Origin of the sequence: Pseudomonas sp. HMSC057H01 (assembly GCF_001836405.1) — a bacterium.
Lineage (GTDB): Bacteria > Pseudomonadota > Gammaproteobacteria > Pseudomonadales > Pseudomonadaceae > Pseudomonas > Pseudomonas aeruginosa.
In genome coordinates, this window is record NZ_KV828430.1 from 9,472 (window position 1) to 52,075 (window position 42,604).

Sequence of the window (42,604 nt, forward strand, 5' to 3'; positions counted from 1 at the left end):
GTCGCCGCCGTGGCCGAGCGCCTGCACCGGGGCGGCCAGGGCCCGCAGCAGGAGCAGGAAGGCGCAGGCCTGGCCGAGCGCCAGCGGCACGCCGAGGGCATCCAGAGCCAGCGTGCCGAGCAGGACCCAGGCCAGCAGCCAGGGCGTCGACAACTGCACGTAGACCAGCGCGGCGAGGTGGCCGACCCGCTTCACCCAGGCGCCGAACGCTTCGCCGAAGGCCGCCGCCGACGCCTCGGCGCCCTGTTGTATGCCGGCGCCGGGGTACTGTCGGGCCAGCAGCAGGTTGTGGGCGAATTCGCCATAGTCCGCCGAGAGCCTTTCCAGCGCAGCGTTGCGCCGCAGCACCTGGTCGCGGTAGCACGCCGAGCGCAGCAGCAGGAAGCCGGCGGCGGCCAGCACCAGCGGCAGCAGGCAGAACAGCAGCAGCCAGGGGTGCAGCCAGGCCAGCCAGAGCAACGCGACGAGCGGCACCACCAACAGGTTGCTGAGATCGTTGGGAGCGTGCGCGATCAGTTGGTGCAGGGCCCGCACGTCCTGCTCCACGAGGCGCGCCACGCCGTCCGGACCCTGGCGACCGAACCAGTCCAGCGGTAGCCGTTGCAGGTGCGCCAGCAGGCGCAGGCGCAGGTCGTTGCAGAGGTCCGCGTCGACCCGGTGGGCCAGGTGCGCGGCCAGCGCCTGGCAGCCCAACCAAGCCAGCACCGCCAGCAGCACCAGGGCCAGCAGGGCCGGCTGCGCCTGGCCGCGCGCCAGCGGCTCGGCGAGCCAGGCGAGAAGCATCCAGGGCAACAGCGAGCAGAGCCCGGCCAGGGCCTGCAACCCCATGGCCGCCGCCAGCCGCCAGCGATAGGTGCGCAGCAGGCGCCACAGCACCGGGGTCACGAGGCGTGCTCCAGCACCTGTTCCAGGCTCGCCGGCGCCAGCGACGCCGGCGGCGCCTCGGGGAAGCCAAGGCGCTCGCCGATCCGCTGCCACAGGGCGGCGACCTCCAGGCTGCGCTGGTTGCGCCGGCGCACCTCGTCGCCGTCGGCGAGCAGCGCCAGCGCCTCGGCCGCCGCCGCCGGCCACAGGCGCTGGTGCACCTGGGCCCAGCTGCACGGTTCGGCATACCAGAGCTGGGCGCTGGGCAGCGGTTCGCCGGCTATCTCGTCGAACAGCGCGAACAGGCCGTCGTCATCCTCTGCCGGTACCGCCACCGCAGGCGTCCACAACAACGGGCCATGGGGGCTGAGCAGGCTCAGCGTGCCGCGATCGGTGGTCAGGCTGACGCGCTGCAACAAGGTCATGCGCCCATCGTCGGCGGCCGCCAGTTCGTTGAGCACGTGCAGGCTCAACGGCACTTCCGCCAACACCAGGGACAGCCCGCGCATCGCCGACAGGTCGTTCGAGGGCGACTCCAGCGACCAGGGGCCGACGCCCTCCAGCAACGCGGCGAGGATGTCCAGGGTGGCGAAACCGACCTGCACCCCGCAGGCCGCGTCCAGGTGGCGGATGCCGCGCCGGCGATGCAACTGGCGGCCCAGCTCGATGAAACGCGCCACCGCCGGCAACTGCGGATAGAAGGTGTTGAGCAGGCAGCGCCGGCCCAGGCGCTCGGCGCTGCGCAGCAGGTCCTGCCATTCGCGCGGCAGCAACGGATGCTCGATCAGCACGTCGATGCCACGCGCCATCAGCGCCTCGGCCAGGGCCGGGCCCTGCTCGCCGCGTGCCGCGCCGCCGACCGCGACGCAGGCCAGGCGGACATCGTCCGGCAACGCCTCGACCTCGCACCAGGTCTCCACCCCGAGGCGCTCGGCCAACGCCCGCGAACGCCGGCTGCCCTGGCCAAGAATGCCGCGCAGGACGAAGCGCGGATCGGCGGCGACGCCGGCGGCATAGAACTGGCCGAACCGGGAACCGGCGACCACCACGGAACGGACGTCGCTCATTGGCTCGCCTCCTCTGGCATGGGTTTCGACAGGGATTGCGCCAGGGCTTCGCCCAGGCAGTCGAAGTGCCCGCCGGGCACCTCGTGGATGCCGCACGCGCCGAGCGCGGCGGCCCGCCATTGGGTCTCCAGGGCCTCGGCGTAGCGCGGCACCAATGGGTTGCCGGCGTCCGGCACGAACAGCCGCAGCGCGCCGACGTAGGGCTCCAGCGCCTCGGCCTGGCTGGCACGCACCGAGTGACAGAACAGCCGGTAGAGGGTGTCGCGTTCGACGCTGGCGGCGTCGGCACTACCGCTGGCCGCCTGTAGCACGCGGCCGCGCAGGGCGACGAGATCGGCCAGGCCCGGTAGCCCCGCCAGCGCCTCGGCGCCCAGGCGCTCCGGTGTCTGCGCGAGCGCCGCCTGCACCGCCTGGCCGAGACGTTCCGGCGCGGGGAAGCCGAGCGCCGCGGTATCCAGTCCGAGGGTCGCGGCGAAGCTGAACAACAGCAAGCGCTCGTCGTCCACCCGGTAGGGAATCCGGTAGCTGGAGACGATATCCAGCTGGCGCACGCGCACCCCGCGCTGGAGCAGAGACTTGGCGGTCTCCAGGGCGACCAGCCCGCCGGAGCAGTAGCCGAGCAGGTCGACCTCACGCAGCCCGGCGCCATGGAGCGCCTCGGCGTAGCGGCGGCCGAGACAGGCGTTGAGATACTCGGCGGGGATCGCCAGGTAGGCGTCGCTGTCATGCACGGCCAGCCCCAGCAACGGCCGCCCCTCACCCAGGGCGCGAAGCAGCGGGCGGTACGGCAGCAGCGTGCCGAGGCCTTCGTGGACCAGCACCCGCGGCACGCCCTCGCCGGGCACCAGGCGCACCAGCGGGTCGAGCGCCACCGCGCCCTCGGCGAGCGGTGCGCGCGACATGCCAGTCTGCGCCGGGGCGACGCCGCGCGCCGCGGCCAGGGCCGGCCCACGACCCTCTTCCGGCGCGCTGCGCAAGCGTTCGGCCAGGCCGCGCGGCGTCGGCTGGCTGAGCGCCCAGCGCAGCAGGCGATCGAACGGATGCCGGCGGGCGCTTTCCAGGCGTTCGCGCAAACGGGCGATCAACTGAGCGATCAACAGCGAGTCGCCGCCAGCCCCGAAGAAGTCTTGCTCGACGCCCAGCGACGGGTTGTCCAACACCTCTCGCCAGAGTGCCAGCAACGCACTCTCCAGCTCGTCGGCCGGTGCCTGCGCGACGCCATGCCGAAGGTCCGCCTGGGGCTGGCGGGCAAAGCCGGTCAGGGCCTTGCGGTCGATCTTGCCGTTGCCGGTGACCGGCAGGCGTTCGAGCACGCGCAACTGCGCCGGGAGCATGTAGCGCGGCACCCGCGCTTCGACGAAGGCCAGCAGCTCGGCCGGCTCCAGGCGGGCGCGGTCGGTCTTGCAGCGAGCCAGCAGGACATCGTAGCCAAGCAGGTCGAGAGCGCTGCCCGGCGGCACCACCCCGCAAGCCAGGTCGCCACCCTGTGCCGCCAGCCACTCCAGCCATTGCCCGGTGTGGACGAACAGTTGGCGGCGCTCGTCGCGGAGGTCGCGCGGGTTTTCCATCATCAGGCTCTGGCTGACGCTGATCTCGTTGTGCTCGCGCGTCAGTTCCTGGATCACCAGCCAGGCGTCGGCGCTCAGCAGCTCGCGCAGGCCGGCCAGCAGCGCCGGGGTGTCCAGCGCGTTGTTCAAGGCCCCGGAGCTGAGCAGGATATCCACCGAGTGCGGCGCCACGCCCTGGTCGAGAAGATCGCCGTTCATGTCGAAGCGGCCGAAGCGTACCCACGGCTGGTCGGCGAAGCGCTCGCGGGCGGCGGCGAGGAAGTAGCTGGAAACGTCGGTGAACAGGTAGTCCACCTCCGTCCCTCGCTGCACCAGCGGCGCCAACCGGGCGATCACCGCGCGGCTGGCGGCGGCGGTGCCGGCGCCAAGCTCCAGCAGGCGCCAGCGCCGTTGCGGCTGGCGCTCGACGATGGCGGCGATGGCCTCGGCCATGGCCTCGTGCAGCGCCTGGGCATGCAGGCCCTGGCTGTACATGGCCTCGGCGATGCGCGCCGAGCCCTGCGGGAACATCAGCGCCGCCGGGCTGATCCGCCCGGCCAGTTGCTCGCCGAGGGATTGCGCGCTGTCACGCAGGTAGGCGACCAGCTCGGCCGGCCAGAGCGCCGCCGGCGCGCAGCCGGCGAACGCCGTCCAGGCGTCCTCCGGACTCTGCGCGGGACGCTCGGCGCAGCCCAGCCAGCCCTCGCCCTCGGCGCGCAGGTAGCCGCCCTCCTCCAGCTGGCGCAACCAGTGGCGCAGCAGGCGCTGGCGCGCCTCGGCGATACCCAGGCGCTGGCACAGGGTGGCGAAGTCCAGCGGCGTCGCACTCGCGAACAGACCGCTGCCGGCCAGCCAGGCGGCCAACGAGGCGAGGCAGGCACGGTCGAGTGCGGCCACCGCCGCGGCGATGCCCTCCTCGCTGCCCCAGTCGCGGCGCAAGGCCTGGGCCGCCCGCTGGCGCACCGTGTCGAGCGCCGTGCGCGGGTCCTCGCCAGCCTCCGCCGGCGCATGCAGGGTGACGAAGCTGGCCAGGCTGCGCTCGTGGGTCTCACCGAGCACCACGGTGGCCGCCAGGTTGACCTGCGGATGGGCGCACAGCGCGGCGTCCAGCTCGGCCAGTTCGATACGGTGGCCGCGAATCTTCACCTGGTCGTCCTCGCGGCCGAGGAACTCGATGCTGCCGTCGGCCAGGTAGCGGCCGAGGTCGCCGGTGCGATACAGGCGACGGCCATCGGGGTGACGGACGAAGCGTTCGGCGGTGCGCTGCGGATCGCCGGCGTAGCCGAGCGCCAGGCCCACCCCGCCGATATGGATCTCGCCGCGCACGCCCGGCGGGCAGCGCCGCCCGCGGGCATCCAGGACTTCCACGCTCTGCCCGCGCAGGGCACGGCCATAAGGGATGCTGGCCAGCTCGGTGTGCTGCGGACGGATCGGCTGCTCGATCGACCAGATCGCCGCCTCGGTAGCGCCGCCCAGGCTGAACAGCGCGCTGTCCGGCCAGCGCCGCCACCAGCGGGTCGGCAGGCTGACTGGAATCCAGTCGCCGGACCAGAGCACGCAGCGCGGTCCCGGCAGGTGGCGTTGCGGCTCGCTCTCCAGGTAATCGATGAGCATCTGGCCCTGGGCCGGCACCGAGTTCCACAGGGTGATGGCGTGGCGTTCCAGCAGTTCCGCCCAATGCGAAGGATCGCTGCCGCGCGCCGGGTCCGGGAGGACCACCTGGGCCCCCGCCGCGGTGGCGCCGAAGAAGTCGTAGACCGAAAGGTCGAAGCTCAGCTCGGCGAGGCCGAGGACGCGGTCGTTGGCGTCGACGCCGTAGCGCTGGTTGATGTCGAGCAGCGTGTTGCTCACCGCCGCATGGCTGAGCATCACGCCCTTGGGCGTGCCGGTGGAGCCGGAGGTGTAGATCACGTAGGCGAGGTCGTCCGCCGCCACCTCCGCCGCGGGCGGTGGCGGCCAGGCGCTGTCGGCGGCCAGCCGGTCGATGGCCACGCAGGCGCAGCCGGCGTCCGGGACATCGCTTTCCAGGCAGACCAGCGCGACCACTTCGGCGCTGGCGAGGATCGCCTGGCGCCGCAGCGGCGGCTGGCGGATGTCCACCGGCACATAGGCTGCGCCGGCCTGGAGGATGCCGATCACCGCGACCAATTGCGCGGCGCTTTTCGGCAGCATCACCGCGACCCGCCGGCCACGGCCCGCGCCGTGCGCTTCCAGGACGCGGCGCAGGGCGCTGGCGTGCTGGGCGACCTGGCGGTAGCTGTAGCTGCCGGCGGCATCGTGGATCACCGTGGCGTCGGGGGTCAGCAGGGCACGCTCGGCGAAACCGGCGGCGATGCTCCGGGCACTACCGGGCAACGCCTGCGGCGGCGCCTCGACGGGTTCCGTGGCATCGCCGTCGGTCCAGGCGCGCGGGCTCTGCGCCAGGCGCCGGAGCAGCCCGACGAAGTCGTCGAACATGGCTTCCGCCTGCCCCTCGGGGAACAACCCGAGGCGTACGTCCCAGCCGATCTCCAGGCCGCCGAACTGGTCGGTGACCTGGCAGTCCAGCCAGACCTGCGGGGTCTGGCTGATCATGTAGCGTGGCGCGCGCGGCGCCTCGCCATCGCCGAGCAGGCGCTGCACGCTGCCGATGCCACTGGTGAACACCACCGGCATCAGGTCGGCGCCGCGACCGCGCCGGCGCGCCAGTTCGCGCAGCAGGTCGACGCCGCTGAAGGTCGGATGGTCGAGGTCGTCGAACATCTGCTCGCCGATGCGGCGGGCGCGCTCGACGAAACTGTCGCCGTGGCGGCTGTCCACCGCCAGCAGGCTTAGAGCGGTGAAGTCACCGAGCACCTGCGCCAGCTGCGGATGCAGCGGCGGCCGGTTGAGTACCGTCAGGTTGAGACAGAACGCCGGTGCCTGGCTCCAGCGACCGATGGTCTCGGCGAAGGCCGCCAGGGCCACGCCGGCAGCGCTCAGGCCGTGTTCGCCGGCGCGCGCGCCGAGCGCCTGCCAGGCGGCCTCGTCGAGGCGCGCGTGGAAGTGCCGGAAGCGCGTGGACCGGGTGTCCGGCTGCGCCCGCAGCGGCAGGTCGGGACGCCCCGGCAGCGCGTCGAGGCGCGCCAGCCACCAGTCGCGGTCGCGCTGCCAGGCTGGCGACTGGCGTCGGCGCTGCTCGACGCCGACATAGTCGCGGAAGGTCGCCTCCAGCGGTTCCGCCGTCCATTGCGGATCGAGATAGCGGCGGCGCCATTCGCCAAGCAGCAATTGCAGGCTGGCGTAGTCGACCAGGGTGAAATCCACCGAGCAGTGCAGTACGCAGTCATCCCGGCCGATACTCAGCTCGGGGCGCAGGACCGGCCACTGGTCGAGCGCCGCGCAGGCGTGGTCGAGGCGTTCGCGGACCCGCTCCAGGTGCGCCTGGAAAGCGGCCTCGTCGAGCCCCGCGCAGGCATGCACGGTCAGCCGCTGCCAGGGCACCTCGGGCAGGACGCGCTGCCAGGCGTTGTCCTCGATCACCGCGCGCAGCATCGGGTGGCGCTCGACCATGGCGTTCCAGGCCGCCTCCAGGCGCGCCGGGTCGGTGTCGGCCGGCCAGTCGTACTCGGCGTACAGCTGGCAGGCGTTACCGCCGTAGTCGAAGGCCGCCTGGCGGCCCAGCACGTAGGCGGCCTGCACCGGGGTCAGCGGGAAGCGCTGGTGGGCCAGGTCGGGTTCGGCGCGCCAGCCAGGGCCGCCTTCCAGGTGTTCCAGCAGGGCCTCGCGCTCGGCCCGCAGGCGCTCGGCGAGGCCGGCGTCGAGGGCGCCCTGGGGGGCGCGATAGCGCAGGCGGCCCGCCTCGCTCCAGAGTTCGATGCGCCGGCTGCGGCAGGTTTCCAGCAGTTCGCCGAGGCTCATAGCACGCCCTCCTCCAGTTGGGTTTCCTCGATCTCGACGGTCTGCGCCTGCAAGTGGCGGGCAAGCCCGGCCAGGGTCGGCTGGCGATAGAAGTCGGCCATGCCCAGGCGTACGCCGAAACGCTCACGTATGCCGGCCAGCAGGCGGGTCGCCAGCAGGCTGTCGCCGCCGAGGCTGAAGAAGCTCGCCTCGCGACGACGCACCGGGCGTTTGAGGACCGCTTCCCAGCACTCGGCCAGCGCCTGCTCATGGGCTTCCAGCGGCTCCTCCGCCGAGGGCTCGTCACGACACTCGCCGAGTGCGCGGGTCATGCTCTCGGCCAGGCGGCGACGATCGACCTTGCCATTGCCGTTCAACGGCAGGCTTGGCAGGCACCACAGGCGTTCGGGCCGCATCGCCTGGGGCAGGCGTTGCTCCAGACCGGCCTGGAGCGCGGCGGCGTCGAGACCGAGCCCCGGCGCCAGCGCCTCGACCAGGGCGATCCGCTCGCTGCGCCACAGGCAACGCGGCGCCAATCCCGCAGCGGCGAGATCGGCCAACAGGCTCGGCAGCTCCGCCAGGCGCAGCGGCCGGTCGTCGAGCAAGGCCGCACCGAGCAGCGCCAGTGGCGACTCGCATAGCAGGTCCACCAGCAACAGGCGGCCCTGCGGGCGCAGCAGCGCCGCCGCCAGCGCCAGGCCTTCGCGGCTGGCCGCGTAGGCGTGCAGCGCGGCGAAGCTGATCACCCGGTCGTAGCGACCGAGGTGCTCGGCAGGTAGCAGGCCGTCGTCCAGCGCCTGCACCACGATCCGTTCCGGCAAGCGGGTGGCGGCGGCGTCGAGGAGGACGCGGCTGCGTTCGAAGAGGGTCAGTTCCAACCCCGGGCGCAACAGCGAGGCCATGCCCTGGTCGAGCCAGAGCCCGGCGCGGGTATCCAGCACCGCCACCCGCAGGCGTTCGCCGGCAGCCGGCGTCGGCAGCGCTTCGAGCAGGCGCGCCAGGGCCTCGCGGCCGTCCGGCAGGCGCGCGGCCACCGCCTGCGGCGCCAGCCAGGGATCGAGGAGCAGCGCGGCCGGCGCCTGTTCGCCGGCGAGCAGGCCGCGCAGAGCGTTGCCCATCGCGGTCAGCCCCGCGGCCTGCCAGCCGAGCCGGCGCAACGCCTCGTCGAGCGGCGGCAGCGCGCTGGCGGCGGAGTCCGCCAGCCAGTCCAGCCAGCGCCGGCGCAAACCGTCGTCTAGCTCCAGCGGCGCCTCCAGCAGCGCGCCGAGGATTTCCCGGGTGAGTACCGCCTCGGCCTCTGCCAGGCCGGCGAAGGGCTGTGCGGCCGGCAGTTCCATGGAGCCTTCGGCCCGTGGCGCCAGGCGCGGTACCAGCACCGCGCCGAGGCTCGCCACGCCACCGCCGAGCACCGCCGCGCAGGCGCTCTCCACGCCAGCCTGGGCGCACAGCGCGGCCTCCACCTCGCCCAACTCGATGCGCTGGCCGCGCACTTTCACCTGCTGGTCGACCCGGCCGAGGAATTCCAGGGTGCCGTCGTCCCAGTAGCGACCGCGATCGCCGGTGCGATACCAGCGGCCCTGGGCATCGTGGACGAAGCGCCGGGCGCTGAGTTCGGGATCGTTGCGATAACCGCGGGCCAGGCTGGCGCCGCCGATCCACAGCTCACCGACCACCAGGTCCGGCACGTCGCGCCCGTGGGCGTCGACCACCCGGTAGGCCTGTCCCGGCAATGGCCGGCCGTAGGGAATCGAGCGCCAGTGCGGCGGCACCGTATCGACGCTCTGCAGGTTCGACCAGATGCCCGCTTCGGTAGCGCCACCCAGCACATGCAGGCGGCAGCCTTCGGCACAACGCGGGCGCAGGCGGCCGGGTAGGTCCAGGGCCACCCAGTCGCCGGACAGCAGCACCGCCCGCAGACTGCGATAGTCGGCCTGGCTCGCCGGCAGGCTGAGGGCCATCTCCAGCAAGGCCGGCGCCGAGTTCCACAGGCTCACCGCATGCCGCTGGATAGCCTCCGCCCAGGCAGCGGCATCGCGCGCCTGTTCCTGGGCCGGCAGGACCAGGCTGGCACCGGCGCCGAGGCCGCCGAACAGGTCGAAGACCGATAGATCGAAGTCCAGCGCGGAGACCGCCAGCAAGCGGTCCGCTGCGTCCACCCGCAGCAGGTCGAGCAGCGCGTCGATGGTATTGATCGCCGCCGCGTGGCTGACCTCGACGCCCTTGGGCACCCCGGTGGAGCCCGAGGTGTAGATCACATAGGCGCTCGCCTGCGGCGCCAGCGGCACGGGGGCGGCCAGCGCCGGGCCGCGCAGCAGGCGCTGGACATCCAGGCGCGGCGGCAAGGCCTGCGGATCGTCCTCCTCGGTGATCGCCAGGCATACCCCGGCGGCCTCTTCGATCAGGCGCCGCCGTGCGGGCGGCTGGTCGATGTCCAGCGGCACGTAGCAGGCGCCTGCGGCGAGCACGCCGAATACCGCCGCGACCTGCTGCGGTCCGCGCGGCAGGCTGACCTCGACCGCGTCGCCAGGGCGCACCCCGGCTTCGCGCAGGCCGCCGGCGATGCGCAGCGCACGCTCGGCCAGTTCGCCGCGGGTGACACGTTGGTCGCGATAGAGCAGCGCGTCGGCATCCGGCGCCTCGGCGGCGCGAAGGAAGAAGTCGCGATGCAGGGTGCGCGCCGTGGCGCATGCCGGCTGGCCGTTGAGCAGAGCCCGGCGCGCCTGCTGCGCCCAGGGCAACGGCAGATCGGCAGGCTGCTCCCAGGTGCTGTCGCAGAGACGCTGGAGCAGCCCCACGTAGGCTTCGAACATGGTTTCCGGCAGGCCTTCGGGAAACAGGCCGACGACGCTGTCCCAGGCCAGCAGGATACCGTCGCCCACCCGGTAGAGCTGGTGGTCGAGCCAGACCTGCGGGGTCTGCGAGAGCATGTCGTGGAGATCGCCGAAAGCGTCGCGGAAGGCTGCCGGGACGAAGCCCTCCTCGCCCAGGTTGCTGGCGAACACCACCGGCGCCGAGCGCGGCTGGCCCTGCCGGCGCGCCTCGCGGAGCACCTCCAGGGCGGGGAATGCGGCGTGGTCGATGGCTCCGTGGAGGTTGCGCTGGAAGCTCTTCACCGCCTCGGCGAAGGACACCCCGGCCTGCATCCGGCACTCCAGCAGCAACAGGGTGGTGAAGTCGGCGATCACCTCGCCGATACGCGGGTCGTCGGCATGCCGATCGAACAACGGCACGTTGAGGAGAAATTCCGCGCTTTCGCTCCAGCGCGCCAGGACCAGCGCGAAGGCGCAGCCGAACACGCTGGACAAGGTCACGCCATGCTGCGCGGCAAGACGCTCCAGGCGCCGGCTCTCGCCGGCGGAAAGCTGGAATGCCAGGCGCCGGGTGCGCGGCTGGCGGATGCTTTCCGGCGCGCAGGCCAACGGCAAGGCCGGCGCGTCCGGCAAGCGCGGCAGGCGTTCCAGCCAGTAGTCGCGGGCCCGCGCCGCGGCCTCGGCGCGTTGCGCCGCACGGCGCGCCAGGTAGTCGGCGAAATGCAGCGCCGGCGGCTCCGCCAGGCGCTCCGGCGCCAGGTAGGCGACGCCCAGTTCGGCCAGCAGCAGGCGCAGGCTTTCGACATCGGCGGCAAGCAGGTCGAGACTCAGCCAGAGGCGATCCTCGCCGCCCGGCATGCGCACCAGCCCGAGCAGGAACACCTGGCCGCGCTCCACCGCCAGGCATTCATGGGCGCGCCAGTCGCGCAGCGCCTGCCAGTCGCGCTCGGCCTCGTCCACCTGCAAGGTACGCCAGTCCTGCAGGTCGAAGCAGGACAGCGGCGGCGTCGGAAGGATCTGCTGGCGACCGTCGAAGAAGCGCGCCCGCAACATCGGGTGGCGTTGACGCACGCACTCCGCCGCCGCGGCCAGGCGCTGCGGGTCGACATCCCGCGTGCGGAATTCCAGGAAGGCATGGCAGCTGACGTTGCCCAGCACCTCGCCGGCGCCACGTCCCAGCCAGTAGGCCTGCTGCACGGAAGACAGCTCGAACGGCTGGTCGCGATCCTGCACCGTCGGCAGCGCGACCGTTGCCGGGGCGGACAGCCGGTCCGCGCAGGCCAGCAGGTCGAGCCAGGCCCCCAGGCAGGGGCGCTGCGCCAACTGGGCGAAGTCCAGCGTCGAGCCACGCGCGCGCAGGCGTTCCTGCAGGTACATCAGGCGGATCGAGTCGAGGCCGCAGCCCAGCAGGTCGTCGTCGTCCGCCAGGGCGCGCACGTCGGCAAGCGGTTCGCCGAGCAGGTCGGCGAGCTGCTCGGTCAGCCAGTCGCGCAGGGCGGTACGGGAATCGGGGGGCAGATCCATGGGGGCTCCCTAGGGCAAGCATCTGAGGTCGGCTGCCAGTTCCTGGCAACGATTATCAAATGCGACCTTATCTCACTTGCCTGGGAGGCCTGGCCGGCAATGCTTTAGACAGCCGGACTGTTTCGTTAGATGCAGCGTCATCCCGCAGCGGCGACGCCCCTCCCGTGGCCGGGTCGGGGGTCGTCGCGGAGACTCAGCGGATCTCGCTGGGGGAGATGCCGTAGCGCTTGCGGAAAGCGATGGAGAAATGCGCCGGGCTGTAGCCCACCCGGTAGGCCACCGTGGAGACGTTCGCCTCTTCGTCGCAGAGCATCCGGTGCGCCTCGCGCAGGCGGTACTCCTGCAGGTAGCCGAATACGCTGGCGCCGAACACCTTGCGGAAGCCGGCGGTCAGCTTGCGCGGGTTCATGCCCACGCGGCTGGCCAGCGTGTCCAGCGACGGTGGTTCCTGCAAGGCGCCGACCAGCAGGTCGCGGGCGGCGTGGATGCGCTCGACCTCCGAGCAGGTGATGCGCGGCTCCTCGACGGGGCGCCCCTCGCCGGAAAGGAACTGGGCGCTGAGCGCGGCCAACTCCAGGGCCTTGCCGCCGAGGTAGAGATCGCGGGTCGGACCGAGCATCTGGCAGGTGGCGATCTGCGAGGCCAACGCCTGCATCGCCCGCGGCGCCGGGCAGCTCATGATCCGCGGATCGCCGCCGGGGCGGCGTATCAGTTGCTCGGGCAGCCAGCCGAGGCGGCTGTCCAGGGCTTCGACGCCGAGCTGGACGATGGTGTAGCGCAACGGCTTGTCGGTGCCGTAGATCTGCGCCGAGGTGAAGTCGCCATCGTTGGCGATGGTGCACAGGCTCGGCCCCTCGATGAGGTGCTCGGGCTGGCCGGGAATCCGGCAGCGCAACTGGCCGCTCTGCACGAGGATCAGGCGCAGGCCGCGCTCCAGCGGTTCCTCGAACCAGTCCTCGCTGGCCGAACAGAAGGTTCCGGTCACCAGCTTCATATTCGGATCGATGTGCGCGACGCCGGGCCGGTTGCCCGGTGCCGGCGCGGCGGCATCGGCCTGTGGCGGAGCAATGATGGTGATGGTCATCAGGTTTTCCTGTAGCCCGGGCGCTGCCGACGCGGCGACGCCTTCCTGGATACGTGGGGACAGGGGGACCTTTTAGCGGAGATGGACAACGCGTCCTGCACTCCGCCCCTGCAGCGAATGAAAAAGCCCCGCAATCGAAAGGCGCGGGCTTGCGCGGTCCCTGCCGCCCGCCAATGATAATAAATCTCATTTCCCAGCAATGGCAATCGACCGCATCCACGGAGATCGCATGACTTCCTCGCCCGCCACCCCATCGGCCGTCGACGACGCCCCCGACTGGCCCGCCGCCTTCGTCCGCCGCTATCTCGACGCCGGCCACTGGCAGGACCAGAACTTCGCCGAAGCCCTGGCCGCCAGCGCCGCGCGCCATCCGCGGCGGATCGCACTCTGCGACGACGACCAGCGGCTCAGCTATGCCGACCTGCTCCAGCGCTGCCGCCGCCTGGCAGCCGGACTGCGCCAGGCCGGCCTCGCACATGGCGACACGGTGGTGCTGCACCTGCCCAACGGCATCGCCTTCGTCGAGACCTGCTTCGCCCTGTTCCAGCTCGGCGTACGCCCGGTGCTCGCCCTCCCCGCCCATCGCCAGCATGAGATCAGCGGTTTCTGCCGGTTCGCCGAGGCCAAGGCCTACATCGGCGCCGAACGGATCGACGGCTTCGACCCACGGCCGATGGCCCGTGAGCTGCTCGCCAGCGGCGCCTGCCGGATGGCGCTGATCCACGGCGAGGCCGAGGCGCCGCTGCAAGCGCTGGCACCGCTGTACCAGGCCGACGCGCTGGAAGACTGCGCCGCCCGCGCCGAGGATATCGCCTGCTTCCAGTTGTCCGGCGGCACCACCGGCACGCCGAAGCTGATTCCCCGGCGTCATCGCGAGTATCTCTACAACGTCCGCGCCAGCGCCGAGGTCTGCGGCTTCGACGAGCACACGGTGTACCTCACCGGCTTGCCGATGGCGCACAACTTCACCCTCTGCTGCCCCGGAGTGATCGGCACGCTGCTGGCCGGCGGCCGCGTGGTGGTCAGCCAGCGCGCCGATCCCGAGCATTGCTTCGCCCTGATCGCCCGTGAACGGGTCACCCACACCGCCCTGGTACCGCCGCTGGCGATGCTCTGGCTGGATGCCCAGGAAAGCCGCCGCGCCGATCTATCCAGCCTGCGTCTGCTCCAGGTCGGCGGTTCCAGGCTCGGCAGCAGTGCCGCGCAACGCGTCGAACCGGTGCTCGGCTGCCAGTTGCAACAGGTGCTGGGAATGGCCGAGGGGCTGATCTGCTACACCCGCCTGGACGATCCGCCCGAGCGCGTATTGCATACCCAGGGCCGGCCGCTGTCGCCGGACGACGAAGTGCGGGTGGTCGACGCCGAGGGCCGCGAGGTCGGCCCCGGCGAGGTCGGCGAACTGACCGTGCGCGGTCCCTACACCATCCGCGGCTACTACCGCCTGCCCGAACACAACGCCAAGGCCTTCAGCGCGGACGGCTTCTACCGCACCGGCGACCGGGTCAGCCGCGACAAGGACGGCTACCTGGTGGTGGAGGGCCGCGACAAGGACCAGATCAACCGCGGCGGCGAGAAGATCGCTGCGGAAGAGGTGGAGAACCTGCTGATCGCCCATCCGCAGGTGCACGACGCCACCGTCGTGGCGATGCCCGACAGCCTGCTCGGCGAGCGCACCTGTGCCTTCGTCATCCCGCGCCAGCCGGCACCCTCGGCGCTGAAGCTGAAGCAATACCTGCACGCCTGCGGGCTGGCCGCGTTCAAGGTGCCGGACCGCATCGAGCTGGTCCCGGCCTTCCCCCAGACCGGCATCGGCAAGATCAGCAAGAAGGACCTGCGCGAACGCCTGCGCCGCGAGCTGGAGGCCCGCGCATGAGCGCCGCCTGGGTCCGGCCGTTCCGCCTGACGCCGATGCCGCGCCTGCGCCTGGCCTGCTTCCCCCATGCAGGCGGCAGCGCCAGCTTCTTCCGTAGCTGGAGCGAACGCCTGCCGCCAGACATCGACCTGCTTGCCCTGCAGTACCCGGGCCGCGAGGACCGCTTCAACGAGGCGCCGGCTACCTGCCTGGAAGACCTCGCCGACGGCGCCGCCCTCGCCCTGCGCGATTTCGCCGACGCGCCCCTGGCGCTGTTCGGCCACAGTCTCGGCGCGGCGCTGGCCTACGAAACCGCCCTGCGCCTGGAAAACGCCGGCGCGCCGCTGCGCCACCTGTTCGTCTCCGCCCATCCGGCACCGCACCGGCAACGCGGCGGCGCATTGCACCGCGGCGACGAGGCGGCGCTGCTGGAGGACGTCCGCCGCCAGGGTGGCGCCAGCGAGCTACTCGAGGACGCCGACCTGCGCGCGCTGTTCCTGCCGATCCTGCGCGCCGACTACCAGGCGATCGAGACCTACCGACGGGCGCAGCCCATCGCCCTGGCCTGCGCCCTCGACGTCCTCCTCGGCGAGCACGACGAGGAAGTCAGCGCCGCCGAGGCGCAGGCCTGGAGCGACGCCAGCCGGACTCCCGCCAGGCTGCGGCGCTTTCCTGGCGGCCACTTCTACCTGAGCGAGGGGCGCGACGCGGTGATCGAGCACCTGCTGCGCCGCCTCGCACATCCCGACGCCCTTTCCCGAGAGGTTGCATGATGAAAACTCCCGAAGACTGCACCGGCCTGGCGGACATCCGCGAGGCCATCGACCAGATCGACCTGGATATCGTCCAGGCCCTCGGCCGCCGCATGGACTACGTCAAGGCGGCGTCGCGCTTCAAGGCCAACGAGGCGGCGATTCCGGCGCCCGAGCGGGTCGCCGCGATGCTCCCCGAGCGCGCCCGCTGGGCCGAGGAAAACGGACTCGACGCGCCCTTCGTCGAGGGACTGTTCGCGCAGATCATCCACTGGTACATCGCCGAGCAGATCAAGTACTGGCGCCAGACACGGGGTGCCGCATGAGCCGGCTGGCGCCCCTGAGCCAGTGCCTGCACGCCTTGCGCGGCACCTTCGAGCGCGCCATCGGCCAGGCGCAGGCGCTCGATCGTCCGGTGCTGGTGGCGGCGTCGTTCGAGATCGACCCATTGGACCCGCTGCAGGTATTCGGTGCCTGGGACGACCGGCAAACGCCCTGCCTGTACTGGGAACAGCCCGAGCTGGCGTTCTTCGCCTGGGGCTGCGCCCTGGAGCTGCAAGGCCACGGCGAACAGCGCTTCGCCCGGATCGAGGAAAACTGGCAATTGCTCTGCGCCGACGCCGTGGTCGAGGGCCCGCTGGCGCCGCGCCTGTGCGGCGGATTCCGCTTCGATCCGCGCGGCCCGCGCGAGGAACACTGGCAAGCCTTCGCCGATGCCAGCCTGATGCTCGCCGGCATCACCGTGCTGCGCGAGGGCGAACGCTACCGGGTACTCTGCCAACACCTGGCCAAGCCCGGCGAAGATGCCCTGGCCCTGGCCGCCTACCACTGCTCGGCGCTACTGCGCCTGAGGCAGCCGGCCAGGCGCCGGCCCTCGGGGCCGACCGCTGGCGCGCAGGGCGACGCTTCGGCGCTGGAGCGCAGGCAATGGGAAGCCAAGGTGAGCGACGCGGTAAGCAGTGTCCGCCAGGGACGCTTCGGCAAGGTCGTGCTGGCCCGCACCCAGGCCCGGCCTCTCGGCGACATCGAGCCGTGGCAGGTCATCGAACACCTGCGCCTACAACATGCCGACGCCCAGCTGTTCGCCTGTCGCCGCGGCAACGCCTGCTTCCTCGGCGCCTCCCCGGAACGCCTGGTCCGCATTCGCGCCGGCGAGGCGCTCACCCATGCCCTGGCCGGGACCATCGCCCGCGGCGGCGATGCCCAGGAAGATGCGCGGCTCGGACAGGCCCTGCTGGACAGCGCCAAGGACAGGCACGAACACCAGTTGGTGGTGGAGGCGATCCGTACGGCCCTGGAACCCTTCAGCGAGGCGCTGGAAATCCCCGATGCGCCTGGCCTGAAACGACTGGCGCGAGTCCAGCACCTGAACACGCCGATCCGCGCCCGCCTCGCCGACGCAGGCGGCATCCTGCGGCTGCTGCAGGCGCTGCATCCGACCCCCGCGGTGGGCGGCTACCCACGCAGCGCGGCGCTGGACTACATCCGCCAGCACGAAGGGATGGATCGTGGCTGGTACGCCGCGCCGCTGGGCTGGCTCGACGGCGAAGGCAACGGCGATTTCCTGGTGGCGCTGCGCTCGGCCCTGCTCACGCCGGGCCGGGGCTACCTGTTCGCCGGCTGCGGTCTGGTAGGCGATTCGGAACCGGCCCACGAGTATCGCGAAACCTGCCTTAAGCTCAGTGCCATGCGGGACGCTCTGTCCGCCATAGGCGGCCTGGACGAAGTGCCCTTGCAGCGCGGCGTCGCCTGAAAACGAAGACCCCCTGCGGCCCGAGGGCGGCAGGGGGTCTTCGAAGGTCTGCCCGTGGCGCGGACGGGCCGCGCCGCAAGGGCGTCGCTTAGAACGGAATGTCGTCGTCGAAGCTGTCGTAGTCCTGGGCCGGTTGCGGCGCCGGTTGCTGCTGCGGGGCCGGACGCGACTGTTGCTGCGGGGCCTGCTGCGGGCGCTGCATGGGCTCGCGCGGGGCGCGCTGCGAATCGTCGCCGGAGGGGCGGCCGCCGAGCAACTGCATGTTGCCGTTGATGTCGACCACGATCTCGGTGGTGTAGCGATCCTGACCGTCCTGGCCCTGCCACTTGCGGGTGCGCAGGCTGCCTTCGACGTAGACCTGGGAACCCTTGCGCAGGTACTCGCCGGCGATCTCCGCCAGGCGGCCGAAGAACACCACGCGGTGCCATTCGGTGCGCTCCTGTTGCTGGCCGGTCTGCTTGTCCTTCCAGCTCTCGCTGGTGGCGAGGGTGATGTTGGTCACCGCATTGCCGTTGGGCATGTAGCGGGTTTCCGGGTCACCACCGACGTTACCAACCAGAATGACTTTGTTAACCCCACGGGCCATGACGTTCTCCTAAGGTTCAGCATCCGCCCGGCGCGGCCTGGGCCAGGCGCTCGAGGGCGGTGCGATCCACTTGTTGGGTATCCACTTTGACATAGGCGGCGGCCTCCTCGGCCACCACCACGGCGTCTGCCACACCGGGCAACGCCCTGAATCGCTGGACCAGCACCGCGTCCTGCAGCGCGGCGGGCGCGAGCGGCAGGCGAATGCTGGTCACATAAGGCGGTTCGCGCATGGTAACAGCAATCGCCAGCCAGAGGGCAGCGAGCACCGCGCATCCGATGAACACCATGCTCAGCCCGCCGTGCTGGAACATCCAGCCGCCGAGGATGCCGCCCAGCGCCGCACCGAGGAACTGGCTGGTGGAATACACCCCCATCGCCGTGCCCTTGCCGCCGGCCGGCGAGACCTTGCTGACCAGCGACGGCAGCGAGGCTTCGAGCAGGTTGAAGGCAGTGAAGAACACCACCGTGCCGACCACCAGCATGGCCAGGCTGTGACCGAAGACCAGGAAGAACAGTTCGCAGGCCAGCAGGGTCGCCACCGCGCCGGTCAGCACGCGCTTCATGCGACGCTTCTTCTCGGCGTAGATGATGAACGGCACCATGCCGAAGAAACCGACCAACAGCGCGGTCAGGTAGACCCACCAGTGCTGCTCCTTGGGCAGGCCACCCTCGTGCACCAGCGCCAGCGGCAAGGCGACGAAGCTGGCCATGAGGATGGCGTGGAGGATCAGGATGCCGGCGTCCAGGCGCAGCAGGTCGCCGTGCTTCAGGGTCGGCAGCAGGGCCTGGCGCGCCACGCTGGATTCGCGGTGCTGGGTCATGTGGTCCGGCTGTGGGACGAAGAACAGGATCAGCAGCAGGCCGACCAGCGCCATCCCGGCGGTGAACCAGAACAGCCCATGCAGGCCGAACAGATGGGTCAGCACCGGGCCGAGCACCATGGCCACGGCGAAGGAGACGCCGATGCTCATGCCGATCATCGCCATCGCCTTGGTCCGGTGTTGCTCGCGGGTGAGGTCGGAGAGCAGTGCCATCACCGCCGCCGAGATCGCCCCGGCGCCCTGCAGGACGCGGCCGGCGATCACCCCCCAGATGGAGTCGGCATTGGCCGCGAGGGCCGCGCCGGCGGCAAAGATCAGCAGCCCGACGACGATCACCGGGCGCCGGCCGATGCGGTCGGAAATGGTCCCGAAGGGAATCTGCAGGATCGCCTGGGTCAGGCCATAGGCGCCGATGGCCAGGCCGATCAGCGCCGGGGTCGCGCCGGCCAGGTCCTGGCCGTAGGTGGCCAGCACCGGCAGGACCATGAACATGCCGAGCATGCGGAAGGCGAATACCAGTGACAGCCCGACGGCCGCTCGCGTTTCGGTACCGCTCATCCGCTCAGTATGTGAGTCGTGCATAACACCCTCATGGAAGAAACCGCTGCAGGGCAAGGCCTCATGCCCCTGCCGATGGCGCCGCCGCCCGCTCCTGGGCGGCCGGGGCAATGCCCGCGCCGGAAAAATGCCGCGCATTCTACCAGTCCGCCCCCTCGCGGCACAGGCGCGCCACTTTGCCGCGCGCTAGCGGCCAGCCGTATAATCAGCGGTTTTCGCCCGCCATGCGAGGCCGCTGTGGATAAGATCCTGATTCGTGGGGCGCGTACCCACAACCTGAAGAACGTCGACCTCACACTGCCACGCGACAAACTGATCGTGATCACCGGTCTTTCCGGTTCCGGCAAGTCTTCCCTGGCTTTCGACACGCTCTATGCGGAAGGCCAGCGGCGCTACGTGGAATCCCTCTCGGCCTACGCCCGGCAGTTCCTGTCGATGATGGAGAAGCCGGACGTGGACACCATCGAAGGGCTGTCGCCGGCGATTTCCATCGAACAGAAGTCCACTTCCCACAACCCACGCTCCACCGTGGGTACGATCACCGAGATCTACGACTACCTGCGCCTGCTTTATGCCCGCGTCGGTACCCCGCGCTGCCCGGACCACGACATCCCGCTGGAGGCGCAGACCGTCAGCCAGATGGTCGACCAGGTCCTGGCCCTGCCGGAAGGCAGCAAGCTGATGCTGCTGGCGCCGGTGATCCGCGAGCGCAAGGGCGAGCACCTGGCGGTGTTCGACGAGATGCGCGCGCAGGGTTTCGTCCGCGCCCGGGTCGACGGCAAGCTCTACGAACTCGACGAAGTGCCGAAGCTGGATAAGCAGAAGAAGCACAGCATCGATGTGGTGGTGGACCGCTTCAAGGTTCGCGCGGACCTCCAGCAACGCCTGGCCGAGTCGTTCGAGACCGCCCTGTCCCTGGCCGACGGTATCGCCCTGGTAGCACCGATGGACGAGGACGAGGATGTCGAGGAGATCATCTTCTCGGCGCGCTTCGCCTGCCCGGTCTGCGGCCACTCGATCAGCGAGCTGGAACCCAAGCTGTTCTCCTTCAACAACCCGGCCGGCGCCTGTCCGACCTGCGACGGCCTCGGCGTGAAGCAATTCTTCGACGCGCGCCGGGTGGTCAATGGCGAGTTGACCCTGGCCGAGGGCGCGATCCGCGGCTGGGACCGGCGCAACGTCTATTACTTCCAGATGCTCGGCTCGCTGGCCCAGCATTACGGCTTCAGCCTGGAAGAACCCTTCGACGAACTCGGCGCCGAGCACCAGAAGGTGGTGCTCTACGGCTCCGGCCGGGAAAACGTCGACTTCCGCTATCTCAACGACCGCGGCGACATCGTCAAGCGTTCGCACCCCTTCGAAGGCATCCTGCCGAACCTTGAGCGGCGCTACCGCGAGACCGAGTCGGCCACGGTCCGCGAGGAGCTGGCCAAGTTCCTCAGCACCCAGCCCTGCCCGGATTGCCACGGTACCCGCCTGCGCCGCGAGGCGCGGCATGTGTGGGTCGGCGACCGGACGCTGCCGGCGATCACCGCGATGCCGGTCGGCGAGGCCTGCGAGTATGCCGCCGGACTCAGCCTGACCGGCCGCCGTGGCGAGATCGCGGCGAAAATCCTCAAGGAAATCCGCGACCGCCTGCAATTCCTGGTCAACGTCGGCCTCGACTACCTGACCCTCGACCGCAGCGCCGACACCCTGTCCGGCGGCGAAGCCCAGCGCATCCGCCTGGCCAGCCAGATCGGCGCCGGCCTGGTGGGAGTGATGTACATCCTCGACGAACCCTCGATCGGCCTGCACCAACGCGACAACGAACGCCTGCTCGGCACCCTCACCCACCTGCGCAACCTCGGCAACACGGTGATCGTGGTCGAGCACGACGAGGACGCGATCCGACTCGCCGACTACGTCGTCGACATCGGTCCGGGCGCCGGTGTGCACGGCGGCCAGGTAGTGGCGGAAGGTACGCCCGACCAGGTGATGAACCACCCCGACTCGCTGACCGGCAAGTACCTTTCCGGGCGCAAGAAAATCGCGGTTCCGGCCAAGCGCACCCCGCGCGACAAGAAGAAGCTGCTGAAGCTGAAAGGCGCCCGCGGCAACAACCTGCAGAACGTCAACCTGGAAATCCCGGTCGGCCTGTTCACCTGCATCACCGGGGTCTCGGGCTCCGGCAAGTCGACGCTGATCAACAACACCCTGTTCCCGATCACCGCCACCGCGCTGAACGGCGCGACTACCCTGGAAGTGGCGCCGTACGACTCGTTCGACGGCCTGCAGCACCTGGACAAGGTGGTCGACATCGACCAGAGCCCGATCGGTCGTACCCCGCGCTCCAACCCGGCGACCTATACCGGCCTGTTCACGCCGATCCGCGAACTGTTCTCCGGCGTGCCGGAGGCCCGCTCGCGCGGCTACGGTCCCGGCCGCTTCTCGTTCAACGTCAAGGGCGGCCGTTGCGAGGCCTGCCAGGGCGACGGCGTGATCAAGGTGGAGATGCACTTCCTGCCGGACATCTACGTTCCCTGCGATGTCTGCAAGGGCAAGCGCTACAACCGCGAGACCCTGGAGATCCGCTACAAGGGCAAGAGCATCCACGAAGTGCTGGAGATGACCATCGAGGAAGCCCGCGAGTTCTTCGACGCCGTCCCCGCCCTGGCGCGCAAGCTGCAGACACTGATGGACGTCGGCCTGTCCTACATCAAGCTGGGCCAGAGCGCGACCACCCTCTCGGGCGGCGAGGCACAGCGGGTCAAGCTGTCCCGCGAGCTGTCCAAGCGCGACACCGGCAAGACCCTGTACATCCTCGACGAACCGACCACCGGCCTGCACTTCGCCGACATCCAGCAACTGCTCGACGTGCTCCACCGCCTGCGCGACCACGGCAACACCGTGGTGGTGATCGAGCACAACCTGGACGTGATCAAGACCGCCGACTGGCTGGTCGACCTCGGCCCCGAGGGCGGCTCCAAGGGTGGCCAGATCATCGCCAACGGCACGCCAGAGCAGGTGGCCGAGATGCCCCAGTCGCACACCGGCCACTTCCTCAAGCCGCTGCTGGAACGCGATCGCGCCTGATTGCCGGGCGCTCATGAAAAAGCCCCTGCGGCCGTGAGGCGCAGGGGCTTTTTCGTATCCGCGGGGTAGGATCAGATCTGCGACTGCAGGTAGTTCTCCAGGCCCATCCTGGCGATCAGGCCAAGCTGTTGCTCCAACCAGTAGGCGTGGTCTTCCTCGGTGTCGGCCAACTGGGCCTTGAGGATGTCGCGGCTGACGAAGTCCTTGTGCTGCTCGCAGAGGGCGATGCCCTTGGCCAGCGCGGCGCGGACATGGCGCTCGAGCTTGAGGTCGGCCTCGAGCATCTCCGGCACCGTGGTGCCCGGGTGGATATCGTCGGGACGCATGCGCGGCGTACCTTCGAGCAGGAGGATACGGCGCAGCAGGGCGTCGGCGTGCTGGGTCTCCTCCTCCATCTCGTGGTTGAGGCGCTCGTAGAGCTTGCTGAAGCCCCAGTCCTCGTACATGCGCGAGTGGATGAAGTACTGGTCGCGCGCGGCCAGCTCGCCGGTCAGCAGCGTGTTGAGGTAATCGATGACTTCCGGATGGCCTTGCATCGGGGGGCTCTCCCTGGAGAAAACTAGGAATCTAGCCGCATATGCTCCCGGCTCCGCCTGATCCGGGTCAAGCCAATGCAGATAAAAAAGCCCCCTTCCTAGGAAGGGGGCCGGGGGCCTCATCAGGCCATCAGTCCAGCTTCAGGCCGAGGGCGTCGGCGACGCCTTTGCCGTAGGCCGGGTCGACCTTGAGGAACAGGCCGATCTGGCGACGCTGGATCTGTTCCGGTACATCGCGGATGTCTTCGGCGATGTTGGCGAACAGCCGCTGCTTCTGCTCGTCGGTGAACAGATGGAACAGCGCGGCGGGCTGGCTGTAGTAGTCGTCGTCCACCCGGTGGTTCCAGTGGTCCGCCGCGCCCTCCAGGCTCAGCGGCGGCTCGGAGAAGTCAGGCTGCTCCTGCCACTGGTTGAAGCTGTTCGGCTCGTAGGTGACGCGCTGATGGGCGTTGTTGCCGTCCACCCGCATGCCGCCGTCGCGGTGGTAGACCTGGTGCGGGCAACGCGCGGCGTTCACCGGGATCTGGTGGTGGTTGACGCCCAGGCGATAGCGATGGGCGTCGCCGTAGGAGAACAGACGGCCCTGGAGCATCTTGTCCGGCGAGAAACCGATACCGGGCACCACGTTGGCCGGCGTGAAAGCGGCCTGCTCGACCTCGGCGAAGTAGTTGTCCGGGTTACGGTTCAGCTCGAAGAAGCCCACTTCGATCAACGGGTAGTCACCGTGGGGCCAGACCTTGGTCAGGTCGAACGGGTTGTAGCGATAGGTGGCCGCTTCCTTCTCGGGCATGATCTGCACGTACATCTTCCAGCGCGGGAAGTCGCCTTTCTCGATGCTCTCGTACAAGTCGCGCTGCGAACTCTCGCGGTCCTGGGCGATCACTTCGGCAGCCTCGGCGTTGGTCAGGTTCTCGATGCCCTGTTGGGTCTTGAAGTGGAACTTGACCCAGAAGCGCTCGTTGTTCGCATTGATGAAGCTGAAGGTATGGCTGCCGAAACCATGGATGTGCCGATAGCTCTTCGGCAGACCGCGGTCGCTGAAGTCGATGGTCAACTGATGCAGCGACTCGGGGAGGTGAGAGAAAAAGTCCCACTTGAAGGTCGCATTGCGCAGGTTGGTGCGCGGGTCACGCTTCACCACGTGGTTGAGATCGGGGAACTTGAGCGGGTCGCGCAGATAGAACACCGGGGTGTTGTTGCCGACCAGGTCCCAGTTGCCCTGCTCGGTGTAGAAACGCATGGAGAAGCCGCGGATGTCTCGCTCTGCATCCGCCGCGCCACGCTCACCGGCGACGGTGGAGAAGCGCAGGAACATATCGGTCTTCTTGCCGACCTGGGAGAAGATCTTCGCCCGGGTGTAGGGGGTGATGTCATGGGTGACGGTGAAGGTGCCATAGGCCGCGGAGCCTTTCGCATGCATGCGGCGCTCGGGGATCACTTCGCGATCGAAGTGGGCGAGCTTCTCGAGGAACCACACGTCCTGCAGCAACATCGGGCCACGCGGACCGGCGGTCTGCACGTTCTGGTTATCGACCACCGGTGCGCCAGCGGCAGTGGTCAGGCGGGTCTTCTCTTCCATTTACTCTCTCCTCAACGGCTAACGTGCTATGAAGCGAAGCGGCTACACGGAAATCATCAGCGTGGACCAGGGATTGGCGGAGGACAACCTCCAGGCTGAGCCAAGCGCCCTTTGCATTGATCTCGCTTACCCGAACGTAGCTTTTCGTAAAAGCAGGTTAAGGATGAATGACAGCCCTCCAACAATCCAATTTATTAAAGACAGCGAGACGATAGATAAAAACTTTAAGGCAGGTAATAAAAAACCGGGCCTAGGCCCGGTTTCTTGTGCAGCAGATGCCTTATTCGGCAGCTTCTACGACTTCACCGCCGACAGGACGATCAACCAGCTCGACGTACGCCATGGGGGCGTTGTCGCCAGCGCGGAAACCGCACTTCAGGATGCGCAGGTAGCCGCCCGGACGGTTGGCGTAGCGCTTGCCCAGGTCGTTGAACAGCTTGCCAACGGCAGCTTTCGAACGGGTACGGTCGAAAGCCAGGCGACGGTTGGCGACGCTGTCTTCCTTGGCCAGGGTGATCAGCGGCTCGGCAACGCGACGCAGTTCCTTGGCCTTGGGCAGGGTGGTTTTGATCAGTTCGTGTTCGAACAGCGACACCGCCATGTTCTGGAACATAGCCTTGCGGTGCGCGCTGGTGCGGCTCAGGTGACGACCACTTTTACGATGGCGCATGGTTCAATTCCTTTCCAAACTTTACGTTCGGTAGTTACGACGATCAGGCAGTGGCCTTGTCGTCTTTCTTAAGACTTGCCGGCGGCCAGTTATCGAGGCGCATACCGAGGGACAAACCACGGGAAGCCAGAACGTCCTTGATTTCGGTCAGGGACTTCTTGCCCAGGTTCGGCGTTTTCAACAGCTCCACTTCGGTGCGCTGGATCAGGTCACCGATGTAGTAGATGTTTTCCGCCTTCAGGCAGTTGGCCGAACGTACGGTCAGTTCCAGGTCATCGACCGGGCGCAGGAGGATCGGATCGATCTCGTCTTCCTGCTCTTCAACGACGGGTTCGCTGTCGCCCTTGAGGTCCACGAACGCTGCCAGCTGCTGTTGCAGGATGGTAGCGGCGCGACGGATAGCCTCTTCGGGATCCAGAGTGCCGTTGGTTTCCAGGTCCAGGACCAGTTTGTCCAGGTTGGTGCGCTGCTCGACACGGGCGTTTTCCACCACGTAGGAGACACGACGGACCGGGCTGAACGATGCGTCGAGCTGCAGACGGCCGATGCTGCGGCTTTCGTCTTCGTCGCTCTGACGTGCATCGGCAGGCTCGTAGCCACGGCCACGAGCTACCTTCAGCTTCATGTTCAGCGCGCCGTTGTCTGCCAGGTTGGCGATAACGTGGTCACCGTTGATGATCTCAACATCGTGATCCAGCTGAATATCGGCAGCAGTCACAACACCCGAGCCCTTCTTAGCCAGGGTCAGCGTCACTTCATCACGACCGTGCAGCTTGATGGCCAGACCTTTCAGGTTCAGCAGGATCTCGATTACATCTTCCTGCACACCTTCGATCGCCGAGTACTCGTGGAGTACGCCGTCGATCTCGGCCTCGACCACTGCGCAGCCAGGCATGGAGGACAACAGGATGCGACGCAGCGCGTTGCCCAGGGTGTGACCAAAACCACGCTCGAGAGGCTCGAGCGTGATCTTGGCGCGGGTTTGACTGACCACCTGCACATCGATGTGGCGGGGGGTCAGGAACTCATTTACCGAACTCTGCATGGATGCACCTATTTTCTAGCCCTTACTTGGAGTAGAGCTCGACAATCAGGTTTTCGTTGATATCAGCGGACAGGTCGCTGCGAGCCGGAGCACTCTTGAAGGTACCAGCCTTCTTGTCGAGGTCGACTTCGACCCACTCGACGCGACCGCGCTGGCCACAGAGTTCCAGAGCCTGAGCGATACGCAGCTGGTTCTTCGATTTTTCGCGAACAGCTACGACGTCACCGGCCTTCACTTGGTAGGAAGGGATGTTGACGGTCTGACCGTTGACGGTGATGGCCTTGTGGGATACCAGCTGGCGGGATTCCGAACGAGTGGAACCGAAGCCCATGCGGTATACGACGTTGTCCAGGCGGCACTCGAGCAGTTGCAGCAGGTTCTCACCGGTAGAACCCTTGCGACGGGAAGCTTCCTGGTAGTAACCGCGGAACTGACGCTCCAGCACGCCGTAGATGCGACGTACTTTCTGCTTTTCACGCAGCTGCAGACCGTAGTCGGACAGACGGCCACGACGCTGGCCATGCTGGCCAGGAACGTTTTCAGCCTTGCACTTCGAGTCGAGGGCGCGGGCGCCGCTCTTCAGGAACAGGTCGGTGCCTTCACGGCGAGACAGTTTGCACTTGGGACCAATGTAACGAGCCATTTCTCACTGTCTCCTATTACACGCGACGCTTTTTCGGCGGACGGCAGCCGTTATGCGGGATCGGGGTTACGTCGGTGATGCTGGCGATCTTGTAGCCGCAAGCATTCAGAGCGCGAACGGCGGACTCGCGGCCCGGGCCCGGGCCCTTGACGTTGACGTCCAGGTTCTTCAGACCGTATTCCAGGGCAGCCTGGCCGGCACGCTCGGCCGCTACCTGGGCAGCGAACGGGGTGCTCTTACGCGAGCCGCGGAAACCGGAACCACCGGAGGTCGCCCAGGACAGTGCGTTGCCCTGACGGTCGGTGATGGTCACGATGGTGTTGTTGAAAGACGCGTGGATGTGGGCGATCCCATCGACCACTGTCTTTTTGACTTTCTTACGGGGACGAGCAGCAGGTTTTGCCATGACTAGATTCCTACGCGATTACTTGCGGATCGGCTTACGCGGGCCCTTGCGGGTACGCGCGTTGGTCTTGGTACGCTGACCGCGAACCGGCAGACCGCGACGATGACGCAGACCGCGGTAGCAACCGAGGTCCATCAGACGCTTGATGTTCATGTTGATTTCGCGACGCAGGTCACCTTCGGTGGTGATCTTCGCGACTTCGTTACGCAGCTGATCGATCTGCTCGTCGCTCAGGTCCTTGATCTTGGCAGCCGGGTTTACGCCGGTGGCTGCGCAGATGCTCTGAGCAGTAGTGCGACCAACACCATAGATGTAGGTCAGCGAGATAACAGTGTGCTTGTTATCCGGAATGTTGACGCCTGCAATACGGGCCATTCAGAAAAACTCCAATTGACAGCTACCCTGCGCCCAGGAAGCCAAGAAAGGGCGCGGATATTAGCGCTGTAATAGCAAATAATCAACCCGGCAGCACACTAGCTGCCGGGTTATCACGCGTGGATCACAATCAGCCTTGGCGCTGCTTGTGACGCGGTTCCGCGCTGCAGATCACCCGCACGATGCCATCGCGACGGATGATTTTGCAGTTACGGCACAGCTTCTTGACCGATGCACGAACTTTCATCACCAACTCCTCGAACCTTACGGGTCTATCAGCGCAGCATGCCGCTGCCGTAGCCCTTCAGGTTGGCTTTCTTCATCAGGGATTCATACTGGTGAGAAACGAGGTGAGATTGCACCTGGGCCATAAAGTCCATGACAACCACGACCACGATCAACAGCGAGGTCCCGCCAAGATAGAACGGCACGTGCGCCGCAACCACCAGGAACTGGGGCAGCAGGCAGACAGCCGTCATGTACAGAGCACCGAACATGGTCAAACGGGTCAGCACGCCATCGATGTAGCGAGCGGACTGTTCGCCCGGACGGATGCCCGGAATAAATGCACCGGACTTCTTGAGGTTCTCCGCCACGTCCTTCGGGTTGAACATCAGCGCTGTATAGAAGAAGCAGAAGAAAACGATCCCTGCAGTGAACAGCAAGATGTTCAGCGGCTGCCCCGGAGCGATCGCTTGCGCGACGTCCTGCAACCAACCCAAGCCTTCCGACTGACCGAACCAGGAGCCCAGGGACGCCGGGAACAGCAGGATACTGCTGGCGAAAATCGCGGGAATCACACCCGCCATGTTCACCTTCAACGGCAGATGGCTGGTCTGCGCTGCAAACACCTTGCGGCCTTGCTGGCGCTTGGCGTAATGCACCGCGATGCGACGCTGGCCACGCTCGATGAACACCACGAACGCGATGATCGCCACGGCCAGCAGGCCGACGCCGATCAGGGCGAAGATGTTGATGTCACCTTGACGGGCAGACTCGAAAGACTGACCGATGGCGCGCGGCAGGCCTGCAACGATACCAGCGAAGATCAACATCGAGATGCCGTTGCCGACACCGCGCTCGGTGATCTGCTCGCCCAGCCACATCATGAACATGGCACCAGCCACGAAGGTGGTGACAGCCACGAAGTAGAAGCCGAAGTCGTTGGAGAAGGCTACGCCCTGGCTGCCCAGGCCAACGGACATGCCGATGGCCTGGACCAGTGCCAGGACTACAGTACCGTAGCGGGTGTACTGGCTGATCTTGCGACGCCCAGACTCACCCTCTTTCTTCAACTGCTCCAGCTGCGGGCTGATAGCGGTCATGAGCTGCATGATGATCGAAGCCGAGATGTACGGCATGATCCCCAGTGCAAAGATACTCATGCGCTCCAGCGCGCCGCCGGAAAACATGTTGAAGAGGCTAAGAATGGTCCCCTCGTTCTGCCGGAACAGTGCCGCCAAGCGATCGGGGTTGATGCCCGGAACTGGGATGTGCGCGCCGATCCGATAGACGATGATCGCCAGGAACAGGAAACGCAGACGTGCCCAGAGCTCGGACAGACCGCCGTTGCTTAGCGCAGAGAGAGCACCTTGCTTAGCCATTTAGTCCTCGAATTTACCGCCAGCTGCTTCGATAGCCGCACGCGCACCCTTGGTGGCGGCGATACCTTTCAGGGTGACCGCACGACCAACTTCGCCGGACAGCATGACTTTGACGCGCTGTACGTGCTGGTTGATCAGGTTGGCATCCTTCAGGGTCTGCAGGCTGACGACGTCGCCTTCGACCTTGGCCAGCTCGGAGGTGCGCACTTCAGCACGATCCATGGCCTTCAGGGAAACGAAGCCGAACTTCGGCAGGCGACGGTGCAGAGGCTGTTGACCACCCTCGAAGCCCGGAGCGACCTTGCCACCGGAGCGGGAGGTCAGACCTTTGTGACCACGGCCACCAGTCTTGCCCAGACCGCTACCGATGCCACGGCCCGGACGGTGCTTTTCGCGACGGGCACCCGGCGCGGAACGCAGATCGTTCAGTTGCATGGATTAACCCTCCACACGCAGCAGGTAGTAGGCCTTGTTGATCATGCCGCGGTTCTCAGGAGTGTCCTGAACTTCGACGGTATGATTGATGCGACGCAGGCCGAGACCCTTGACGCAAGCCTTGTGGTTGGCCAGACGGCCGTTCAGGCTCTTGACCAGAGTGACTTTGACAGTTGCCATGGTTAGAGAATCTCCTCGACGCTCTTGCCACGCTTGGCCGCTACTGCTTCCGGAGCCTGCATGTTCTTCAGGCCCTTGAAGGTGGCGTAAACCACGTTCACCGGATTGGTGGAGCCATAGCACTTGGCCAGGACGTTCTGCACACCAGCCACTTCCAGAACGGCACGCATGGCGCCGCCGGCGATGATGCCGGTACCTTCCGAAGCCGGCTGCATGTACACCTTGGAGGCGCCATGGGCGGACTTGGTCGGATACTGCAGGGTGGTGCCGTTCAGATCGACTTGGATCATGTTGCGGCGAGCGGCTTCCATTGCTTTCTGGATGGCGGCCGGCACTTCACGCGCCTTGCCACGACCGAAACCAACGCGACCCTTGCCATCACCCACCACGGTCAGTGCGGTGAAAGCGAAGATACGGCCACCTTTTACGGTTTTGGCGACGCGGTTAACCTGAACCAGCTTCTCGATGTAGCCTTCGTCGCGCTTTTGCTCGTTGTTTGCCATAACTTAGAACTCCAGTCCGCCTTCACGAGCGGCATCAGCCAGCGCTTTCACACGGCCGTGGTACTTGAAGCCAGAACGATCGAACGCCACCTGGGTGACGCCGGCCGCTTTGGCGCGCTCGGCGACCAGTTGACCAACTTTCTTGGCTGCATCGATGTTGCCGGTGGCACCTTCGCGCAGGTCTTTGTCCAGGGTCGAGGCGCTGGCCAGGACCTTGCCGCCGTCGGCCGCAATGACCTGGGCGTAAATGTGCTGGGAAGAGCGGTACACGCAGAGGCGTACGGTTTCCAGCTCGCGCATCTTCAGGCGTGCCTTGCGAGCGCGACGCAGACGGGTTTCTTTCTTGACGCTCATTTGCTATGCCCTACTTCTTCTTGGCTTCTTTACGACGGACGACTTCGTCGGCGTAACGCACGCCCTTGCCTTTGTAAGGCTCCGGCGGACGGAAGTCGCGAATTTCGGCAGCAACCTGACCGACCAGCTGCTTGTCGATACCCTTGATCAGGATATCGGTCTGGCTGGGGGTCTCAGCGACGATGCCGGCCGGCAGTTCGTAATCAACCGGATGGGAGAAGCCGAGGGACAGGGACAGCACTTGGCCCTTGGCCTGCGCTTTGTAACCAACGCCGACCAGCTGGAGCTTGCGCTCGAAGCCCTGGCTGACGCCGACTACCATGTTGTTCACCAGAGCACGGGTGGTACCAGCCATGGCGCGAGTCTGCTGGTCGCCGTTACGCGCAGCAAAACGCAGCTCACCGCTGTCCTGGATCACTTCGACCGAAGGATGGACCTTGAGCTCCAGAGCACCTTTGGCGCCCTTGATGGACAGTTGCTGACCAGCCAGTTTGATTTCAACGCCGGCAGGCAGCTTGACGGGGTTCTTAGCAACGCGAGACATGCTGATTCCCCTTAGAACACAGTGCAGAGCACTTCGCCGCCAACACCAGCAGCACGGGCAGCACGATCGGTCATCACACCTTTGTTGGTGGAGACGATCGACACACCGAGGCCGCCACGAACTTTCGGCAGTTGCTCAACGGATTTGTACTGACGCAGGCCAGGACGGCTGATGCGCTTGACCTCTTCGATGACAGGCTTGCCTTCGAAGTACTTCAGTTCGATGGACAGCTGGGGTTTTACTTCCGAGCTGATCTGGAAATCCGCAATATAGCCTTCGTCCTTCAGGACTTTGGCTACCGCCGCTTTCAGTTTCGAGGACGGCATGCTTACGACGGTCTTTTCAGCCATCTGGGCATTACGGATGCGAGTTAGCATGTCTGCTAACGGGTCCTGCATACTCATGGGCTTAACGCTCCTGATACAAAAGAATAAGCCTTCAACTTCAATTCGCCCATAAACGCCAGGCGAAACAAACCCAGGCTCAGGGGAGCCGGGTATTCTAGAGATCGCGCCAAAACGAATCAAGCCCCATGAGGGGCTTGATTCGATGTCGCGATCAACGGTGCCGACTGGCGACACCGTTCGCTGCGATTACCAGCTGGCTTTCACCAGGCCCGGTACGTCGCCGCGCATGGCGGCTTCGCGCAGCTTGTTACGGCTCAGGCCGAACTTGCGGTAGAAGCCGTGCGGACGGCCGGTCAGGCGGCAACGGTTACGCAGGCGGCTGGCGCTGGCGTCACGCGGTTGCTTCTGCAGGGCGACCTGGGCATTCCAACGCTCTTCCGCAGAGGAGTTCGGATTAGCGATGATCGCTTTCAGCTCGGCACGCTTCTTGGCGTACTTGGCTACCGTCAGCTGACGCTTCAGCTCGCGGTTCTTCATGCTCTCTTTAGCCATGTTCCTACTCCAATCAGTTACGGAACGGGAATTTGAAAGCACGCAGCAGGGCGCGACCTTCGTCATCCGTACGAGCGGTGGTGGTCAGGGTGATGTCCAGGCCACGCAGCGCATCGATCTTGTCGTAATCGATTTCCGGGAAGATGATCTGCTCTTTCACGCCCATGCTGTAGTTGCCGCGACCATCGAAGGACTTGGCATTCAGGCCGCGGAAGTCACGCACGCGCGGCAGGGAGATGGACAGCAGACGATCCAGGAACTCGTACATCCGGTCGCTACGCAGGGTGACCTTGACGCCGATCGGCCAGCCTTCACGGATCTTGAAGCCTGCGATGGACTTACGAGCGTAAGTCACGACCGGCTTCTGACCAGTGATCTTTTCCAGATCGGCTACGGCGTTCTCGATGATCTTCTTGTCACCGACCGCCTCGCCAAGACCCATGTTCAGGGTGATTTTGGTAACGCGCGGAACTTCCATCACGTTCGCCAGCTGAAGCTCTTCTTTCAGCTTGGGCGCGATTTCCTTCCGATAAATTTCTTTCAATCGTGCCATGGTGATCTACCTAGCAGCCTCAAGCCTGAACCGGTTTCTGGGTCGACTTGAAGACACGAATTTTCTTACCGTCTTCTACCTTGAAGCCAACGCGGTCAGCCTTGCTGGTTTCAGTATTGAAGATGGCGACGTTGGAGACGTGCAGAGGCGCCTCCTTCTCGACGATACCGCCCTGTTGGCCGAGCATCGGATTGGGCTTGGTGTGGCGCTTGATCAGGTTCACCCCGCCGACGACCAGACGGTCGTCAGCGAGAACCTTCAGCACCTTGCCACGCTTGCCCTTGTCCTTGCCGGCAATGACGATTACTTCGTCGTCACGACGAATCTTTTGCATGACGGCTACTCCTTACAGCACTTCGGGGGCGAGCGAGACGATCTTCATGAACTTCTCGGTACGGAGTTCACGAGTCACTGGCCCAAAGATACGGGTGCCGATCGGCTCCTGCTTGTTGTTCAGCAGGACGGCGGCGTTGCCGTCGAAGCGGATGATGGAACCGTCGGTACGACGCACGCCGTGCTTGGTGCGAACGACCACGGCAGTCATGACCTGGCCCTTCTTCACTTTGCCGCGCGGAATCGCTTCCTTGACGGTGACCTTGATGATGTCGCCGATGCCGGCGTAACGGCGGTGGGAACCGCCGAGCACCTTGATGCACATCACACGACGCGCGCCGCTGTTGTCAGCGACATCGAGCATGGATTGAGTCTGAATCATATAATTTCTCCGACCCCTAGTCCTTAGACTTCCACCGCGCGTTCAACGATATCAACCAGGGTCCAGGCCTTGGTCTTGGCCAGCGGACGGGTTTCGCGAATGGTGACCAGGTCACCAATGCGGCACTGATTGGATTCGTCGTGTGCGTGCAGTTTGGTCGAACGCTTGACGTATTTGCCGTAGATCGGGTGCTTGACGCGACGCTCGATCAGTACGGTGACGGTCTTGTCCATTTTGTCGCTGACGACGCGGCCGGTCAGCGTACGGACGGTTTTCTGAGCTTCAGCCATGATCACTTACCTGCTTGCTGATTGAGCACAGTTTTAACGCGAGCGATGTCGCGCTTAACCTGCGAGAGCAGGTGAGACTGCCCCAACTGGCCAGTTGCTTTCTGCATGCGCAGATTGAACTGGTCGCGCAGCAGGCCGAGCAGTTGCTCGTTCAGCTGCTCAACGGATTTTTCACGAAGTTCATTCGCTTTCATCACATCACCGTCCGCTTAACAAAGGAGGTGGCGAGGGGCAGCTTTGCAGCAGCCAGGGCGAAAGCCTCACGCGCCAGCTCTTCGGAAACACCCTCGATCTCGTACAGGACCTTGCCCGGCTGGATCTGGGCTACCCAGTACTCGACCCCACCCTTACCTTTACCCATACGAACTTCGAGGGGCTTCTTGGTGACAGGCTTGTCAGGGAATACGCGGATCCAGATCTTGCCGCCACGCTTCACGTGACGGGTCAGCGCACGACGCGCGGACTCGATCTGACGAGCAGTAAGGCGGCCACGGCTAGTGGCCTTCAGTGCGTACTCACCGAAGCTGACCTTACTACCACGATGAGCCAGACCACGGTTGTGGCCGGTCATTTGTTTGCGGAACTTCGTACGCTTGGGTTGCAGCATTTGCGTACTCCTTACCTAGCAGCTTTTTTACGAGGAGCGGGTGCAACCGGCTTCAGCTCTTCCTGGCGGCCACCGATGACCTCGCCCTTGAAGATCCAAACCTTGACACCGATCACACCGTAAGTGGTGTGCGCTTCGTAGGTGGCATAGTCGATATCGGCGCGCAGGGTGTGCAGGGGCACACGACCTTCGCGATACCATTCGGTACGGGCGATTTCAGCCCCACCCAGACGACCGCTGACCTGAATCTTGATGCCCTTGGCACCAATGCGCATGGCGTTCTGTACGGCGCGCTTCATGGCGCGACGGAACATTACGCGACGCTCCAGCTGCTGGGCTACGCTCTGCGCAACCAGCATGGCATCGAGTTCCGGCTTGCGGATTTCCTCGATGTTGATGTGCACGGGCACACCCATTTGCTTGGTCAGGTCCTGGCGCAGTTTCTCAACATCTTCACCTTTCTTGCCGATCACGATGCCGGGACGAGCGGTGTGGATGGTGATGCGTGCGGTTTGAGCCGGACGATGAATATCGATACGGCTTACGGACGCGCTTTTTAGTTTGTCTTGGAGGTACTCACGCACCTTCAGGTCGGCAAACAGGTAATCCGCATAGTTCTTGCGGTCTGCGTACCAAACGGAGGTGTGCTCCTTGACGATACCCAGGCGAATGCCATTGGGATGTACTTTCTGACCCATCTGTCGACTCCGTTACTTGTCCGCAACCTTGACCGTGATATGGCAAGACCGCTTCACGATGCGATCAGCACGGCCTTTGGCACGCGGCATGATGCGCTTGAGCGAACGACCTTCGTTGACGAAGACGGTGGAGACCTTCAGGTCATCCACATCGGCGCCTTCGTTGTGCTCAGCGTTGGCAACGGCCGACTCCAGCACTTTCTTCATGATCTCGGCGGCTTTCTTACTGCTGAAAGCCAGGAGGTTGAGCGCTTCGCCCACCTTCTTCCCGCGGATCTGGTCGGCGACCAAGCGGGCTTTCTGGGCGGAGATACGAGCGCCCGACAGCTTAGCGGCTACTTCCATCTTCCTTACCCCTTAACGCTTGGCTTTCTTGTCCGCAGCATGCCCGCGGTAGGTGCGGGTAGCGGCGAACTCGCCCAGTTTGTGGCCGACCATGTCCTCGTTGACGAGAACCGGTACGTGTTGACGGCCGTTGTGCACGGCGATGGTCAGACCAACCATATGCGGCAGAATCATCGAACGACGCGACCAGGTCTTGATCGGCTTGCGGTCGTTCTTTTCCACCGCGACTTCGACCTTCTTCAACAGGTGAAGATCGATAAACGGACCTTTTTTCAGTGAACGTGGCACTGTGGTATCCCTCTATTTACTTGCGGCGGCGGACGATCATGTTATCGGTACGCTTGTTCGAGCGAGTCTTCTTACCCTTGGTCTGAAGACCCCACGGCGATACCGGATGACGACCAGCAGAGGTACGGCCTTCACCACCACCATGCGGGTGGTCGACCGGGTTCATCGCCACGCCGCGAACGGTCGGGCGAACACCACGCCAGCGCGTAGCACCGGCTTTACCCAGCGAACGCAGGCTGTGCTCGGAGTTCGAGACTTCGCCCAGGGTCGCACGGCACTCAGCCAGGACTTTACGCATTTCACCGGAGCGCAGACGCAGGGTTACGTACGCACCTTCACGCGCGACCAGCTGGGCGGAAGCGCCAGCGGAGCGAGCGATCTGAGCGCCTTTACCCGGCTTCAGCTCGATACCATGAACAGTGCTACCCACCGGGATGTTGCGCAGAGGCATGCTGTTGCCTGCCTTGATCGGCGCACCGATACCGGAGATCAGCTGGTCACCTGCAGCAACGCCCTTGGGGGCGATGATGTAGCGACGCTCGCCGTCTGCATACTTCAGCAGAGCGATGTGTGCAGTGCGGTTCGGATCGTATTCGACGCGTTCAACGATGGCAGGGATGCCATCCTTGTTGCGACGGAAGTCGACCAGACGGTAGTGCTGCTTGTGACCACCACCGATATGACGGGTGGTGATACGACCGTTGTTGTTACGGCCGCCAGACTTGGATTTCTTTTCCAGCAGCGGTGCGTAGGGAGCGCCTTTGTGCAGCTCCTGATTCACCACCTTGACGACAAAGCGACGACCAGCGGAAGTCGGTTTGCACTTAACGATTGCCATGATGCACCCCTTTACTCAGCGCTGGTGGCGAAATCGAGATCTTGGCCCGGCTGGAGAGCGATGTACGCTTTTTTCCAGTCGTTACGCTTGCCCAGACCGCGAGCGGTGCGCTTGGTCTTACCCTTGACGTTCAGGGTAGTGACGCGCTGTACCTTCACGCTGAACAGGCTTTCTACGGCCTTCTTGATTTCCAGCTTGGTTGCATCGGTGGCAACCTTGAAAACGAATTGGCTCTTGCCGTCCGCGAGACCCGTGGCTTTCTCGGAGATGTGCGGACCAAGCAGCACTTTGAATACGCGTTCCTGGTTCATCCCAGCAGCTCCTCGAACTTCTTCACGGCGGACACGGTGACCAGCACCTTGTCGTAGGCGATCAGGCTGACGGGGTCGGAACCTTGGACATCACGTACATCGACGTGCGCCAGGTTGCGCGCAGCGAGGTACAGGTTCTCGTCGACACCATCGGTCACGATCAGCACGTCTTTCAGACCCAGGGTGTCCAGCTTGGCAACCAGGCCCTTGGTTTTCGGTGCATCGACAGCGAAGTCGGCAACGACGACCAGACGGTCCAGACGAACGAGCTCGGCAAGGATGGAGCGCAGTGCTGCGCGGTACATCTTCTTGTTCAGCTTCTGTTCGTGGCTACGCGGTTTAGCGGCGAAAGTGGTGCCGCCCCCACGCCAGATGGGGCTACGGATGGTGCCAGCGCGAGCACGACCGGTGCCCTTCTGACGCCACGGCTTCTTGCCACCACCAGAGACTTCGGAGCGAGTCTTCTGCGCCTTGCTGCCCTGACGGCCGCCAGCCATGTAGGCCACGACTGCCTGGTGCACCAGGGTCTCGTTGAATTCGCCACCAAAGGTACGCTCGGAGACTTCGATAGCCTGAGCGCCGTTCACATTCAATTGCATCTCAGCTTCCCCCTTAACCGCGAGCCTTGGCTGCCGGACGCACGATCACATCACCGCCGGTAGCGCCGGGAACGGCACCCTTGACCAGCAGCAGATTGCGTTCAGCATCGACGCGCACGATCTCCAGGGATTGAACGGTTACCCGCTCCGCACCCAGATGACCGGACATTTTCTTGCCCTTGAACACTCGACCAGGAGTCTGGCACTGGCCGATGGAACCCGGGACGCGGTGGGAAACGGAGTTACCGTGGGTGTTATCCTGACCACGGAAGTTCCAGCGCTTGATGGTGCCCGCGAAGCCCTTACCCTTGGACTCGCCGGTAACGTCTACCATCTGGCCTGCCTGGAACAGATCGACAGTGATCTGGTCACCAGCGGCATACTGCTCTTCGCCCAGACGGAATTCCCACACGCCGCGACCGGCGGCGACATTCGCCTTGGCAAAGTGACCAGCTTGCGCTTTGGTAACGCGAGAAGCACGACGCTCGCCGGCGGTGACTTGCACTGCACGGTAGCCATCGGTTTCTTCAGTCTTGAACTGGGTGACGCGATTCGGCTCGACCTCGATGACCGTAACCGGAATAGAGACACCTTCCTCGGTGAAAATGCGGGTCATGCCGCATTTACGACCGACAACACCAATTGTCATGTTGTAAACCTCTTGAGTGTACGGGGCTTTCACCCGCTATGGCCGCCCATTTCAGAGCGTTACACGACCAATGCCGAAGGCATTAGCCGAGGCTGATCTGTACTTCAACGCCTGCAGCAAGATCGAGCTTCATCAGCGCATCGACGGTTTTATCCGTCGGCTGGACGATGTCCAGTACACGCTTATGTGTACGAATTTCGTACTGATCACGCGCATCTTTGTTGACGTGCGGAGAGATCAGCACGGTGAAACGTTCCTTGCGGGTCGGCAGAGGGATTGGACCACGCACCTGAGCACCAGTACGTTTCGCGGTTTCCACGATTTCCTGGGTTGATTGATCGATCAGGCGATGGTCAAAAGCCTTCAACCGAATCCGGATTTGTTGGTTTTGCATTTGACCTCAGACTCCAATTTACCATTCCCAACGGACGGACTACGCCCGTTAAAAGGAGGCGCAATTGTACGGATGCCCCCACAGGGTGTCAATATTTAACCAACGAACGAAAAAGGGGCCCCGAAGGGCCCCTTTTCTGATGGCAGGATCAGCGATTACTCGATGATCTTGGCAACCACGCCGGCGCCAACGGTACGGCCGCCTTCGCGGATCGCGAAGCGCAGGCCATCTTCCATGGCGATCGGAGCGATCAGGGTGACAACCATCTTGATGTTGTCGCCCGGCATTACCATCTCTACGCCTTCCGGCAGCTCGCAGTTACCGGTCACGTCGGTGGTACGGAAGTAGAACTGCGGACGGTAGCCCTTGAAGAACGGAGTGTGACGACCACCTTCTTCCTTGGACAGCACGTACACTTCGCACTCGAACTTGGTGTGCGGCTTGATGGTGCCCGGCTTGGCCAGTACCTGGCCACGCTCTACGTCTTCACGCTTGGTGCCGCGCAGCAGGATACCAACGTTCTCACCAGCACGACCTTCGTCGAGCAGCTTGCGGAACATTTCAACGCCGGTGCAGGTGGTCTTGGTGGTCGCCTTGATGCCGACGATTTCCACCTCTTCCTGGACCTTGATGATGCCGCGCTCTACACGACCGGTTACCACGGTACCGCGGCCGGAGATCGAGAACACGTCTTCGATCGGCATCAGGAACGGCTGGTCGATGGCACGAACCGGCTCCGGAATGTAGGAGTCCAGGGTCTCTACCAGCTTCTGCACGGCGCTTACGCCGATGCCGTTGTCATCTTTACCTTCCAGCGCCATCAGCGCGGAACCGATGATGATCGGAGTGTCGTCGCCCGGGAAGTCGTAGGTGTTCAGCAGATCGCGAACTTCCATCTCGACCAGTTCCAGCAGCTCGGCGTCGTCGACCATGTCAGCCTTGTTCAGGAACACGACGATGTAGGGAACGCCTACCTGGCGGGACAGCAGGATGTGCTCGCGGGTCTGCGGCATGGGGCCGTCGGCAGCCGAGCAAACCAGGATCGCGCCGTCCATCTGGGCAGCACCGGTGATCATGTTCTTCACGTAGTCGGCGTGACCGGGGCAGTCAACGTGAGCGTAGTGACGAACAGCGGAATCGTATTCAACGTGCGAGGTGTTGATGGTGATACCGCGGGCCTTTTCTTCCGGCGCGTTGTCGATCTGATCGAAAGCACGAGCAGAACCACCCCAGGTGTCGGAGCAGACCTTGGTCAGTGCAGCGGTCAGAGTGGTCTTGCCATGGTCAACGTGACCGATGGTGCCGACGTTGACGTGCGGCTTGTTCCGTTCAAATTTTTCTTTAGCCATGGAGACCATCCCCTTCAAGGAATTGAGCGGATCACGCTACCATTAGAACAAGGGCAGATATTTTCATATCTGCCCCTGGATAAATGGAGCTCATGAGCGGATTTGAACCGCTGACCTCACCCTTACCAAGGGTGTGCTCTACCAACTGAGCTACATGAGCGAAACACAAGCAACTTGACTGGAGCGGGTAGCGGGAATCGAACCCGCATCATCAGCTTGGAAGGCTGAGGTTCTACCACTGAACTATACCCGCGGAGCCCGAAGCTCACGCTTTTAAACTGGTGGAGGGAGAAGGATTCGAACCTTCGAAGTCTATGACGTCAGATTTACAGTCTGATCCCTTTGGCCACTCGGGAATCCCTCCAAACTGGTGGGCGGCATTCTCTACGTCTGCCACCTTGCTGTCAAGAGTTTTCTCTTAAAAAACCTGAACTTAGGTTTCAACAGCAACTTCATGGTAGGAGTCTTTCAGCCTTCCCCCTGCGAAGCGGGCGCCATTCTATGCAAACCATCAGGGGGATGCAACACCTTTGCACGACATTATTTGATGCTGCAATCCCTTGAAGTCCCGAGCCAGCTCCTGGAGCAGTTGCTCATCCACCAGGCGCCGGCTGCCGGGGGCCACCCTTACCCAGAAATCACGCTGCCCGCGGGGCAATTCCTTCAGCTCCGCCTCGTAACCTGCCGTCTTGAGACGCACCTGCGCACTTTCAGCCGAATCCCGCGCGGAAAACATCCCCAAAGAAATGCCATTGGCCAGCACTCCCTCGCCAATCAGGTAGCTGTCGATATTGCGCGCCTGAAGCTCCTTCAACTGACGAAGCGCAGCCTCCCGCGAGGCTAGCGGAGGAAGATAGACCCAGTAATCGACGCTCATCTCCCCACGGGCCTCGACCTCCGCCTCGATATCCAGGCCCAGCAGGCGCTGCTGCAACCTTCGGGCATCCGCCTCCTCACCGCCTCCGCCAAGATAGAGACAGGCCGACTCGGATGCGATCGACTCTTCGGCAGCCGGAGGCACACTCGGCGCCGGCACCTGCGATCCCGAGCGCGCCCTGGAAGCAAGGTTGCTCTCGGCCAACAGCAGAATGTTCTTCTGCCCATCCTTATAGAGTTCCAGCGGTGCGATTTCCTTGGCCCGTAGCGGGGATTGCTGCTGGTGCCAGACGTAGTAGAAGACGTTCAGGGCCAGGAGAAACAGGAAGAACCAGCGCATAGATCCTCTCACTCAATCGGGCAAGCCAGTGCCAGCCCTACGAAAACCAGGTCCGGCATGATCCGGGCGCCAGCCAGTTCGTCGCGAACCAGTTCGGCATCCCCACCCGTCAGGAATATTTCACAATCCGGACCGAGCAGCTCGCACGCCATGGCGTACTGCTCACGAACGAACCCCCTGAGCATGAGCAGACAACCCCGCTCAACCGCCTCGGCCGTGGCCTGCCCTGGCTGGAGACTGGCAAGCGCCCGACGGGCCTCTGCATCGTCGTAGCGGATACGTCGGGTATGGGTGCGCAACTGGCTTCTCATCAGGGTCATGCCCGGGCATATGTAGCCCCCCAGATGCACTCCATCCGCCGCGACCAGGTCAGAGGTGACCGCGGTCCCCAGATCAATGACCAGGCAGGCCTTCTTAGCCAGGTGATGAGCCGCGACGAGGGCCAACCAGCGGTCGAGCCCCAGGCGCTGGTAGTCGAGATAGCCGTTGCGCACTCCCGCCAACTGCTTGCCGGATGATGCAACCAGCGCCGAAACCGGGAACAGCTGCTCCAACCGTGCGACCAGTTGCGAGGTTTCCTGCTCGCTGCGAACGCTCACCAGGCGACAGGCTCGCACTGGCAGCGCTTGCTGCGATGTTAACTGTTCGACCAGGGCATCATCGGACTCCGCAAGGCCACCGGCGACCGACCGTGCCGCGCCCTCGATGACCCGCCACTTGATCAGCGAGTTTCCACAGTCGAGCTCAAGAATCATTGACGCAACCTCAAACTAAGCTCCCCTCCACTGAAACCCTGCTCCACGCCATCCACCTCGAGACGCAGCGCTCCTCGGCTATCGACACCCAACACGCGACCCTCGATGGAACTCAGGGCAGTCGAGAGAATGACCTGGGCACCCTGCCAGAGATTGCAGGACTCCCACTCCTCGCGACTTGCAGCAAAGCCTTCGCGCGAATGCCTATCGAGATAATCGGCCAACTGCCGATTGAGAGCAGAGAGCAGCCGCGAACGATCCACCAGCTCCCCCAGCGCTTCGCGCAGGGAGGTCCAAGGCTGGCCGATATCAGTGGCGGTCTTCATGTTGACGTTGATCCCTATGCCGATAACGACATGACACAGATCCGCGGGGTCGCCACTCAGCTCCAGGAGAATTCCGGCGATCTTCTTGCCTCCCTGCAGAACGTCGTTCGGCCACTTCAACCCGGCTTCCCGGACGCCCAAGGACTCCAGGGCCCGGAGCACCGCGAGACCGACAACCAGGCTCAACCCTTCGAGCTCCCGAGCGCCCCCCCTGACAGTAATGGCCAGAGAATAATAGAGGTTCTCTCCATAGGGACTGACCCAGGCTCGGCCGCGACGTCCACGCCCGGCAGTCTGCTGCTCGGCGACGATAACGAAAGGCGTCGAGGCTCCAGCCGCGAGCCTGCGCATGGCCTCGCTATTGGTTGAATCGACGGTGGGCATGATCTCGACAGGCCAGAGGCTGTCGATCTTCCGCGGATCCAGGAGACTGAGGGGACTCGCCAGGCGGTAACCCCGGCCACGCACCTTGTGGAACTGCAGGCCATGTTCAGCCTCCAGGTGCTGCAAGCGTTTCCAGACTGCACTGCGACTGATGCCCAGTACCGCCCCCAACTCCTCACCGGAGTGGAATCGCCCGTCTTGAAGTAGTTTCAGCAAGGTCTGCATAGACGCCCCACACTAGCCAGGCACGCATCATATAGAGGCACTTGCGCTTTGCCTACGAAAAGCCCTGCCGTATAGCTGCCTTTTCCCCGGATTTTCGCAGACTTTTCCGCGCGCAAAAGCAAAACCCCCGGTCATC

At 65.2% G+C, this 42,604-nt stretch carries 45 protein-coding genes, 3 tRNA genes and 1 pseudogene; 5 read left to right on the top strand and 44 right to left on the bottom strand.

What is annotated here, in order from left to right; genetic code table 11:
• From pchH to pchR, 5 genes and pseudogenes are all read right to left on the bottom strand, one after another.
• Nucleotides 1-885, bottom strand: a pseudogene (gene pchH / locus HMPREF2581_RS09310) (ABC transporter ATP-binding protein PchH); the annotation flags it as partial.
• Nucleotides 882-1,931, bottom strand: coding sequence for a pyochelin biosynthesis thiazoline reductase PchG (gene pchG / locus HMPREF2581_RS09315; protein ID WP_003137472.1), 1,050 nt, complete (start codon nt 1,929-1,931; stop codon nt 882-884). The pseudogene pchH and the gene pchG, both read right to left, overlap by 4 nt.
• Complete coding sequence (gene pchF, locus HMPREF2581_RS09320) at nt 1,928-7,357, bottom strand: pyochelin non-ribosomal peptide synthetase PchF (protein ID WP_003137470.1); 5,430 nt, start codon at nt 7,355-7,357, stop codon at nt 1,928-1,930. The genes pchG and pchF overlap by 4 nt, the downstream gene beginning before the upstream one ends.
• Nucleotides 7,354-11,670, bottom strand: coding sequence for a pyochelin non-ribosomal peptide synthetase PchE (pchE, locus tag HMPREF2581_RS09325; protein ID WP_003137469.1), 4,317 nt, complete (start codon nt 11,668-11,670; stop codon nt 7,354-7,356). Before pchE ends, pchF begins: the two co-directional genes overlap by 4 nt.
• A 193-nt stretch (nt 11,671-11,863) precedes the next feature.
• Nucleotides 11,864-12,754 carry a pyochelin biosynthesis transcriptional regulator PchR gene (gene pchR / locus HMPREF2581_RS09330; RefSeq protein ID WP_003106955.1) on the bottom strand — a complete coding sequence of 297 codons (891 nt, stop codon included), beginning with the start codon at nt 12,752-12,754 and terminating at the stop codon, nt 11,864-11,866.
• Nucleotides 12,755-12,983: 229 nt separating this feature from the next.
• Between pchR and pchD the strand changes: the two genes are divergently transcribed.
• The 4 genes from pchD to pchA are packed head-to-tail and all read left to right on the top strand — an operon-like array spanning nt 12,984 to nt 17,111.
• Nucleotides 12,984-14,627 (top strand): pyochelin biosynthesis salicyl-AMP ligase PchD, encoded by a 1,644-nt coding sequence (gene pchD / locus HMPREF2581_RS09335; protein ID WP_003137468.1) that lies wholly within the window; start codon nt 12,984-12,986, stop codon nt 14,625-14,627.
• Nucleotides 14,624-15,379, top strand: a complete 756-nt coding sequence (pchC, locus tag HMPREF2581_RS09340; protein ID WP_003137465.1) for a pyochelin biosynthesis editing thioesterase PchC — start codon at nt 14,624-14,626, stop codon at nt 15,377-15,379. Before pchD ends, pchC begins: the two co-directional genes overlap by 4 nt.
• A complete protein-coding gene (gene pchB / locus HMPREF2581_RS09345; protein ID WP_003137464.1) occupies nt 15,379-15,684 on the top strand; it encodes an isochorismate lyase PchB in 306 nt (101 codons plus the stop codon). Before pchC ends, pchB begins: the two co-directional genes overlap by 1 nt.
• Entirely contained in the window at nt 15,681-17,111 is a 1,431-nt protein-coding gene (gene pchA, locus HMPREF2581_RS09350; RefSeq protein WP_003129314.1) for an isochorismate synthase PchA, read from the top strand. Before pchB ends, pchA begins: the two co-directional genes overlap by 4 nt.
• An 88-nt stretch (nt 17,112-17,199) precedes the next feature.
• On the opposite strand, the gene ssb is transcribed toward pchA, so the two are convergent.
• Complete coding sequence (gene ssb, locus HMPREF2581_RS09355) at nt 17,200-17,697, bottom strand: single-stranded DNA-binding protein (RefSeq protein WP_003114685.1); 498 nt, start codon at nt 17,695-17,697, stop codon at nt 17,200-17,202.
• A 16-nt stretch (nt 17,698-17,713) separates the two neighbouring features.
• Nucleotides 17,714-19,102, bottom strand: a complete 1,389-nt coding sequence (locus tag HMPREF2581_RS09360; RefSeq protein WP_003103910.1) for an MFS transporter — start codon at nt 19,100-19,102, stop codon at nt 17,714-17,716.
• Nucleotides 19,103-19,315: 213 nt separating this feature from the next.
• On the opposite strand from HMPREF2581_RS09360, the gene uvrA reads away from it, so the two are divergent.
• Complete coding sequence (uvrA, locus tag HMPREF2581_RS09365) at nt 19,316-22,153, top strand: excinuclease ABC subunit UvrA (RefSeq protein WP_003093663.1); 2,838 nt, start codon at nt 19,316-19,318, stop codon at nt 22,151-22,153.
• Nucleotides 22,154-22,224: 71 nt separating this feature from the next.
• On the opposite strand, the gene bfr is transcribed toward uvrA, so the two are convergent.
• The 37 genes from bfr to birA form a co-directional block, all read right to left on the bottom strand.
• Complete coding sequence (gene bfr / locus HMPREF2581_RS09370; protein ID WP_003093668.1) at nt 22,225-22,689, bottom strand: bacterioferritin; 465 nt, start codon at nt 22,687-22,689, stop codon at nt 22,225-22,227.
• Nucleotides 22,690-22,819: 130 nt separating this feature from the next.
• A complete protein-coding gene (gene katA, locus HMPREF2581_RS09375; RefSeq protein ID WP_003103909.1) occupies nt 22,820-24,268 on the bottom strand; it encodes a catalase KatA in 1,449 nt (482 codons plus the stop codon).
• 280 nt (nt 24,269-24,548) lie between these two features.
• Nucleotides 24,549-24,938, bottom strand: a complete 390-nt coding sequence (gene rplQ, locus HMPREF2581_RS09380; RefSeq protein ID WP_003093672.1) for a 50S ribosomal protein L17 — start codon at nt 24,936-24,938, stop codon at nt 24,549-24,551.
• A 43-nt stretch (nt 24,939-24,981) separates the two neighbouring features.
• Nucleotides 24,982-25,983: a DNA-directed RNA polymerase subunit alpha gene (gene rpoA / locus HMPREF2581_RS09385; RefSeq protein WP_003093675.1), complete on the bottom strand. Its 1,002-nt coding sequence runs from the start codon at nt 25,981-25,983 to the stop codon at nt 24,982-24,984.
• Between the two features lie 22 nt (nt 25,984-26,005).
• On the bottom strand, nt 26,006-26,626 hold the full coding sequence (gene rpsD, locus HMPREF2581_RS09390) for a 30S ribosomal protein S4 (protein ID WP_003093678.1): 621 nt from the start codon (nt 26,624-26,626) through the stop codon (nt 26,006-26,008).
• A 16-nt stretch (nt 26,627-26,642) separates the two neighbouring features.
• A complete protein-coding gene (rpsK, locus tag HMPREF2581_RS09395; RefSeq protein WP_003093689.1) occupies nt 26,643-27,032 on the bottom strand; it encodes a 30S ribosomal protein S11 in 390 nt (129 codons plus the stop codon).
• Between the two features lie 18 nt (nt 27,033-27,050).
• Nucleotides 27,051-27,407 (bottom strand): 30S ribosomal protein S13, encoded by a 357-nt coding sequence (gene rpsM, locus HMPREF2581_RS09400; protein WP_003093692.1) that lies wholly within the window; start codon nt 27,405-27,407, stop codon nt 27,051-27,053.
• A gap of 130 nt (nt 27,408-27,537) precedes the next feature.
• The gene (gene rpmJ / locus HMPREF2581_RS09405) at nt 27,538-27,654 is read right to left on the bottom strand and encodes a 50S ribosomal protein L36 (protein ID WP_003093693.1); all 117 of its coding nucleotides are present in this window, start codon (nt 27,652-27,654) and stop codon (nt 27,538-27,540) included.
• 28 nt (nt 27,655-27,682) lie between these two features.
• On the bottom strand, nt 27,683-29,011 hold the full coding sequence (gene secY / locus HMPREF2581_RS09410; protein WP_003093694.1) for a preprotein translocase subunit SecY: 1,329 nt from the start codon (nt 29,009-29,011) through the stop codon (nt 27,683-27,685).
• A complete protein-coding gene (rplO, locus tag HMPREF2581_RS09415; protein ID WP_003093695.1) occupies nt 29,012-29,446 on the bottom strand; it encodes a 50S ribosomal protein L15 in 435 nt (144 codons plus the stop codon). It abuts the gene before it with no gap.
• Nucleotides 29,447-29,449: 3 nt separating this feature from the next.
• On the bottom strand, nt 29,450-29,626 hold the full coding sequence (gene rpmD, locus HMPREF2581_RS09420; protein WP_003093696.1) for a 50S ribosomal protein L30: 177 nt from the start codon (nt 29,624-29,626) through the stop codon (nt 29,450-29,452).
• 2 nt (nt 29,627-29,628) lie between these two features.
• Nucleotides 29,629-30,129 (bottom strand): 30S ribosomal protein S5, encoded by a 501-nt coding sequence (gene rpsE, locus HMPREF2581_RS09425; RefSeq protein WP_003093697.1) that lies wholly within the window; start codon nt 30,127-30,129, stop codon nt 29,629-29,631.
• A gap of 3 nt (nt 30,130-30,132) precedes the next feature.
• Complete coding sequence (gene rplR, locus HMPREF2581_RS09430; protein ID WP_003093698.1) at nt 30,133-30,483, bottom strand: 50S ribosomal protein L18; 351 nt, start codon at nt 30,481-30,483, stop codon at nt 30,133-30,135.
• Between the two features lie 10 nt (nt 30,484-30,493).
• On the bottom strand, nt 30,494-31,027 hold the full coding sequence (rplF, locus tag HMPREF2581_RS09435; protein WP_003093699.1) for a 50S ribosomal protein L6: 534 nt from the start codon (nt 31,025-31,027) through the stop codon (nt 30,494-30,496).
• Between the two features lie 11 nt (nt 31,028-31,038).
• Nucleotides 31,039-31,431, bottom strand: coding sequence for a 30S ribosomal protein S8 (gene rpsH / locus HMPREF2581_RS09440; protein ID WP_003093700.1), 393 nt, complete (start codon nt 31,429-31,431; stop codon nt 31,039-31,041).
• Nucleotides 31,432-31,620: 189 nt separating this feature from the next.
• On the bottom strand, nt 31,621-31,926 hold the full coding sequence (gene rpsN, locus HMPREF2581_RS09445) for a 30S ribosomal protein S14 (RefSeq protein WP_003093701.1): 306 nt from the start codon (nt 31,924-31,926) through the stop codon (nt 31,621-31,623).
• A 13-nt stretch (nt 31,927-31,939) separates the two neighbouring features.
• Nucleotides 31,940-32,479, bottom strand: a complete 540-nt coding sequence (gene rplE / locus HMPREF2581_RS09450; protein WP_003093703.1) for a 50S ribosomal protein L5 — start codon at nt 32,477-32,479, stop codon at nt 31,940-31,942.
• A gap of 19 nt (nt 32,480-32,498) precedes the next feature.
• Nucleotides 32,499-32,813, bottom strand: coding sequence for a 50S ribosomal protein L24 (rplX, locus tag HMPREF2581_RS09455; RefSeq protein ID WP_003093711.1), 315 nt, complete (start codon nt 32,811-32,813; stop codon nt 32,499-32,501).
• 12 nt (nt 32,814-32,825) lie between these two features.
• The gene (gene rplN / locus HMPREF2581_RS09460) at nt 32,826-33,194 is read right to left on the bottom strand and encodes a 50S ribosomal protein L14 (protein ID WP_003093714.1); all 369 of its coding nucleotides are present in this window, start codon (nt 33,192-33,194) and stop codon (nt 32,826-32,828) included.
• Nucleotides 33,195-33,217: 23 nt separating this feature from the next.
• Nucleotides 33,218-33,484, bottom strand: a complete 267-nt coding sequence (rpsQ, locus tag HMPREF2581_RS09465) for a 30S ribosomal protein S17 (RefSeq protein ID WP_003093717.1) — start codon at nt 33,482-33,484, stop codon at nt 33,218-33,220.
• A 2-nt stretch (nt 33,485-33,486) separates the two neighbouring features.
• Nucleotides 33,487-33,678 carry a 50S ribosomal protein L29 gene (rpmC, locus tag HMPREF2581_RS09470; protein ID WP_003093720.1) on the bottom strand — a complete coding sequence of 64 codons (192 nt, stop codon included), beginning with the start codon at nt 33,676-33,678 and terminating at the stop codon, nt 33,487-33,489.
• Entirely contained in the window at nt 33,678-34,091 is a 414-nt protein-coding gene (gene rplP / locus HMPREF2581_RS09475) for a 50S ribosomal protein L16 (protein ID WP_003093723.1), read from the bottom strand. Before rplP ends, rpmC begins: the two co-directional genes overlap by 1 nt.
• Nucleotides 34,092-34,102: 11 nt before the next feature.
• A complete protein-coding gene (rpsC, locus tag HMPREF2581_RS09480) occupies nt 34,103-34,789 on the bottom strand; it encodes a 30S ribosomal protein S3 (protein WP_003093727.1) in 687 nt (228 codons plus the stop codon).
• A 12-nt stretch (nt 34,790-34,801) separates the two neighbouring features.
• A complete protein-coding gene (rplV, locus tag HMPREF2581_RS09485) occupies nt 34,802-35,134 on the bottom strand; it encodes a 50S ribosomal protein L22 (RefSeq protein WP_003103908.1) in 333 nt (110 codons plus the stop codon).
• 12 nt (nt 35,135-35,146) lie between these two features.
• The gene (gene rpsS / locus HMPREF2581_RS09490; protein WP_003093734.1) at nt 35,147-35,422 is read right to left on the bottom strand and encodes a 30S ribosomal protein S19; all 276 of its coding nucleotides are present in this window, start codon (nt 35,420-35,422) and stop codon (nt 35,147-35,149) included.
• 16 nt (nt 35,423-35,438) lie between these two features.
• The gene (rplB, locus tag HMPREF2581_RS09495; protein WP_003103878.1) at nt 35,439-36,260 is read right to left on the bottom strand and encodes a 50S ribosomal protein L2; all 822 of its coding nucleotides are present in this window, start codon (nt 36,258-36,260) and stop codon (nt 35,439-35,441) included.
• A gap of 11 nt (nt 36,261-36,271) precedes the next feature.
• The gene (rplW, locus tag HMPREF2581_RS09500; RefSeq protein ID WP_003093736.1) at nt 36,272-36,571 is read right to left on the bottom strand and encodes a 50S ribosomal protein L23; all 300 of its coding nucleotides are present in this window, start codon (nt 36,569-36,571) and stop codon (nt 36,272-36,274) included.
• Nucleotides 36,568-37,170, bottom strand: coding sequence for a 50S ribosomal protein L4 (rplD, locus tag HMPREF2581_RS09505; protein ID WP_003093737.1), 603 nt, complete (start codon nt 37,168-37,170; stop codon nt 36,568-36,570). Before rplD ends, rplW begins: the two co-directional genes overlap by 4 nt.
• Before the next feature lie 13 nt (nt 37,171-37,183).
• On the bottom strand, nt 37,184-37,819 hold the full coding sequence (rplC, locus tag HMPREF2581_RS09510) for a 50S ribosomal protein L3 (RefSeq protein WP_003103877.1): 636 nt from the start codon (nt 37,817-37,819) through the stop codon (nt 37,184-37,186).
• 82 nt (nt 37,820-37,901) lie between these two features.
• On the bottom strand, nt 37,902-38,213 hold the full coding sequence (gene rpsJ / locus HMPREF2581_RS09515) for a 30S ribosomal protein S10 (protein WP_003103876.1): 312 nt from the start codon (nt 38,211-38,213) through the stop codon (nt 37,902-37,904).
• Between the two features lie 155 nt (nt 38,214-38,368).
• Entirely contained in the window at nt 38,369-39,562 is a 1,194-nt protein-coding gene (gene tuf, locus HMPREF2581_RS09520) for an elongation factor Tu (RefSeq protein WP_003115146.1), read from the bottom strand.
• A gap of 84 nt (nt 39,563-39,646) precedes the next feature.
• Nucleotides 39,647-39,722: transfer RNA gene (locus HMPREF2581_RS09525), tRNA-Thr, on the bottom strand.
• 19 nt (nt 39,723-39,741) lie between these two features.
• A tRNA-Gly gene (locus tag HMPREF2581_RS09530) sits at nt 39,742-39,815 on the bottom strand.
• A gap of 26 nt (nt 39,816-39,841) precedes the next feature.
• A tRNA-Tyr gene (locus HMPREF2581_RS09535) sits at nt 39,842-39,926 on the bottom strand.
• A 147-nt stretch (nt 39,927-40,073) separates the two neighbouring features.
• On the bottom strand, nt 40,074-40,778 hold the full coding sequence (locus HMPREF2581_RS09540; protein ID WP_003112013.1) for an SPOR domain-containing protein: 705 nt from the start codon (nt 40,776-40,778) through the stop codon (nt 40,074-40,076).
• An 8-nt stretch (nt 40,779-40,786) separates the two neighbouring features.
• Nucleotides 40,787-41,533 carry a pantothenate kinase gene (locus tag HMPREF2581_RS09545; protein ID WP_003093768.1) on the bottom strand — a complete coding sequence of 249 codons (747 nt, stop codon included), beginning with the start codon at nt 41,531-41,533 and terminating at the stop codon, nt 40,787-40,789.
• On the bottom strand, nt 41,530-42,468 hold the full coding sequence (gene birA / locus HMPREF2581_RS09550; RefSeq protein ID WP_003112012.1) for a bifunctional biotin--[acetyl-CoA-carboxylase] ligase/biotin operon repressor BirA: 939 nt from the start codon (nt 42,466-42,468) through the stop codon (nt 41,530-41,532). The genes HMPREF2581_RS09545 and birA overlap by 4 nt, the downstream gene beginning before the upstream one ends.
• Between the last annotated feature and the right edge of the window lie 136 nt (nt 42,469-42,604).

What these genes read in the sequence shown, in the direction of transcription:
- pchA (WP_003129314.1), top strand. Translation starts at nt 15,681, where the DNA reads ATGAGCCGGCTGGCGCCCCTGAGCCAGTGCCTGCACGCCTTGCGCGGC.
- rpoA (WP_003093675.1), bottom strand. Translation starts at nt 25,983, where the DNA reads ATGCAGAGTTCGGTAAATGAGTTCCTGACCCCCCGCCACATCGATGTG.
- pchE (WP_003137469.1), bottom strand. Translation starts at nt 11,670, where the DNA reads ATGGATCTGCCCCCCGATTCCCGTACCGCCCTGCGCGACTGGCTGACC.
- pchD (WP_003137468.1), top strand. Translation starts at nt 12,984, where the DNA reads ATGACTTCCTCGCCCGCCACCCCATCGGCCGTCGACGACGCCCCCGAC.
- rplX (WP_003093711.1), bottom strand. Translation starts at nt 32,813, where the DNA reads ATGCAAAAGATTCGTCGTGACGACGAAGTAATCGTCATTGCCGGCAAG.
- rplR (WP_003093698.1), bottom strand. Translation starts at nt 30,483, where the DNA reads ATGAGCGTCAAGAAAGAAACCCGTCTGCGTCGCGCTCGCAAGGCACGC.
- rplN (WP_003093714.1), bottom strand. Translation starts at nt 33,194, where the DNA reads ATGATTCAGACTCAATCCATGCTCGATGTCGCTGACAACAGCGGCGCG.
- rplB (WP_003103878.1), bottom strand. Translation starts at nt 36,260, where the DNA reads ATGGCAATCGTTAAGTGCAAACCGACTTCCGCTGGTCGTCGCTTTGTC.
- rplV (WP_003103908.1), bottom strand. Translation starts at nt 35,134, where the DNA reads ATGGAAGTAGCCGCTAAGCTGTCGGGCGCTCGTATCTCCGCCCAGAAA.
- rplP (WP_003093723.1), bottom strand. Translation starts at nt 34,091, where the DNA reads ATGCTGCAACCCAAGCGTACGAAGTTCCGCAAACAAATGACCGGCCAC.
- pchG (WP_003137472.1), bottom strand. Translation starts at nt 1,931, where the DNA reads ATGAGCGACGTCCGTTCCGTGGTGGTCGCCGGTTCCCGGTTCGGCCAG.
- rpsD (WP_003093678.1), bottom strand. Translation starts at nt 26,626, where the DNA reads ATGGCTCGTTACATTGGTCCCAAGTGCAAACTGTCTCGCCGTGAAGGC.
- rpsN (WP_003093701.1), bottom strand. Translation starts at nt 31,926, where the DNA reads ATGGCTAAAGAGAGCATGAAGAACCGCGAGCTGAAGCGTCAGCTGACG.
- birA (WP_003112012.1), bottom strand. Translation starts at nt 42,468, where the DNA reads ATGCAGACCTTGCTGAAACTACTTCAAGACGGGCGATTCCACTCCGGT.
- katA (WP_003103909.1), bottom strand. Translation starts at nt 24,268, where the DNA reads ATGGAAGAGAAGACCCGCCTGACCACTGCCGCTGGCGCACCGGTGGTC.
- pchB (WP_003137464.1), top strand. Translation starts at nt 15,379, where the DNA reads ATGAAAACTCCCGAAGACTGCACCGGCCTGGCGGACATCCGCGAGGCC.
- pchR (WP_003106955.1), bottom strand. Translation starts at nt 12,754, where the DNA reads ATGACCATCACCATCATTGCTCCGCCACAGGCCGATGCCGCCGCGCCG.
- rpsJ (WP_003103876.1), bottom strand. Translation starts at nt 38,213, where the DNA reads ATGCAAAACCAACAAATCCGGATTCGGTTGAAGGCTTTTGACCATCGC.
- rplE (WP_003093703.1), bottom strand. Translation starts at nt 32,479, where the DNA reads ATGGCACGATTGAAAGAAATTTATCGGAAGGAAATCGCGCCCAAGCTG.
- rpmC (WP_003093720.1), bottom strand. Translation starts at nt 33,678, where the DNA reads ATGAAAGCGAATGAACTTCGTGAAAAATCCGTTGAGCAGCTGAACGAG.
- HMPREF2581_RS09545 (WP_003093768.1), bottom strand. Translation starts at nt 41,533, where the DNA reads ATGATTCTTGAGCTCGACTGTGGAAACTCGCTGATCAAGTGGCGGGTC.
- HMPREF2581_RS09540 (WP_003112013.1), bottom strand. Translation starts at nt 40,778, where the DNA reads ATGCGCTGGTTCTTCCTGTTTCTCCTGGCCCTGAACGTCTTCTACTAC.
- rpsK (WP_003093689.1), bottom strand. Translation starts at nt 27,032, where the DNA reads ATGGCAAAACCTGCTGCTCGTCCCCGTAAGAAAGTCAAAAAGACAGTG.
- rplC (WP_003103877.1), bottom strand. Translation starts at nt 37,819, where the DNA reads ATGACAATTGGTGTTGTCGGTCGTAAATGCGGCATGACCCGCATTTTC.
- secY (WP_003093694.1), bottom strand. Translation starts at nt 29,011, where the DNA reads ATGGCTAAGCAAGGTGCTCTCTCTGCGCTAAGCAACGGCGGTCTGTCC.
- rpsM (WP_003093692.1), bottom strand. Translation starts at nt 27,407, where the DNA reads ATGGCCCGTATTGCAGGCGTCAACATTCCGGATAACAAGCACACTGTT.
- rpsH (WP_003093700.1), bottom strand. Translation starts at nt 31,431, where the DNA reads ATGAGTATGCAGGACCCGTTAGCAGACATGCTAACTCGCATCCGTAAT.
- rplO (WP_003093695.1), bottom strand. Translation starts at nt 29,446, where the DNA reads ATGCAACTGAACGATCTGCGTTCCGCGCCGGGTGCCCGTCGCGAAAAG.
- rplD (WP_003093737.1), bottom strand. Translation starts at nt 37,170, where the DNA reads ATGCAATTGAATGTGAACGGCGCTCAGGCTATCGAAGTCTCCGAGCGT.
- rpsE (WP_003093697.1), bottom strand. Translation starts at nt 30,129, where the DNA reads ATGGCAAACAACGAGCAAAAGCGCGACGAAGGCTACATCGAGAAGCTG.
- tuf (WP_003115146.1), bottom strand. Translation starts at nt 39,562, where the DNA reads ATGGCTAAAGAAAAATTTGAACGGAACAAGCCGCACGTCAACGTCGGC.
- pchF (WP_003137470.1), bottom strand. Translation starts at nt 7,357, where the DNA reads ATGAGCCTCGGCGAACTGCTGGAAACCTGCCGCAGCCGGCGCATCGAA.
- rpsC (WP_003093727.1), bottom strand. Translation starts at nt 34,789, where the DNA reads ATGGGTCAGAAAGTACATCCCAATGGCATTCGCCTGGGTATCGTCAAG.
- ssb (WP_003114685.1), bottom strand. Translation starts at nt 17,697, where the DNA reads ATGGCCCGTGGGGTTAACAAAGTCATTCTGGTTGGTAACGTCGGTGGT.
- pchC (WP_003137465.1), top strand. Translation starts at nt 14,624, where the DNA reads ATGAGCGCCGCCTGGGTCCGGCCGTTCCGCCTGACGCCGATGCCGCGC.
- rpmJ (WP_003093693.1), bottom strand. Translation starts at nt 27,654, where the DNA reads ATGAAAGTTCGTGCATCGGTCAAGAAGCTGTGCCGTAACTGCAAAATC.
- rpsQ (WP_003093717.1), bottom strand. Translation starts at nt 33,484, where the DNA reads ATGGCTGAAGCTCAGAAAACCGTCCGTACGCTGACCGGCCGCGTCGTC.
- rplW (WP_003093736.1), bottom strand. Translation starts at nt 36,571, where the DNA reads ATGAACCAGGAACGCGTATTCAAAGTGCTGCTTGGTCCGCACATCTCC.
- rplQ (WP_003093672.1), bottom strand. Translation starts at nt 24,938, where the DNA reads ATGCGCCATCGTAAAAGTGGTCGTCACCTGAGCCGCACCAGCGCGCAC.
- HMPREF2581_RS09360 (WP_003103910.1), bottom strand. Translation starts at nt 19,102, where the DNA reads ATGCACGACTCACATACTGAGCGGATGAGCGGTACCGAAACGCGAGCG.
- bfr (WP_003093668.1), bottom strand. Translation starts at nt 22,689, where the DNA reads ATGCAAGGCCATCCGGAAGTCATCGATTACCTCAACACGCTGCTGACC.
- rplF (WP_003093699.1), bottom strand. Translation starts at nt 31,027, where the DNA reads ATGTCTCGCGTTGCTAAGAACCCCGTCAAGCTGCCTGCCGGCGTTGAA.
- rpmD (WP_003093696.1), bottom strand. Translation starts at nt 29,626, where the DNA reads ATGGCAACTGTCAAAGTCACTCTGGTCAAGAGCCTGAACGGCCGTCTG.